Consider the following 57,471-nt stretch of genomic DNA (forward strand, 5'->3'; position numbering starts at 1 on the left):
GACACATTCCTTGCATTCGATGGTCTCCGAGGTCAACCAAACGTCCTCCCGACTTGCATCCTCTTCCCTGATAATCAAGGAGAGCACAGAGCAAACGACGGAGTCCGTACAACACGTAGCGGAAACGGTTATGGAATCCGCAGAAAATGCAGCAACCAGCGCCGAGGCATCCGAGCAAACTGCCAATGCTGTTGAAGAAATGGCGAAGGGTGTCAGCACGATTGCCGAATCGGCAAGCTCCATCGTGGATTCAGCAGGACAAACCGAGCAGGACGTAGCTCAAGGCAGTCAAATGATTAGCCATGTGCGGACACAGATGGACCGCATTCTGGAAGCTGTAAGCCAAACGGCTAGCCTGATGGATGAGCTATCCCAACTCTCGGACGATGCGAAGCAAATGAATGCGGCTATAGCTGCCATTGCCAAGCAAACTAATTTGTTGTCCCTGAACGCATCTATTGAAGCCTCCAGAGCAGGCGAAGCTGGGCGTGGATTTGCCGTAGTCGCTATTGAGGTACGCAAACTGTCTGAACAGTCCAAGGAAAGCGCTGATTCCATCAGTCAGATCATTACGCAGATGCTCGATTTGATTCAACGCTCTACCGCCACGATGAATGGCAATGTTCGTAATCAGGTTGGTGAAGGATTACGAATTAGCCAAGATGCAGAAGGTGCATTTACAAATATTGAACGCTCTACTTCTCATATCGTGGAACAAATTCAAAGTGTGTCCGCTGCTGCTGAACAAATCTCAGCCAGTACAGAGGAAGTTTCCGCCACTGTTACCCATTTGGCAAGCCTATCCCGCAATTCGGCGGACAGTTCGCAGACAACCTCCGCTGCCGCTCAAGAGCAAATGGCAGCCATGGAGGAAATCGCATCTTCCTCACAAGAGTTGTCCAACATGGCACAGGATCTGCAAGAGCTGGTTAAGCGATTTAAGATTTAACCTACACATTGCATCGTTGCAGTTTCATGCTAGTAAGATGGGCAGCAGTACATCTAATTACTAGAGGATTTTACAAAATCCTGACTAACAAAGCCTTCGTCCGCATACAAAATACGGGCGAAGGCTTTTTCGTTGAATCCTTGAAACAATGTCTCGTATTTACCTATATGCTCATCTGCCCCGTTAGTTGGCGGCGTCTATCCCCTTCTGGATCATGTTCCACCATAATATTCTGATGAAAAATGGCTGTAGCTCGCTGTTGCTTGTCGTACATCGGCCATGCCGTCTCAGGCAGCATAGGCTCCCCATCACGTGCAAAAGCAATCCATGCCTGCTGCATATCATGAGCGAGCTTCTGCATCGAAGGCTGAATCTCTAATCCAAGCTTGCCTAGCAGCTCCAGATTGTCGAAAACAAAAGCAATCTCTGCACCGTGAACCGCTTGTCCGAAAGTTGGATGTCCCGGCAGGGTCCAATCAAAACGATACATCCATACCGATGCATACGCCGATTGTGCAGCGGCAAGAGCCAACGCGGGACGCCAAAAAATTAAATCGGTCAACATTTGCGCCTGTCCCTCAATGGTAACTGGAAAAGGCTCTATCAGGTCGCCAATGTCGGACATGCCTGTCATCATTTCCAATGCCTGACGTGCTGTTGGCTTATTCATTAGATGAGATTCTTTGCGAATGAAATAGTACCCCTCATGCAAGTTCGTTCCAATCATAACAGATACCTGTTTGGCTGAGCCTTGGGCGATTGCAGACAGGGGTACATCCGGCAAGGTCACCCCGTCTACAACGGGTTGATAAATCATCGCCATCCCTGGTCCGATGGCTTCATGTGTTTTGGCCATAGCGAGCATCAACGCATCTGTCGGCAACGTAAACAATCGCTCAGGATACTGAGTGTCTACACCCAGTTGCTGTAAATACACAGCCGCCACTTGCTCGGCCTGTGCAGTTGGCAACACCTGCGATGCCCCGCTCTGCAAAATTGCACGCTGGAACAGCCCCTCAGCGGCTGGCATCGCCAATAAAGCGGCAATACTCATCGCGCCTGCCGATTCACCGAACACCGTTACTTCATCCGGGTTGCCGCCAAAGGCAGAAATATGATCCCTAACCCATTTCAGCGCAGCGATTTGATCCAACAGTCCGGCATTTGAGGTCAGCCCATTTCCCTTTGGAGTCAAATGCAAAAATCCTAACGGCCCTAACCGATAATTGACCGTAACTACAACAACATCGCCATTCTTCGCCATGCGTTCCCCATCATATAAAGGGATGATCCCAGACCCAGTGACAAAGGCACCACCATGAATCCACACCATCACCGGACGTCCCTTCTCAGGAGCCTTCGAAGCTGGTGTCCAAATGTTCAGGTACAAGCAATCCTCGGACTGCTCCGGCGGTTCCACCAGATTTCCAGTCATACTTTCAGCGGAGGGCATGGGTTGCGGACAGATGGGTCCGAAACTCGTCGCAGTCCGTACACCCTCCCAAGGCTCCAAAGGCTGTGGCCCATGAAAACGTAGTTTTCCAACAGGAGGCTGTGCATATGGAACACCTTTCCACACATGATATCCATTCTCTGTTTCTCCACGTAATTGACCTAGACGAGTATGTACTGTATTACTTTCCATAATGAAACCTCCTTTATCTCGTATGTTCAACATAACGGTATAATATCAATCTTTACATATCTCTATTATACCCTTTGTGCAGGACCAAACCAAAAAATACCGGAAGCGCTTTTGCGCTCCGGCATTTTGTAAACAAGATGGGCGGATCGTGATTAGTCCCGAACCTCTTCTTTCGGAATCAGCTTGTAAATTTCTTCGCTTTCCATTGAATCAATCAATCGGTCTAGCCACTTGTAATAAGCCACAGCCTGCTTCATTTTCATACGGTCTTGCTGTAGAATCGCCTTAAATTCCTCGTATTCTTCACCCTGCGCCATCAATTTGTCCAGTTCATCAATGGCTTTGCGCAGGACGAGTAAATTTGTTTCTACTGCTTTTCTCCATTTAATAGCGAAGAAGTCAGTAAATGTTTGATACCAATCATACTCGACTTCATACAAGTCCTTGCGTGAGCCCTTGCTCCATACCTTGTTCACCATTTTCAGATCCAACAACGTTCGAACTCCTGTACTCATGCTCGTTTTGCTCATTTCCATTTCACGGCCCATCTCATCCAGCGTCATCGGTTTATCCGCAAAAAAAAGCAAACCGTACAAATGCCCCGCGGACAGAGTGATCCCATATAGGTCCATGTTTTTACCTATAGCTTCTATGACACGTTTGCGAATTTTTTGCAGCGACGCCTGCTGCTCATCACCTAACTGGTACAAGCTCATGCTTGCAACCTCCTAATTTTAGAGCATTTTGCACAACCTAGTATGAACGACTTACCCGTAAAGGATTAGCTTTGACGCAATATATGAAATCTTTCAAATACTGAATGAAATGTTTCAAAAGCAAAGCTTCTGTCTATATTACAACAGCATGATCGTTCAAAATCATAATTCGCAAAATTGCTAATGATAGTAAACTTTTAAAATTATGGATATACATAAATCTTTTTCTTATGGTCATATTTCATTGTCTATTTTAAAAAAAGCACTATCGGTTGTAAAGTTCCGAATGTTTGAGCATTCTAAAGAACGAAGGAGCATATCGAAGAAAAGTTTGTACAGTTTTTTCTGTACGTACTTTACGAACAGTTTTTTTGTTTGAAATGTAAGCAATGCTTCTGTTACAATTAATTTTGTCATTAACCGTTCAGGATGTACAGAATTATGATTTTTATACTCAATCCATCATGCAACATGGGGTTAATACCAAGCAAAGTATAGAAAGAAGAGGTGTATGTATGACGATTTTGGAAGTCAAAAATGTCAGCAAACTCTTTGGTCCTCACGCAGAGCAAGGTGTTCCGCTCCTGGAGCAAGGCTGGGGCAAAGAAAAGCTGGCCAAAGAAAAACAGATTACTGTTGGTGTTAATAAGGCCAACATGGAAATTAAGCAAGGTGAAATTTTCGTAATTATGGGGTTATCAGGTAGCGGCAAGTCCACTTTGGTGCGAATGCTAAATCGCTTGATTGAGCCTACCTCCGGTGAAATTCTGGTCCACGGCAAAGATCTCCGTAAGATGAACAAAGAACAACTCCGCGAAGTTCGTCGTAAAACCATCAGTATGGTTTTTCAAAAGTTCGCCCTGTTCCCACATCGGACTGTATTGGAAAATGTAGAATACGGTCTTGAAATTCAAAAGGTAGATAAAGCACAACGCCAGGAAAAGGCACAACAAGCGCTGGAACTGGTTGGTCTTAAAAACTGGGGCGATAAGATGCCCGATGAGTTAAGTGGCGGTATGCAGCAGCGTGTCGGTCTGGCACGGGCACTCGCGAATGACCCTGAAGTTCTCCTGATGGATGAAGCATTCAGCGCATTGGATCCTCTCATTCGCCGTGACATGCAAGATGAGCTGCTGGAGCTTCAAGATAAAATGAAGAAAACAATTGTCTTTATCACCCATGATCTGGATGAAGCGCTGCGGATTGGTGACCGGATTGCATTGATGCGGGACGGAGTGGTCGTACAAATTGGTACACCGGAAGAAATTATGATCCAACCAGCTAACTCTTATGTAGCCCGCTTCGTCGAGGATGTGGATCTGTCCAAAGTATTGACGGCTGCTCATGTCATGCTTCGTCCAGAAACCATCACCATGGACCGCGGTCCGCGTGTAGCTCTGGAATTGATGCGAGAGCGTGGGATTTCCAATCTATTCGTCATTGATCGCACCAAAAAGCTACTGGGTGTTATTAATGCCGAGGATGCTGTTCATGCACTGCGCAACAATCTGAAAATTGAAGATATTTTGATCACTGACGGACCGCAGGTAACTGCTGAAACTGTCATTAATGATTTGTTTGAAATTACAAGCTCGTCCAAGGTGCCACTGGCTGTCGTCGATGACAAGCAGAAGTTGCTGGGCGTTATCGTCCGTGGAGCTTTACTGGGTGCACTTAGTGGAGATGTACCTACTACAAAGGAGGTGAATGCCCATGATACCGAAACTGCCAATCGCTGAGTGGATTCAATCCATTGTAGACTGGATGGGTATTCATCTGGCTGGATTGTTTAATGTTATTTCTTCGGTTATAGAAGCCGTAGTTGGCTTCTTCTCTGGCTTGTTTATGCTTCCGCACCCTCTGGTGTTCATCGTGATCATCGGAATTATTGCCTTTATGATTGGGCGGGTGCAGCTTACACTGTTTACTGTCATCGGCTTCCTGCTGATTGATAATCTCGGCTATTGGAGCGAAACGATGAATACGCTCGGACTAGTCATCACGTCTGCGCTTGTATCCATTGTTATCGGGATTCCGATCGGAATCTGGTGTGCATATAGTAAATCAGCATCACGCATTATCACGCCTTTGCTTGATTTTATGCAGACGATGCCTGCGTTCGTGTACTTGCTCCCGGCGGTTACATTTTTCAGCTTGGGTGTTGTACCAGGTGTTATCGCATCAGTTATCTTTGCGATCCCCCCAACCATTCGCATGACCAACTTGGGGATTATGCAAGTATCGGATGAGCTGGTTGAAGCCTCTGATGCATTTGGTTCAACATCGGCGCAAAAGCTGTTTAAAGTACAGTTGCCGCTGGCATTGCCTACCTTAATGGCTGGTATTAATCAGACGATTATGCTGTCACTATCCATGGTTGTTATTGCTTCCATGATCGGTGCGGAAGGCATCGGTGCAGTTGTGTATCGTGCTGTGACCCAGCTGCAAATTGGTAAAGGTTTTGAAGCCGGCTTGGCTGTGGTCGTTCTGGCTATTGTGCTTGACCGCTTTACACAAAACCTGTTTAAACCGACGAAAAAAAGCAAAAGTCGTGTATCCAGCAAGCAAAAGGTATGGATCACCTCAGCAGTTACAGCAGTTATTCTGATCGCTGGCGCATCTCAATATTTTGTTGGAACTGATCATTCCGCTGCTGGTAAAGGTAGTGCTGCTGCCAATCCGATTGGTGCAGAGGTTGATTATAGAATTATCGGTATTGATGCCGGGGCAGGCATTATGAAGTCGACGGCTAAAGCAATTCAAGACTACAATTTGTCTGATTGGAAGCTAGTCGAGGGTTCTGGTGCGGCCATGACGGCCACACTGGACAAAGCCATCAAAGCGAAAAAACCGATCATTATTACCGGTTGGACTCCTCACTGGATGTTCAACAAGTATGATCTCAAATATTTGGAAGACCCTAAAAAGTCTTATGGTGAAGCTGAGGGTATTCATACGATTGCCCGCAAAGGTTTGCAGCAGGATGCTCCTACTGCTTATGAGTTTCTAAAACGTTTCAAATGGACAGCGCAAGATATGGGTGAAATGATGGTTGCTATCCAAGGCGGAACCAGTCCAGAGCAAGCTGCCAAGGATTGGGCAGAGAAACATGCCGACAAGGTTCAGGAATGGACTCAAGGACTGCAAACTGTCAATGGCGATACCTTTAAGCTAAGCTATGTAGCTTGGGATTCGGAAATTGCGAGTACGAATTTGCTGAAATATATAATGGAAAACAAATTGGGTTATAAAGTAACCGCACTGCAAGTTGAAGCAGGTCCTATGTGGACGGGTGTCGCTAGTGGTGATGTAGATGCCTCCCCGGCTGCATGGCTGCCGTTAACGCATGCGGATTACTGGACTAAATACAAAGATAAGCTCGACGACCTAGGTGCGAACATGACTGGTGTTAAAACCGGATTGGTCGTTCCAGCTTACATGAATGTTAAATCAATTACTGATTTGCAGGGGAACGGAGCCGAAGCGGCTCCGGCTTCAGCCGCTACTGGGGACTTTGGCAAGGAGGTCGGCTACCGTATTGTCGGTACCGACCCTGGCGCCGGACTGATGAAGCTGACTGCTAAAGCTATCAGTGACTATGGATTGTCTGACTGGAAACTGCTTGAAAGCTCTGGAGCTGCTATGACCGCTACACTGGATAAAGCTATCAAAGCCAAGCAGCCTATCGTTGTAACTGGTTGGACTCCTCACTGGATGTTTAACAAGTATGATTTGAAATACTTAAAAGACCCTAAAAAAGCATACGGTGATAAAGAAGAAATTCATACAATCGCTCGCAAAGGCTTGAAACAGGATGCTCCTGTGGCTTATGAATTTCTAAGCCGTTTCAAGTGGACTGCTGATGATATGGGTGAAGTGATGATCGCAATTCAAGATGGTACTCCCCCACAGCAGGCTGCCAAGAACTGGGCTGATAAGCATCCTGATAAGGTACAGGAATGGATCAAGGGCTTGCAGCCCGTCAACGGCGATCCTCTAAAGCTGAGCTACGCTGCTTGGGATTCTGAAATTGCCAGTACGAACGTATTGAAATATGTATTAGAACAAAAATTGGGCTATAAAGTAACAGCGCTGCAAGTGGAAATCGGTCCTATGTGGACAGGCGTGGCTGGCGGAAGTGTAGATGCTACCGCAGCCGCCTGGCTTCCATTGACGCATGCTGATTATTGGGCTCAATATAAGGATAAAGTAGATGACATCGGAACCAGCATGACTGGCGTTATGTCCGGACTTGTCGTTCCATCCTATGTACCGATTGATTCTATTGAGGATCTTAAAACGCAATAATACTTCTTCCACTTTTAAATCATACTAATAAATAAAAGGCAGATCAGGGTTACTCCTGATCTGCCTTTTTGATTAAAATTGCTCTCAGCCTTTAAGTGTAAATCCTTCTTGTACGGGCATATCGGCATGCTGTGCTGTCGTCTGATGCTGCCTAAAGAATAACGGATAGATCACGAAGGCCACCAGCAGACTCACACAACCAATGACGCCCAGAGCAATCAAATCCTTAAAGATGTAGGTGATATCCAGTCCCTTGAGAGTAATGTTCCGTACAGCGTCCAAATAATACGTTAATGGCAATATTTCAGCAAGTCCTCGCAAGAAGCCGGGCATTGCTTCCAATGGCCACGTATAGCCTGACAGCATAAAGGAAGGAACAGCAATGAGCATTAGAGTTTGTGTCGCATCCACTCTGGTCTTGGAAAAAAGACTGAACAGGAACCCTAATCCACACAAAGCAAAGTTAAAGACCAACGACACCAAAATCAATGGCAGTACCTGTCCCCTAAACGGAATATCGAAGCATAGAGCGCTAATACTGAATACAGTCAGCACATTGAAAGCTCCCGCCGCATAATAGGGTGCCAGCTTGGCAATAGCCAAGCGCCAAGGGGTATTTTTCCATGCGCCAAATCTTCCCCAAGTCCCTGCTTCCTTATCCCGCGTGCAAGACAACGCAATACCTAGCAGCAAACACTGCTGGAGAGCCGCAGAAATAACCCCCAACGGCATGAAAAGCTTATAATCATATACCGGGTTAAATAGCACTCTGGATCGGAACGGGATGGTAGTCAGCGTCGAGGCAGCCTGATCGGCGTTCATCCCTTTTTGCTTCATGGAATTAAGCGATACTCCCGCGCTCACGCTACTAATGACCTGATTGGCAATCCGACTGGCACTATTGGAATACATCATATTACTGCCGTCAATCAGCGTAAGCACAGGTGGATTTTCCCCATGCTTAAGCCGAGTGGTAAAGTTGTCGGGAATGACAATTCCGACCTTAGCTTCCCCAGTCTCCACCTGGCGGACTACATCATCCTGATTGGTCACTTGCCGTGTAACGGCAAATGAATCAGTCGCATCGAACGCCTGAATAATCTGGCGACTAAGCTGCGAATTATCTCCGTCATACACTGTGACAGGCATCTCGGTAATCCGCTGATGCGAATACAGGAAGCCGAATAGTATCGTATACACTATTGGCGTAATCAGCAGAATAGCCATAAAACGGCGGTCCCGGAAGATACTCAGCCATTCCTCGCGAAACACATCGCGGATACGAAGTCTTTCCTGTGAATCCTGCATATTACTGCGCCCCTTTGCCTGTAAACAGAACCGTGGAGCCTGTTGGAACCGAAGCCGCAAGATCCGGTAATGCTACCTTCACACCAAAGGAACGGACATCCTTATCACCAGAACTTTGGCTCGGTTTTTGAATGGCAAAGTCCGCAGCCGATTCTAACAGAATGACTTTACCCTTCAGCTCCTTGCCACCTGACAGTAATTTAATTTGAACTGTATCCCCTGCTTGAAGACCGTTCAGAGACGTTTCCGGTACATAGAATTTAGCCCAACGCTGTGTGGATGTTTCAATGGTATAAACCGGGAAGCCTGCGCTAGCCATCTCACCCAAGCTAAGCGACTTGGATTTTATGATCCCATCCTCAGACGCACGCAGCGTAGTATAGCTCAAATAGGTCTGAGCCTCCTGAAGTGCAGCTTCCGCTTGGGCTACCTGTGCATTGGCACCTTCAACCGCAGATTGTGCCTGCTCTACCGTCGATTGCGCCGCCTTCACAGCGGATTGCGCTTGCTCTACTGAAGCCTGAGCAGCTTTGACATCTTCCTGTTGCACAGCAACTTTGCCCGCTCCTGCCTGTGCTTCCTTCACTGCAGCCAAGGCTTGACGGTATTGAGCTTCAGCTGCCGTAATTTCCTCCTTACGGCTTCCTTCCCGTGCCATATCCAATTTTTGCGACTCTGCATTATACTTGGCCACTGCCTGTTGATGTTCCAATGTCGCTTGATCCAACGAGGCCTGAGTTGCTGCACCGGCTTCTTGAAGCTTTTTGGCACGCTCCAGATTTTTAACGGTCAGGTCCAGCGTTTCCTTAGCTACCTTCACAGATGCTTGCAATTGCTCAAGCTCCTGTGGTCTTGCCCCGCTCTTGAGAGCATCCAGTTTTGCTTTGGCGGCGTTAGAAGCTGCTTTGGCCTGTTCAATCTGGCTGGAGGAAGCCTCAGCGGTCACACTGACCGCTGTCGTGCCTTGGCTCTTCTTGGCCTGAGCGGCGCTCACGGTAGCCTGCGCCTGACCTACGCCTGCTTGAGCCTGCAATACGCTGGCTTTCGCTTTGGACACATTGCTCTTGGCTGCCAGCAATGCAGCCTGTGCTTGCTTCACCTTATCTTCCAGCTCACGGCTTTCCAAATGGGCTAGCACTTGCCCTTTTTTTACCTTGTCGCCCTCATTCACCAGCATCTGATCAATACGTCCTGCCATCTTAAAGCTGGCATTGAGCGTATCTGATTCTACATAAGCCGTAGGGATAGAAGAAGACTCATCTGCGGACAAGCTACTGCTCCCTCGTGGTAAGGCAGTCAAAGCATAGATTCCTACAGCGATTAAAATAATGAGTACGATATAAATCGCATATTTTTTAGCTTTCATGTTCTCATCACTCCACTTGTCTATTTAATGTTGCATACCCAGCGCGTTACATACAAATACTTCGATACTTTCGCGAACTTCCTGCGGATTCATCGTTTCGCCCCATACCATCGACCGCATCGGAGTAAAAATGTAAATGCCGAATAAACAATTTGCAGTCGTCTTTGCATCCAGCTTACTCGAAATTTTCCCATAGAACTTGCCGGAATCAATCTCTGCCTCCATAAAATCAAAATAGTCTGCCAGCACTTGCCTAATATTAAAATGCTGTTCCTGCGAGACCCATCCCTTACTGACTAATAGACGGCAAAAATCCGGCTCTCTCCCAATGAACTCAATATGTACTTGGATCAGCTTGTGAACCCTCACTTCTACCTGATCCATAGGAATCTGAGCCATCGCTTCATGGATATCCTGGACAAAACGCTCCATCCCCATCTTCAAAATGTAAATGTACAATTCTTGCTTGTTTTTAAAATTGTAGTACAGGGTTCCTTTGGCTATGCCACATACCTTGGCAATTTCCTCCATATTTGTTTCATTAAAACCTCGTTCGGAAAAAGCCTTGAGTGCGCCGTTAAAAATAATTTCCTTCGTTTGCTGTTTCATGCTTCCTCCTTTTTTGAACTGACCGTCCAGTACAAAAATTATGTATTTATTATAAGCCCATTTTCAGTTATCCAGCAATAGGAAATGTGTAAAAATGACTATTTTAGACACTTCGTCTAAACGACCATTCTAAAATGGAAATGCAAAAACGGATCGAATAAGTGAGGGGGTCACTCATTCGATCCGTTATTTCATAAAATCGGCTAATAAGGGGGCACATCCTATGGATTATCAGCCGATTTTAAGGGAGGGCCGACTATTTCTTCACCGTTTGATTGTATTGCGCAATTTTGCCTGTAATTTCTTGTGCAGCTTGGTCCAGCGCCTGTTTTGGCTGCTGCTGGCCACTCAGAACAGCCTCGATCGCACCTTCGACGATTTGACGCGCTTCTGGGAATACGCCCATTACTGCGCCTTGTGTAGCAGTGGATTGTGCCGATGCGTGCAATTGGTCAACGGCTGTCTGGAATTGCGGATATTTTACCATGTTATCTTTGAGTACCTTCTCGTCATAAGCTGCTTTCGTGATCGGGAAGTACCCGGTATTCACACTCCATTGTGCCTGTACTGCTGGAGAAGCGACGAATTTAATGAACTCCCATGCTGCCTTTTGCTGGGCTTCAGGCTTGTTGTTCATGATGTATAAGCTCGCGCCACCTACAACCACGCCGCCTTCTTTTGCTTCATTGGCTCTTGGCAGGAATCCTGTGCCTACTTCGAATTTATCGCCAACCTGCTCCACAATATTACGCAGCGAAGCGGTGGAATCCAGCGTCATTGCAATTTGTCCTGCGGAAAAAGCTTTCGCCGTATCGTCCGAGTTACGTCCTAAATTGGATACGACCTTTTCATCAATCATTTTCTTCCACCATGTCAGTGTTTTTACACCGGCATCCGAATTCAGCAAGGATTCTGTAGCTGCTTGCTCGCGTCCATTGCCATTATTCACATAGTCCGCGTTCTGATTGGCAAATAGTTGCTCCATAAACCAGCCGTAGATAGCAATGGATGCACCGGATTTACCATCCTTACTCAAGGCTTTGGCAGCTTTCTCGAATTCATCATACGTTTTCGGAGGATTAGCTGGGTCAAGTCCTGCGGCTTTGAAAGCATCCTTGTTGTAATATAAAATCGGGTTTGACGTATTGAACGGCATCGCGTTCAATTTACCATCAATCGTGTAGTATCGTGTAATATTCGGTTCAAGCTGCGACAAATCGAACTTATCTGCATTAATAAATTGTTGTACAGGCGTGATCATTTTAGAGTCGATCATGAATTTACTGCCGATTTCGTATACTTGAATGATGTCCGGTCCGCTATTAGAACCCAGCGACGCTTTCAGCTTGTTCAAGCTGTCATCATATTTACCTTGATATACTGGCTCTACCTGAATGTCCTTATGACTAGCGTTAAAGTCAGCAGCGATCTGCTTGATCGCCTTTTCACCGTTGCCGGACATTGAATGCCACCAAGTCAGTTTTATAGGTGAAGCCGCTGCAGCCCCATCATTACCATTACTCGGCTTCTCCGCCGCTGTATTGTTGCTACAACCTGCTGCAACTACCATAGCAGTCAGAATAAGCAGGGTCAAAGCACTTTTCAAACGAAAAAATCTCATAATCTCTCTTCTCTCCCTTTGATTAAATGATTCTTGAATGAAATGTTCGTACTCTTGTGCGTTAAAGCTTTGTATATAGGCTGCTTGCGCAGGTGTTGCTGTCTTTTGCATCTATGATTAGCCTTTAAGCGCACCCGCTGCCATTCCACGCACCAGCTGTTTGAGTCCAAAGATCAGCAGGAGCAGAGACGGTAAAATGACAAGTGCTGTACCCGCAAACACCAGATTCCATGAAGTCGATTCCTGAAACTCCAGCATGGATATGCCGATCTGTACGGTACGCATATTCTCGCTATTTGTGACCAGTAAAGGCCAGAGATATGAATTGTACATGTTCAGGAACGAATACACAGCCAGTGTTCCGAGTGCAGGACGCGATAACGGAAGCACATGGAACAGGAAATATCGGATATGTCCGCACCCATCCATACGAGCAGCCTCGAACAGTTCCTTGGGAAGCTGGAGGAAAAATTGTCTTAACAGGAATGTTCCAAATGCCGTCGCCAGAAATGGAACCGTCAATCCTTGATATGTATCAAGCCAGTTCCAGCTTCGCACCGTCAGATAGTTAGGAATAATGGTAACTTCCCAAGGGATCATCATTGTCGCGACAAACATGCTAAAAATGAAGTTTTTTCCCTTGAATTCCATTTTGGCAAAGGCATAGGCCGCCAGGCTGGCTGTAATCAGTTGTCCGATCATCGTCAGACCCGAAATGAGAAAGGTGTTGCCGATAAAGGCTGCAATCGGAACGATTTCAAACACTTCAGTGAAATTGGCCATATGAAAGGAATGCGGGAAAAAGCTTGGTGGGTAAGCGCTCGCTTCCTCCGGTGACATGACCGCCATAAAAAATGTATAAATCACCGGATACAAAATCAGAGCGGCTGCAATCGTAAGAAGCACATACAGTAATGTTGAATTCAGGTGTTGTTTCATTGGTAATGCACCTTTCTTTCCACCCATTTAAACTGAATCATCGTAAGCACCAAAATGACGGCGAACAAGACAATCGCCTGCGCACTCCCTGTTCCGAACCGGAAATTAACGAAAGCTTCCTGATAAATGGAATATACAAATACATTTGTACTGTTCACCGGACCGCCTTTGGTCAAGATATTAATTTGGGCAAAAGACTGGAAGGCACCAATGATAGAAACTACAGTCACAAAAAAGATCGTCGGTGATAGCAGCGGCATAGAGATACGCCAGAACGTGACCAACGGTCCGGCTCCGTCCATTTTGGCACTTTCGTACATGTCATCGGGAATCCCTTGAAGTCCGCTCGATAAGATAATGTAATTGAAGCCAAGATTCATCCAGATGGTCATTATGGCTACGGAGAACAGCGCCCAATCCGGGCTAGTCAACCACGGAACTGGATTGATATGTAACAGGGAAAGCACATAGTTGAACATTCCCAGTGTGGGATGGAAAAGAAATTTCCAAATGACCGCAGATGAACCCACCGACAACACCATCGGTAGCGAGAAGGCAAATTGGAAGATACGCATCCCACGTAACTTACTGTGTGTAAGGGCAGCTAGTACCAGCGCCAGTAAAATACCCACAGGTACCGTCAATACCGCAAAAAGCAGCGTGACCTTAATCCCCTGTAGAAACTGACCTGAGCTGAACAGCATAGCAAAGTTATCGAACCCCACATAATCTGCAACGTTTCCTGCGGGATCTGTAGAATGCAAGCTGAGATAAACGGACTTTATCATCGGATAAAACATAAATACAGCAAACAAAATAAGCGATGGAGCCAAAAAGGTATACGCCAGCGCGTTTTCGCGCAGTCTTTGAATTTTTAGCGAACCCGTGCGTATGCGAGCTTTAGACGATGTCCGTTGCTGGCTCCTCGTCCCCAGTCCCAAAGATTTGTTAAGTTCACCCAAAACGGAACGCCCCTTTCTTTTAAACCAACCTCAGTAAGTGTATCGTTTTGATGTAAAGGGAACATCAAGTGGACTGGAGTAGAATGTTAATGTTTTTACTCTTTGTAAAACCAATCCTAATTGGGTACCTGCACAAGGGCACAGGCTCCTGCATACGATATATCATTATTATGAGTATGGAGGTCAGAGGCGAATGCCGTACAACACCGTCAGTCCGCAAACTTTATATCAAGCTAGACCGGAATTCCAACAAGAACTTAAAAAAGTCCGCGATCAATTGCATTATCAATTGAGCCCCTACATGAATCACACGGTTAGGGTACAAACGATGGATCATCATGTGTATGAAGGAACGATTGTGCACATTGATGCGGATCATTTGTATCTGAGAGTCCCTCAGCAGTATCACTCACCCTCCTCAGGCATTCCGACCCCTGATCGTTCCTATGCCTACAACAATGTCATTCTGCCGCTGGTGCTATTTAATTTGTTGGTTATAGTCCTGTTGAGCTAGCGCTTAATCCATGCAATCTGTCTAACTAAAAGACAAAAAACCTCCAAATCCGTAAGGAGCCTACACTTGGCACATTACGAAGTTGGAGGTTTTAGTTATTTGTATCCTTATAATCATTAGTTCTCACAGGAGATGCCTGCTTCCTGCTCTAGTACAGCTACAAAACGCTCTATACGATCTTCATTCGGCAGGTGGCAGAACACCTCATTTACACCCTGATTGATCAACAGGATGCTCCCTTTAGTACCTGACAAATCCTTTTCCAGCTTAGCCTGCGAAATATGGTGATAATTAATGAACTTGATCCAAGGAATACCCATAGTGCAGGAATAAAAGATGATTCGTTGGGACGTTACTGCCATTATCCCATGAAGCGGTATCTTCTCAGAGCTTTGTTGCAAATCATACGTACAACTAATACAGGATCGGATGTGTTCGCCAGCTTCCAACGTCAGACTAATGGCTCGCAGCTCTTTTTCATCTGTTTTCATCCCGTCTCATCTCCTGTTCGAAGCTCAGGAACGAGTCGCAGCTCCATGAAACTTCAGATCAGCTTTTGCGGCTTGTCCCGTCGACCTCTTCCATTTTTCGTCAGATTAAGAACTGGACAATGACCGATCTTCACTGCACATTAAAACCAAGGATGGATATGTATAACTTAACATGGGCACAGGATGTTATCAACAAGCAAGCCAGCCTGTTATAATTCAGCAATCATATCTTGCTATGTACTATCTTTTGCCTCAGACACTATATTAATAGAAGACCATAATCGTATAAAACAGGTATGAAAACTCACCTATTGTTCCTCTGACGCTTCCTATACTAAACTTACTTGTCAAATATAAAAAGGCTTCCTCTAGTTTATTTAACTAGGAGGAAGCCTTTTTATCTATCTTGTAAATGGAATGTTTACGGAAAAACACCAACAAATTATTTAATTAATATGTTTGTAATTGTGAGGTTGCTGAGCTGTTGTTAACATGCCATTATATCAATATAAGGATCATAAGCGTCTGATATATAGCTATAGCCACCTTGAACTAGTGTGTAATCAGCAAAAAATCTTGCTTTAACGTAAGAGGTTTCTTCTCTTACTGTTGCATTTGTAAATGTTCTATAACCACTTCCTCCTGAGGCATAGCCCCCTGATACGTCATTTGGAGTGATAACATGTTCTTCTTTTATTTTCGCATTTGTAAGATCTATTGTTGACTGAATTACGGAACCATCAGGAAATGTAGTTCGTTGTATTTTCAAACCATCTGGTGACTCTACTTCACTTGTAATACCAGTACCTCTTTTTTCTGGATTATCAGAATCAGGAAGTTCACCAGCCTTCATTTTTTCTATTAGACTTTGCTGTACTTCTTTAGAAAGACCCAAGTCATTTAAATGTTCAGATATCTTATCTAGATCCTGACTTGAAAATGAAACAGAAGGGACCTCACTTGCAAAGCTAACAGGTGCAACTGAAAGTAAAAGAGAAGCGGACAATATTGCAGATGCTACAACTTTTTTCATCTTCTTCCTCCTTTAATATGGTATGATGCTACTGAAAATTAACATATTATAGATTTATATGTCAAATAACATTAAAATTGGAGGTATATTCTATGTTCGATGAATTATTTCTTCATGAAATGTCTTTAGTTTTTCTCTTAGGAAGTGAGTTACTTCTCTTCATTTTTGCTCTTATTTTTATTATTTGCACTTTTAAAAATAACAAAGCATTACATCAATTGGATGAGATTTTGGCAGAAACAACACACCTAATAAAATCGAAATAAAGGAGAGGATTCTGATAGGGACCTGGACTATATCTGTAACCATAATCTACTGGTTCTGCTTTATTCATATTTTTATATGTTCATGTGCGTTGATCTACCTCTTTAAAACAAGAAAAACAAATAAATTATTTCAAAGAAAAATAGAGCTGCTCAGTAAGCATTTAGAAATATTAAGAGAAGAGCTTAAAAAAAAATATTAATTTGCAAGACGAGGTACTAATATTAGATGCTATTCAGCTACCTCGAAAAGTTTAACTTAGCTATCTTGAGGGATGTGTAATCTTTTTCAAACAAAATCGACAACAAGACCTCTCATAAGTTCAATTAACTCATGAGAGGTCTTGATATACTTCAGAGGGAGAGCAGAAGTTTCCTTGTTACATTATGCTACACTCTTGGAATGACCTGTTCTAGGGCTTATATCCTCCAGTACCACACTTCTCTTCATCAGGTCTAATATGCTAATTTTCAGAAATGAGGAATGGTATACGCTTCTTCTTGGCAAGCTAATGTGAGAATACGTCAGAACGGAGAAGAAGCCTGATGAAATATAACCGTTTGCTATGCGCTGGAATCGCTGTTTCTTTGCTGTGTATCAGTTCTTGTCCCACTCCATACACGAATGCACAAAACACATCATATGCCTCCCCCGCTCCTACAAAGGGAAGAGCCTATTACGAAGAACGGGGCGACATTGTATGGGAAGTTCCTACCCATCGTAAGCTTATCGCTCTCACATTCGATGACGGACCGGACGAAAGCAATACGCCTGCCATTCTCGATTTACTTCAAAAATATGATGCGAAAGCGACCTTTTTTGTCGTTGGCAGTCGTGTAGAAAAGCTGCCACACCTTGTAAAACGGGAACGAGAGGAAGGACATGAAGTTGGCAATCATACCTTCCTTCATTCATCCTTTCAATATATCTCCCGCAACAAAGCTCTGTCCGAATTGGACCAAGGTCAGACGAGCATCGTTCAGGCAACTGGTGCGGGGACCCATCTATTTAGACCACCAGGCGGCTCCTATAACGATTCACTCGTCAAGTTATCCAAGGAGAAGGGGCTAAAAATTATTTTATGGTCCTGGCATCAGGATACCCTAGATTGGCGAAAGCCTGGTGTACACCGTATCGCAGATAAGGTGCTTCGCAACGCCCGTAACGGCGACATTGTCCTCATGCATGATTATGTACATCAAAGTACACAAACCGTTGAAGCCTTGAAGATTATTCTTCCTGAGCTCAAGAAAAGAGGTTATTCCTTCGTCACTGTATCTGAATTACTCTCTAATCGAGAAAAGCCGGATGGGCTGATTGAGGTGAATAAGTGAAAGAGCAAGGAAAGTGGGCTCGCCGTTGACTATGCAAAAAGTATGCAGGAACGAAATTGGAATGAGGTAATACAAGAGACCTCTCACAAGTTTATTTAACTCGTGAGAGGATAAATCCCAACCTCAATAGTGAGCACCGCATCTTATTTTACAGCTATACCGTTCAGTTCAATGTTTTGGAGGCCAGCCATTGCATCATCGTTGTTTTCTTTCCGTTAATCACCTTCGATACTTCGTTGTTATACACGTAAATCCAGGACCAGTGGCCATTGTATTCATACGGTGTTGTATCACTCTTCTTGTACAAACCAGAAGTATCCACTACGTTATCAAATAAGGACATATGGACATCCTTTGCTCCGGCATTCACTAAACGGTTGTAGGTCGGAATCATATAATCGTTGGGTGGAACCACAGTATCGGTTTGGGCAGCCACAAACCAGATCGGCAGGTCCTTCATATCGTTAATTTGTTCGTCGGTGATTAGGCTATCCTTTAAGGCTTCACACGCCACCACGGCTGCTGCAAAATAGTCTTTATAATCACGGATCAGCAACATAGTCATATATCCGCCGTTGGAGTCTCCACCAATGTAGATTCGATCTGTATCAATGTCTTTGTTTTTGGCCACGTATTCCTTAATTAAGGACATCAATGCTTGCTCATACTTCGAGGTTCCGTCTCCAAAGCCTGTAAAACCATCCATCCAGTAGGTTGGAGTCTGAGGTGCCAGCACATAAGCCCCGCCAAAATACGATTGAATATCCTTAGAAGCAAAATTCGCTGCTTTATTACCCGAAATCGGAATCGTCGGATCTGTACCTCCCTCTCCCATACCGTGCAGCCAAATCACCAAAGGGTTTTTCACCTTGTCTTTTGCCGGTGCATAGCTCGCGTAGGTTAAAGTAACCCCATCAGAAGTAGCTTTACCAGTTGTAAATTGATCAACCAGCTGCCGTATCTCTCCTGCAGAGGTATCAATCTTCAAGCCGGAAATCGTGCCTGATTTGGTTTTTATAGCTTTTTGCTGCGTGATCGTATATTTGTTATCATTCCATGCGTTAAACCCCGAACCCGCCGCATCATAATGAATGGCAGAGCTTAGAGTTACCGCTGGGCCGATTTCCATTTCCAACACAACGTAGCTTCCTGTTTTACTTACATGGTTGCCACTTTTGTCCGATACATAGGCCTTGGTGACCTTCCGGTTGCCTTTCTCAACAAAGGAATTTACCAACCTATTGTCGCTTCTTTCCACATATACCTTAAATGTATCCTTGGTTATCGCATCTTTGGGTACCGGCTTACCCAGATTAACAATGATCTTCGTAATGGTTGCTCCCCAATCCTTCACCTCCGCAACCGTCCGGTATGAAGTAGGCTGCATCTTGGCATCCTTGGCAGCCCATGCACCGTTGCTGAATACAAGGGTCGTACTGACAGCTAAAGTGAATAACATAGTTGTTTTAGCAACCTTTTTAAACTGTTTAAACATGATGTCTTACCTCCCAGATCCATTGATAAAACGCTTACATTATTAATTTTAATGATTTTTTTTATTTTCATCCTGCCTTTTATTAGCCTAATTCAGGTCAATTACTGACTCCTTGCTTCAGAACGCCTCTTGTGCTTTTTACGATATTGATGCGGTGTCGCTTGATAAACCTTTTTAAATACCCTGGCAAAAGACTTCTCGTTTGGAAATCCGTGTTCCAGCGCAATTTGTATAATAGAATGGTCCGTATTCATAAGAACACGGAAAGATTTCTCCAGACGGATGGCATTGATATATTGAAATAGCGTCATACCTACATGCTTTACAAAAAAACGGGACAAATATTCGGGCGACAATCCAAAAACCTGAGCTATGGAATCCAGGGATAGACTCTGATCGTAATTTTCTTTGATATAATCGGTTATCAACGTCAGTCGCTCCAAATATTTATGAGTGTTAAAGCCAGGGATCGATTCGTTGTCAATTTTAAAATACATTAATAAAAGGTACACCAGTTTATAAGATAACGACGTTAAATGGATATGTCCTAAAGGGTCATTGTGCTGGTTGAGGTAAGCTACAAATAATGTGTTTAACAGATCACGCAGCTCCTTAAAATGCTGTAATCTCTGCTCATTGGTTTCGAAAATGGATATACAATCGAATGAAATGGGATAACTATACTTAGTATTTTCTCGAATAAATCCAGAAGGAATCAAAACGGTTATAGCCTCTCTACCTTTGCCCTTAGCCACAGAAAAGGAATGAATAGCATTCGAATTAATGAGCACAATATCTCCTTCTTTGGAGCTATAATTCATGCCATCTATATAGATATTGTCAATTCTCCCTGAGAGTACATAAGATATTTCGATGCTGTCGTGCCAATGCCTAGGTATGTATGCTGGTTCATTGGAGGAATGAACTATAATTTTTAATGGAAAATGATTGTCTGCCTGGACCAGCTCATATTTGTATTCCAAGTTTGTCGCTCCTCTCAGATGTGAACATAATACCTCCCTCTCTCCATAAACAAAAAAACCTAAGATAACAAAATACATAAGATCCTTGGATCTTAACATTTTGTTCCTTAGGTTTTGCCTGCGTAACAGTAACAATCCTAGTGCTATTCATTCTCATTTAACTAAGCTAAGTATATAGAGGGTTGAAATTCATGTCAACGCTTTCATGCAAGGCGTTCAACCTCCCAACAAAAAAGAACGAGCTTCTATAGCCCGTCCCTTTATTTATGATCCTGTTTTTTGAACTTTGAAGATCATATTTAAACCAAATCCAATCAGCACGAGTCCCCTGGCCTTATCGATAATATTCTGAACTTTGGGTGACATTAACCATTTTCTTATGTAATTTAACAATAATACGATTGTAGTAAACCATAAAATCGAAAGTAGAGCGTAAAGAGGACCCATCAGTAAAAACTGCAAACTGGGATTATAACCTGGTATTGCACCCGCAAAATTTGACTACTTCAAATGCTACGGCTGACTTTATTAATATGAAAGAAAGCCATCAGCCATATTTCAATACCTAACATTCATCCTTTTGAAGCTAATGTGCAATTCTGTCACTGTTGTATCCGACTCAAAAGGATGCTCCCAATAAAACTGGCGCGGATGCCATGGTAATGTTCTTCCATTTGCGGACCCGACTTTCAGGAACAGAAAGAGCAGCGGTGATATCCTTAAATCGCATCGTCACGCTGCTCTCCAACTACATGTGTCTGACTTTGTCCCGTTCAGGACTTCTCTCTCTAGACATTCTGCATTTCACTGCCTCCATAGCTTAGGTCTCTGAATAATTAGACAAACTGACTGGATAAAAGACATAAACCTTAAGCCTTTTGCTGAATAAGCTACTACTAAGTAACAATATTAAGGCGTCAACTTTAATATTGTCATAGTTGTATTAATATTATTGTGCAACTGAGCAGGAGTTGCGTTGGCATTTACCAGTTGTATTGTAGTTGGAACTGTTGTAACGGTTACAATAACTTCAGCTGCGGTAGGCCCCCCACCATTACCTGAGAAAGGTAATGGTGTTATAGGAGTTCCGTTAACAGTGAGATTGAAGTCAGCATCACCTTGGTTATGAATAGAAAATGAGATGAAGTAGCTCCCCGTTTCGTTAATTGTTATCGTTGGGGATGGAGGAGTGAAAGTAAATGCACCTCCAACATTCGCTAAAACCCCAGTAAAGGTAATTGGTGTGTTACCCGGAACTGTGTCAGTCCCCGTGCCAGGATCTGCTCGGAAAACACTTAAGAAATCTGATATCCCGAAGCCAGCAGGCCCTGCTGGTCCTGCTGGCCCCGTTGCTCCCGCTGGTCCTGCTGGTCCTATTGCTCCTGCCGGTCCTGCTGGTCCTACTGCTCCTGCCGGTCCCGTTACTCCTACTGGCCCTGCAGGACCGGGAATTCCTTGAAAACCTTGTAGCCCTTGCTGACCTTGAGCACCTGGAACTCCCTGTGGACCTGGCAGTCCTTGGGGTCCCTGAGGTCCTTGAGGTCCTCTAATCCCTTTAACAATGACCTTCGGCGAAACTTTGACCTTTTTAACTGCACATCTTCTAAATTTTCTCCGATGCATTCTCTTTTGCCAACAATAATGTCGAAACATAATTAATAGTCACCTCCAAAGTCTAGTCAAATTAGCTTATTGTGCAATTAACCAAAAAGATTGGGCTGTTGACTTCATCTAGGAAAAGATAGGCATAGGCCTGTCCGTATGCTCCAACTCGTTGACCATGATCTTGTACCATTGGTGACCGTCCACTATGTTCCCGGTGCGTTCGATCCAAATGATCGGGTCGATGTAACCAAACCGCACAATGGACTGCTTTAACTTCTCTTATTCAACATCGCCCGGCTAAAGGTCAACCCGTGGGTTATATGCTTTTTCAACAAAAAAGAACTAGCTCAACAGCTAGTCCTTAATGATTGGTTTGAAAAATACTACCTTCTATTATTTTTGGGTAAATGCGATTTTTAATCCGATAAGTGTAAATAACGAGCCTTGAATATAATTGATTTTTTTAGAAAAGGATGGATTTCTCCGTAGAAAGGAGCCTACTTTTCCAGCAAAAATACTTATCAAAATAAAAAGCACTAAAGTTTGCATTAAAAATACTACTCCAAGAACTAGCATTTGAGTAGAAACATTACCACTTTCTTGGTTTACAAACTGAGGGAGAAAAGCCAAGAAAAAAAGTGATATTTTGGGATTCAATACATTCATGATAACACCTTTTTTATACAATGACTTGTAATTTAAGGTATCTCCACTCTTAAGTTCAAAACTCGTATCTTTTGCTCTAAATGACTTATACGCCAAAAATAATAGATAAACTGCTCCAGCGTATTTGATTACTGCAAACGCCAAGGAAGATTGATAAATTATTGCCGCGAGGCCGAAGGTTGCTGCAAAAATATGAACCAACAATCCCGTGCAAAGGCCTAAAGTAGTAAATATCCCTGCATTCCTACCTTTTGCTATGCTCTGTGTCAGTGTGAACACGTTGTCGGGGCCCGGCATAATGGTGAGAACAATTGCTGCTCCCAAAAAAGCTAATATAGTTTGAAGCTCCACAAAACTTCCCCCTTTGGATAATTTGAATACATACTACACTACAATAAAGGGATCTGACAATTGAGTTGATCGCGAAAGGACGCGCCCATTGTTGTATTCTCTGGATTCGGATTGGGATCATTACAAAGCATACATATTCGTGCCCTGGGTTTTTCTTCATGAATCCGTTCCTATTCAAATATTAAAGAAAATCAAAAAGGCCGACACATTGGTCAACCTCTGCATACCAGAAAACCTATTTTCTTTTTAATTTTCACCTGTGCGAGTTATCAATTAGAGCAAATGATCGAACGTAAACTGCCGAATTACATAAAATCTGCTGTAAGTTGCTTGAGCACTCATGGTGTAGCAATGGTATAGAAAAGGGCTCCCTCTCGGGAGCCCTTTAAATAGCGGTATTACAGGGTTTTGAGACCCTTATTACATCATGCCGCCCATCTTTGATTTACTCGCGCAGAGGAACGTCATAAAACTTATCTTCTATTGTATAGCTTGTTTGGGCTTATCTTCAGAAAGTTTTATTCGTCTACATCTGCCCTCATTCGCCAGAACTGGTATTTTTCATGTGATTTTTTTGAGATTCAAGCAGCCATGTTGCCACACACCATTCGGTCTCATCAACAATTTCCTTTTATTGTATATTGAGGCATAGGAAGTAGCAATGATCTTTCTGAATTTTAATATTCTAAAAATATCTCACCTTCTCTTGGCGGCATAGGTATGCTCTATCCCGCTCCCAACTCTCCAGAATGACGATATCCCGTAGTGTAGACTTATCCGGCCCCAGAATATAGTTATTTTGCTCTAAAGCAAGCAACTAACTTTTTATGCTTTCTGTACACCTCCGCGTCTTTATCTCCAGATCTAATATAGTTACGGCAGCCTGCTGAAAAGTTGTAGACTGAACGGCGATGTTAAGCTAACGTGGCAGGTTAACCTAACAAGCAGACTGCCAATTACGTTTGAAAATACCCAAACGTGCTGCCGGGTTGACATTCAGAACTGGTCTTGTGAATCTGGTGGAGTTAAAGGGAGTGCTAGTTGTGTCTCATCTATTTTTTTGAACAAGCATTGTATTGAAGAGCCAGCGAAAATTCCATCTGAAATACTGAGCTAGATGCCAATCTTCATAGCCATTTAATACACCTTTATTTAACCAGTAAGACTCTGGTTTTCCGCTCGTCGCAGCTTCAGACACATAAGCGATCGTTTTTTCTAAAAAGCGAATGACATCTAGGATTTTATCTGGAGTGGACACATCTCCATGCCCGGGAATGACAGTATCTACCTTCAGATCTCTTTGAATGCGTCTAAGGATGCGTATCCAAGCGTATGGATTACCGTATGGCATGACCGGAATCGTCTTGTTGGTTATTAAATCACCAGCAATCAAGGTTCGTTCTTCAGGCACGTAAATAACGGCATCGCTTAAAGAATGGCCGCCTCCGTAGGATAAAACTTCGACAGTGTGTTTTGCTCCTTTTATAACTAGTTTATCGTCAAAAGTTATCGTGGGTATCACCCTACGAAGGGAAGGGATAGCATCATACAGGGCTCTCTGCACGGAAAGATCATAGCCGATTTCGGTTAACATGTGCGGATTTTTTTCTTGTGAACGTACTTGATGTAGGCTATTTATTAACTTCTGAATGTTTTGTTGCATTAGATCAATATTCACTTTACCCATTTCAGATAGCAAATCTCTTGTCCAAACGGTAGATATAAAATCACTTTCCATGAATTCCTGATTGCCATTGACATGATCTCCATGGAAATGAGTATTGATCACATATTTAATTGGTTTATTCGTTAATTGTTCTGCGGTTTGACGTAACAAAGCACCAGAATGCGGTAGGTTGGTTGTGTCCACAACAACGGTCAAATCCCCAATGTCAATAATTGCCGCATTCCCCAGCGAACCACTACCAGGTACCGAAATAGCACCCCAGATACCTTCCGCTGCTTGTTGAATCGTGAAATATTTGTTGTTCATTGTTTATGCCTCCATCAAAATAAGTTTGACACCATTTCCTTTTATCTTTAGTTTTTTTTATGTTTCATGTATATCAATTAGCAACTTTAGCTTACAAGTTAGAGTCAACTAGAAATCAAGCACAAATTTCTGAAATGAAGTTAGAGGTGCAAATATCGACTTCGAGTTGACTTAAAGATGTATAATAGTTTTAAATTTTGGTTTAGAAAAAAGGAGTGTCATAAAAAAACAATGCTTACTATAAGTCAAGTATCAGAAAGAACGGGGCTAACTCCTTATACGATTCGCTATTATGAAAAAATTGGAGTGCTACAGGGAACCAAATCGAAGAAATGGAAGGACACGCATTTATACTGAAAGTGAGGTTTCATATATACAATGTTTAATTAGATTAAAAAAATTGGGATTGTCGCTTGAGGAGATTACGGAATTTACCCGTGACGGATGTGTACTGGATAAAATTCAAAAAGGGGCAGAAGTTGCTAATTTTACTCCTGCCTTACACATACGGATAGAAATTCTTGAAAAGCATCTGGTGGAACTGGAATCCAAGCGGCAGGAACTTGAGTGCATGATTTCCCTTGCTAACGAGAAGATAGCCCTGTACCAAAAACTTACGAAGACGATATAGTAATGTAGAAAACCTGGTTCACCACCAGCATATACGATGGCAACAGAATTGATTGAACTAACGGGAAACGTTAGTTCAATCAAATAGCGATAGTCTAGGGCTTTATTTTCCCGTCCTATTCTACCGTTGTTTCTTTTATTGTAGTTATCAAAACTTTATTTTCAACATACATTTAAAGTTGATTCATATCAGTTCCGCCTTAAATGTCCGTCTGTAAGCAATTTTTCAACTAAAAAGCTCTGCCGACCTTAAGGTTAGCAGAGCTTTTTAATTTATTTAGAGTATTCACTTACTTCAAACGTCAGGATACGATCATATAGCATATAATCTTTACGGCTGCTAAACGGGCCTTTATTGTTATCGTGCTTATTAATGGCATATGAAGCCGATCCAGAACCTGCTTGTTTAGCCTCATACCACGCAATAAAGTCATTGACCTCTTTCATACTCAAATCAAATTCCTTCTCTAAGCCAGTTGTCATGGTGACTACTAGAATTGCACGATCCCCGTTCGGAGTCGGTTCCTCTGTTCCTGGGTTAGGAGTGGAACTTGATAATTTAGACATCATCTCTAATTCGCCAAGATGTATATACTGACTTCCATTGTTTGCTGTAATATTAATTCTATAATCCTTGTATGAGTTAGAATTAGAAAAAGTGAATTTTTTTGGAGTGCTATCTACCCATTCAGTGATATTTGACTGAGTGTCTAGCACGTTCCAAGTAACCCCATCATTTGAGCCTTCAAAAGTCCAATCTTTAGGGGCGCGGTCGGTTGCCGTTGTCTGTGGATATATAACGTATTGTTCAATAACTTCAGGTTTAGGAAAGTCATATCTTAACCAGGCAGGATTTTCATTAGATCCCCAAGCACTAGAGATAGTTGCAAAATCCCCGTCAAAAGATCTATATGCGTATGAAAATTCGTTGCTCGCACTTGCCACTCCAGATGGCAAATTGTTAGATGTCATTTTAGGAATTAAATTTTCTGAATACTCTGCTTCAGCTGCAAAGACATTCGATAAGGGTAAAGATAATAGAACTAAAAATAAAATCGTTATACATGCTTTCTTCATTAAATAATCCTCCAATAGGTTTAATAGAACTAAGAATAATTTAATTAAGGAATTGTGTCTAAACATAAACTTGCTAATCTATAAATACATTCTAAATATTTTCATATTTATTTTTTATTGGGTATTAAAAAAGCTCATACCGGTCAAATACCAGTCGAGCCCTTCTTGACATCTACTCTAAATTCAAATTGATTCTGCATGTAATACGCTCCGGCAAATCTTAACCGAATCAGGTGAAAACTTTTCTATAGATCCTCCATAGTCTACAACCGATATTAAGTCTTCTCCTAACGACTCAACAACATACACCTTTACCTGGCTTAATACAGCTGTAAATAGTTCTATAACCGACTTTAACAAATTATATGTATGGTTCATGCTGATTACCTCAGTAATTCATTCGGTGAGTGGTGTTGTAATTCCTTCAATGTAACAAATCCCCGCCGACCAGTTAAGGGCAACGAGGATTTGCTTTACTTACGTTTAAGCTCCTCCAATAGTAACCTGAGGCTGGATACTATGGTGGTTAAAGGCTTGATCTGGCACAGTTATAATAAACAACAAAAAGCTAGCCGCGATAATCAGCAGTACCGTTTTTTTCAACATTAGTCATCCACACCTTTTCAATAAGATTTAAAAAACTAGCTTTGGTTTCATGAGACGCATGTTCCCGAAAATGTGAAAACAGCCCCATACAATTAATGAAATAAGTCTCATTATTTAGTGTATGATAACTTACCATTGAATACATCAAATGTTTAAAACCATCATCATAAGAACTTCGATGTAAATAATAATGAGCCAACTCGTAACCAAACCACGCGATCTAGTCCGGTATCACCTGTTGGGTATACATATCATCGGATAGTGGCTGTTCAGAAAATGAATTAATCTCTGGTTCAAACCGTTGAAGTATATCGTCTACATCTATGCTATATTGGTTTGCGGCAATTATAACATTAAGTAGTTTTGATATCTTCTCGTTTTCGTTAGTCACTGATGTTGCTACAATATATTCAATATAATCATGCAGCACATTTATATCTCCTGATAAAAGTTTATATACGTAAGTATTACCTTCTGCCCAACTTTTGAACAAGCTAATCCAGTGCCGGGTATCTTCGTCAGTCTCCATTACCCAATCTAAATTAGCGTAGGTGTATGTATAGTCTAGGGCTCGTTGATAATCGCCTTGAGCTTCACAGACGCTTGCACACAACAGATCAGCATAGCAAATGTATACAAACAATGGACGGCTTAGCTTATCAGTAGATTCAGTGTGGCTTCGACTGTTCTGTTGATGTTTCAGTGTATAGTGGATTTCGGCTTTAGCTCTCATTTTCTTCGCCATTTCGTCAACCTTGTCCCATTTACGCAAAGACCTGTACACATTAGCCAAATCCTTCAATGCGTCAAGTTGGTCTATTTCATCAAGGCGCTCAACAAAAACTTCAAAAATCGTAGCTGCACTAAGATTACGGCTTTGATCGTCTCCAACTTGAATCGTAAATATACGATATTGACAGACTGCCAAACGCTCAGAGTGTTGATATTTCTCCGCTTCAGCCACCCCCTCATAGAGCAGTAATGCCGCCGCGTGTCGTCCCTGTGCCAATAATTGCTCTGCAATGTCAAATAGTTTGGGCGAATAGAGTAGATTGTCCATGATGGCCCCCACCACTCGACGTATCACACCCAGCTTGTCTAACTCTGCACAACGATACAAAAATGGCTCGATTCGCCTCATATTCGGAGGGTGATCTATGATGTAGTTTTCTATGAACAAGTCGTAAAAGTGACCTTCCGGCAAACCCATAGCCTCAGTAATGAGGTCAAGCTGGTTAACAGACATAGACTTATTCCCTGTTACAATAGCACTTATTATTCCCCTATTCATGCCTGCAATTTGTCCAAATTGCGCTATGTTCAAACCCTCTTGCTGTAGATATCTGTCTAATTCTGCTCGAATCGTAGGTGTATGCTTCATGTCATAGCCACCCCTCGCATAAAAATTCCAGTATTTTATAATCATTTACTATTTTTGTCCAGCAATTAACCAGTTGTCAATATCTTTTTTTGGCCAGAAAAAGAAAAGAGGCTTCTCAAAAGTTCGGAGAACTAATGAGAGCCTCTATAAAAACGGACTGATTGTTAACAAATCGTTAACAAATCAATATATCGATCACCTAAACCCTTGTTACAGCAAGGGATTTTGGATTTATTACATCATGCCGCCCATTCCGCCCATGCCGCCCATGTCAGGCATTGCAGCCTTTTCTGGTTCTGGCTTGTCAGCGATCACTGCTTCAGTAGTCAGGAACATAGCCGCTACGGAAGCTGCGTTTTGCAATGCATAACGAGTTACTTTCGCAGGGTCTACGATACCAGCTTCAATCATATTTACCCAGTCGCCAGTAGCTGCGTTAAAGCCTACGCCAACTTCTTCGCGTTTCAGACGCTCAACAATAACAGAGCCTTCTTCACCTGCGTTAGCAGCGATGGTACGGATTGGAGCTTCCAGAGCACGCAACACAATGTTTACGCCTGTTTGCTCGTCGCCTTGCAGTTCAACAGCTGCAACTGCTTTGTATACGTTCAGGAGCGCTACACCACCACCGGATACGATACCTTCTTCAACCGCAGCACGGGTTGCGTTCAGGGCATCTTCGATGCGCAGTTTGCGTTCTTTCAATTCTGTTTCAGTAGCCGCACCGACTTTGATTACTGCTACGCCGCCAGACAATTTAGCCAGACGCTCTTGCAGTTTCTCTTTGTCGAACTCGGAAGTAGTTTCTTCCAGTTGCGTACGGATTTGGCTAACACGAGCGTCGATGTCGGCTTTGTTTCCAGCACCGTCAACCACAATCGTGTTTTCTTTTGTAATACGCACTTGACGTGCTGTACCCAGTTGGTCCACGGAAGCTGTTTTCAGGTCCAGACCCAGTTCTTCTGTGATTACTTGACCGCCTGTCAGGGCAGCGATATCTTGCAGCATTGCTTTACGACGGTCACCAAAGCCTGGAGCTTTAACAGCTACAGCGTTGAATGTACCACGCAGTTTGTTGACAACGAGCATAGCCAGCGCTTCGCCTTCGATGTCTTCAGCGATCAGAACTAGTGGCTTGCCTTGTTGTACGATTTTTTCAAGCAATGGCAAGATTTCTTGTGTGTTTGTGATTTTTTTGTCAGTGATCAAGATATACGGATTGTCCAGAACAGCTTCCATTTTGTCCGTATCTGTAATCATGTACGGAGAAATGTAGCCACGGTCAAACTGCATACCTTCAACTACTTCCAGTTCTGTTGCAAAACCGCGGGATTCTTCAACTGTGATTACACCGTCTTTGCCCACTTTTTCCATAGCTTCAGCGATCAATTCGCCTACTTCATCATCAGCAGCGGAAATACCAGCTACTTGAGCAATGGATTGTTTGCTTTCGATTGGTTTGGAGATAGCTTGCAGTTCAGCAACAGCTGCTTTAACTGCTTTGTCGATCCCTTTACGGATACCGATTGGGCTTGCGCCAGCAGTTACGTTTTTCAAACCTTCAGTGATGAGGGCTTGAGCCAAAACAGTAGCCGTAGTAGTACCGTCACCAGCTACATCGTTCGTTTTGGTTGCTACTTCTTTAACCAGTTGAGCGCCCATGTTTTCGAACGCGTCTTCCAGCTCGATTTCTTTTGCAATCGTTACACCGTCATTAGTGATGAGCGGGCTACCGAATTTTTTCTCCAGTACAACATTACGACCTTTCGGTCCGAGTGTTACTTTAACAGCGTTAGCCAATGCATCTACCCCGCGCAGCATGGAGCGGCGAGCGTCTTCACTGAATTTAATGTCTTTAGCCATTTGTGATAAACCTCCCTATGGATTATGAATGATTTGTTTCAATTCCTATATTTAGGTCTTGTCCGGGTTCCGGTTAACCGATGATCGCGTGGATATCGCTTTCTTTCATAATCAAATATTCTTTACCTTCATATTTGATTTCCGTTCCAGCGTATTTGGAGAAAATGACACGGTCGCCTTCTTTTACTTCCAGAGGAATACGGGCACCGTCTTTCAATGCGCCTGCGCCAACCGCGATAATTTTGCCTTCTTGCGGCTTTTCCTTGGCAGAGTCAGGAAGTACGATTCCGAAGGAAGTCGTTGTTTCTTGCTCAATTGCTTCCACCAATACGCGTTCACCCAAAGGTTTGATCATGAAAAAATAGCCTCCTTATTAAGTGTTTTATCCTGTAATTTGGTTGTTATGTTGTATGTATTAGCACTCAACAGTGGTCAGTGCTAACAACCAACTTTATGATACTCAACTTGAGATTGAATTTCAAGTCCCTAATGTATTTTTTATGGGAATTTTTATGGGCAACCATTCTCGATTATATCCACCTATCTTAAAAATAACCGTTAACTCAAGGCTAATGGTTATTTTTAAGATAGCTATACTGATCAATTTTAGAGATATTAGTTGTTGAGCCATTCAGGTCCTGTCTTATTATTCCGCAGCTACACGCAATTGGGCCTCCCGTTCCTCCTGTGCACGCAATTGCTTGCGATACACGACTGATGACAAATATACACTCGCTTCATACAGCACCAGCAACGGAATCGCCACCAAAAAATCGGATATAAAATCCGGCGGAGTGATAACAACGGCAACAAAAACAAGCAGGAAATAAGAAATCTTCCGCCATTTGCGAAGCCTCATCGGGGTTAATACACGAATCCCTGTCAGAAACATGATCAGCAGGGGGAGTTCAAACAGCAACGCTACAGGCAACACAATATTAAACATAAAGGTGAAATATTGCGCAATACCGTACGTTTCCTGCAATCCCATACTTTTAGTGACGGACGATGTAAACTGAATCGCCATCGGGAAAATAATGAAATAAGCAAAAGCTGCGCCAATCATAAACAAAAGCAGCACATAAGGCACATATCGCAAGGTTGCGCTCCGTTCTTGCGGCCTTAATCCCGGGCTGACAAACTTCCACAATTGGTAGCATGCAAACGGTAACGCCACTGCAATCCCAATGATCATGGCGATTTTCATGTAGATGCCGATTCCGTCCCAAAAGGAAAATGCATTTAACTGAAAAGCTTTCGCCGAACCGGAGCGAATAAGCCAGTTATAGACAGAACCCGCCGCGAACAATCCACCAGCCAGTGCCAATACAAATACAATCAGCACATAAATTATTCGTCGGCGGAGCTCACCCAGATGTTCCATTAGCGGCATTTCATGCTCTGATGGGGTCAAGTCCTTTCCTCCTTTCTGAACGGAACGCAGCAGCGCCTCCTAAAAAATAAAGCCCTTCACTAAAGAAGAGGCTCATGTTCATTATACAAGCAGCAAAAATAAATAACTAAATCTATGACAAGCGTTTATCCTCAGGCTGAGTTTGAACTTCTGAAGGCGTTGTCTGTGATGCTTGGACCACACTATCTTTGCTTTCTTTCCGCCCAGTCCGTTCATCTTCAGATAAAATATCGCGTGCCCCGTTTTTAAATTCACGGAATGTACGCCCTACAGCTCGGCCCAGCTCAGGCAGCTTGTTCGGACCAAATAGCAGCAGCGCCAGAATAATTAACAAAATATAACCCGGTGCTCCAATATTGGGCATGTGTAGTAATCCTCCTTATGTTGACGGACAAAATGAGAACCTCTGTCCGTATACGGCCTTATAAATTCTTACAGGTATCATACCACACACACGGGCTGCCTTCTACCGAAACTGACCTGTCACCATAAGCAACGCTTCCGGGAGTTGATCCATAATCGCTGCCAAATTTTCATGCACGCCTTTGGGCGTTCCTGGTAAATTGACAATCAACGTACGTCCACGTATCCCCACGATTCCACGAAAAAGCATGGCCGCCGGATTTTTCTGCATCACGATCATTCTCATGGCTTCCGCCATACCTGGCACTTCCCGTTCCACGACCCGTCTGGTCGCCTCAGGTGTCACATCACGGATCGCCAGTTCGGTTCCGCCTGTAGTAAGCACCAAGTCTGCATGAAAATAATCGGTCATTTCGATTAAAGCCGCAATAATCTCATCCGGTTCATCGGGAACGATCCGGTATTCCACAATCTCTCCGCCCAGTTCTTCTTCGACGAGTTCCCGGATGACCTGTGCGCTTGTATCCTCACGCTCTCCCCTTGCCCCTTTATCACTGGCTGTTAGGATCGCCGTTTTCCACACCATAAGATCACCCTTCTCCTATCATGAAAGAATACTTTCTCTTCTGAAAATCAGAAACAGCCACGCTGCATCCTCCATCACATCACAGTACCCTCTCGGCGACAATGTTGTCTATGTCAAGGTTTCTGGTGGTCCTCCCTTTGAAAATCACCATGCTTGCCACCCGTTTTGGATTGCAGCATGGTAGGGCCGATGATCATATCTTTTTGCAGCGCCTTGCACATATCATACACGGTTAACGCTGCGGCTGAAGCCGCTGTCAAAGCTTCCATTTCTACACCTGTCTTACCCTCGGTCTTCACTTCAACTTCAATATGAAGCACATCATGTCCATTATCGGAAAAAGTAATGTTCACGCCTGTCAGCGCCAGCGGATGACACATCGGTATCCAGTCTGACGTTTTTTTCGCACCTTGAATCCCTGCGACCTGAGCTACAGCAAGTACATCACCCTTGCCGATTCTTCCTTCTTTTACAGCCGTCAATGTAGCCGGGTTCATCGTAATCTGAGTCACGGCGACTGCTGTACGAACCGTAGACGTTTTGCCCGAAATATCTACCATACGAGCCCGTCCCTGTTCGTTAAAATGAGTAAAGGAATCCATGACTCCCTCACAGCTCCTTTCACATACCCAACTTTACTTCATTCATCTTTTGTGGATTTTGCATGATTACAATCTAAGCGTCCTTCCGGTGTAAACAGCACGTCCACTCGCAAATCTCCCGGCTCCATGGGTACTTGTGCCAACAATTGTCCCGGCAACAGCAGCGAGACATAAAGCGGACCTACGGAACCATTATTACGCTTCACTGCCTCTACCTGTGCGGTAAAGCGATCATAGTAGCCTCCGCCATAGCCGATCCTGCCTCCACGACGATCAAAGGCCAAGCCGGGCACAACAACCCAGTCGATTCCCGCCCACATTTCAGGCAACCACTCCTTGCATGTCAATGCAGGCTCAGGAATGTTCCATACGCCGGGCACCATATTTCCATACTGATCCATCTCCCTCAGCTCCATGGTTCGGGTTACCGAATCCACTCTCGGGGCCAGGACACGATCTCCCTGTGACCAACAATGCTCAATGAGGGGAGTCGTAGAAATCTCGCTGCCAAAAGAGAGATAACTAAATAAGGTTAGCTTATCCCCGTTTCTGTCTATTCTAAGCTGCTCCCATGCCTCGATTGCATGCCGACAGGCCACAGCCGATGCCTTCTGCCTTGTCAGCGGGTCCATGGAGTCACGCGCTTCCCGTTGCTGTACACGCAGCGCGTTCTTCACATTACAGACATCCACACATCCGCCCTCCCGCACAATCGTCGATAATCATCAAAACGTTACAATTGTCCCATTTGTCAGTAAGTGCTGTACGTTGCAAGTTTTTTTCATTCTTTTTCACTTCTCGTTTAAGTTTATCATTGTTTATACAAATTGACTACACGCGGCTCAAGGGTTTAGGGGGTGAAAGCAGTGCAATAGTGGGTAATTTCATGTAAACTGGAAGGAAGGTACCTGCGAAAAAGGCAGGAAGAACTGTGCAAAATGTAATGGAGGAACGATACGCTATGCTATTGCAAGTAACCGGAATTACTAAATCCTATGGAATTGAGCCCGTTCTGGACGGGATTAACCTTCAAATATTGGAACGTGAACGTATTGGACTGGTAGGTGTGAACGGTGCAGGCAAATCGACCCTGCTCAAAATCATTGCTGGTGAAATATCCTATGACAGTGGACAAATCTTTAAAGCAAAGGAAACCAGCATCGGTTATTTGGCGCAAAACAGCGGTTTGGATTCTGATCGTTCGATTTGGGATGAGATGATGCTGGTGTTCGAACCGCTGATTGCAGCAGAAAGGGAACTTCGGCAGATGGAGCAGGAAATCGCCGATCCGGCCAATGCGCAGAACGAAAAGCGTTATGCCGATCTGCTTGAACGCTATGCACGACGCTCAGACTGGTTCAAGGATCACGGCGGTTATGAAATGGAGACCCGTGTTCGCAGCGTGCTACACGGCATGGGCTTTGGTTCATTTGCACCCGAGACGCCTGTAGTCACCCTGAGCGGGGGTCAAAAAACCAGGCTTGCGCTAGCACGCATCCTACTGCTCGCTCCAGATGTCCTTATGCTCGATGAGCCTACCAACTATCTGGATATTCAGACATTGACCTGGCTGGAAGACTATTTGCGTGGCTACTCCGGCTCCCTGCTGGTCGTATCACATGACCGATATTTTCTGGATCGACTGGTGACGACGATTGTTGAAATCGAACGCCATCGCTCCACTCGCTATACAGGCAATTACAGCCGCTATATGGAACTAAAGGCTGCCGAGTATGAAACAAGCCTCAAGCATTACGAAAAGCAGCAAGAGGAGATCGCACGGATGGAGGCATTTATACAACGCAACATCGTGCGAGCCTCTACAACCAAACGTGCCCAAAGCCGCCGCAAGCAGCTAGATAAAATGGATCGTATGGATCGACCTATGGGCGATTTGAAAAAAGCCCACTTTTCTTTTGAAACCGCCTATATGTCGGGTAAGGAAGTATTAGAGGTGCGCGACCTTTCCGTAGCGTATGAGGGGAAAAAGCCTTTATTTCAGCATGCCTCCTTTGACTTAAAACGAGGAGATACGGTGGCACTGATTGGTCCGAACGGGATCGGAAAATCGACTTTACTCAAATGCTTGACCGGCTCACTTAAACCTGCTGCTGGGTCCATCCACTGGGGTACGAAGATCAAAATCGGTCTGTATGACCAGGAGCAGACAAACCTGAACCCCGCCAATACCGTACTGGAGGAGTTATGGAGCGAGTACCCTCATATGGAAGAAGCACGGATTCGGACAGTGCTGGGTAATTTCCTATTTAGCGGTGACGATGTACTGAAAAAGGTAGCTTCATTAAGCGGAGGAGAAAAAGCCCGCGTATCACTGGCCAAGCTAATGCTGCGTGAAGCCAACGTATTAATTCTCGATGAGCCTACCAACCATCTGGATCTGTTTAGCAAGGAAGTGCTGGAAGCGGCTCTGATGGACTATGACGGTACACTGTTGTTCATCTCCCATGACCGTTATTTCCTTAACAAAATGGCTGAACGTGTCATTGAGCTTCATCCTGAAGGGATAGAACATTTCCTGGGGAATTATGATGACTATGTAGCTAAAAAACAAGAGTTGGAGGAAATCGCACAGGAAGCTCTCGAGGCAAGTCAGTCCACTCGTGGCAAAACATCGTCTGCCTCTGCATCTGTAACAGACGAGACCACTCCCAAATCACGCGCGGCCACCTATGCGGCAGACAAACAAGCCAAAAGCGAGGAACGCAGCCGTCAACGCAAGCTGGAGGCATTGGAAAACAAGATCAAAACGCTGGAAGAACAAATTGTAGGGTTGGAAGAACAAATGACCCTGCCTGAGATTTATCAGGATTACACAGCACTTCAGAATATTCAGGCACAACTCGACACCCATAAACAGGAATTGACTGAAACCTATGCATCCTGGGAGGAACTGCTTGAGGCATAAAAGCTGCTGCATAAAATCTTAGCCATAAAAATTTCACATTTCCCTCTTCTATTTTTTGTACACAAGAATATCCACAGATTTTGTGCATGGACGATATTGGAAAATGGCCTTTTAGGCCATTTTTTTTATTGATAAACCGCCAACTTCAAATGAAAACCAAATTTATCCACCACTTTATCCACATTATCCACAGATTTCACAATCACTATAGCTATGATATATCCCCCATCCAGCTATCTGCTAAAAGTCTTAGCCTGCTTGCTTTGAGCCTATTTATCCACATTTTTAACGGTATATGTGGATAACTTTGTTCACAACTTGACAAATCACATCATTATTCGGGCAGTATAAAATTTTGATAATTTTTTTGGTGGAACATGAAAAATCGTGAACCATTGTGACGAATCATGCGAGGAAATAAGATACCGGCATTCATACGCTCAAACTCCTGTATTTTATCCTCTTGAAATTCTATTTATATATATGTATAGCGCGAAACAGAAAAGACACGACCCCAAAGATGTGTCGTGTCCTTCCTATTCGTTCAATTAAGTTTGAACAGACCACTCTTCCAGAGACAGCCCTGGATCAGCTTTCATGTCCAATGAGGTGAATTCTCCGCGCTTCCACTTGGCGTATGCTGCGGCACCGATCATCGCTGCATTATCTGTACAGTATTTCATGGATGGTACAAGCAGTTTGATGCCTTCACGCTCACAGCGTTCCCGCAATGCTGTACGTAGTCCACGATTGGCAGCAACTCCGCCGCAAAGCAGCAGCTGCTTCGCACCGTATTCACGCATAGCGCGAATCGCTTTTTCTACCAGCACCTCTACGACCGACTCTTGAAAGCCTCTTGCAATCGCTTCTGCATGAACGGTTTCTCCGCGCATTTTCGTCTGGTTAATTACATTCAGCACCGCCGATTTCAAGCCGCTAAAGCTAAAATCATAAGAATCCGGCTCCAGCCATGCACGCGGCAAAGTAACCACTTCCTCCGATTCATGGGCTACACGATCCACATGCGGACCGCCGGGATACGGAAATCCGATGGCTCGCGCTACTTTGTCGTAGGCTTCTCCAACCGCATCATCCCTCGTACGACCAATAAGCTGAAATTGCCCTTCGGATTCCATCAGCACCAGCTCGGTATGCCCCCCTGACACCACAAGAGAAATGCACGGATATACAATATCATGCTCCAACTGATTGGCATAAATATGTCCCGCAATATGATGCGTTCCGATTAGCGGTTTGCCGAACGCCATAGCAGCGCTCTTGGCGGCGACAATACCAACCAGCAATGCGCCAACCAGTCCTGGTCCTTGTGTCACGGCAACCGCTGAAATCTCGCGGGGGCTGATTCCCGATGTTTGCATAGCCTCATCCAGCATATAGGTAATGCTTTCCACATGTTTGCGTGATGCTACCTCTGGCACAACACCGCCAAAGGCTTTGTGTGTTTCAATCTGACTGGAAATCAGATTCGAAAGCACCTCTGTGCCATTTTTCACGACAGAAACTGCCGTTTCATCACAACTCGTTTCCACTGCCAGTATATAGCAAGGCTCGCCAGAGGCAGAGCCTGTACCTGCTTTTTCCGCTTGCGTCATTGCTCCTGCACGCTTCCTTCCTGTTCACCGGATGCCCCGTGTGCGGGAAGATCCGCCCACATGATCACGGCATCCTCGTTATTATCCGAATAATAGCCCTTGCGCACACCTGCGGGCTTAAAGCCCTTTTTCTCATACAAGCCCTGAGCGATCCGGTTCGTTACCCGTACCTCTAGGGTCATACGCTCCATCCCTAAATAAGATGCGGTCTGCATCAGCTCATCCAACAGCTTGTCTCCAAGCTTGCGTCCACGATAAGCCTCACGAACCGCAATATTCGTAATATGAGCCTCATCCATAATCGTCCACATGCCTGCGTAACCAATGGCTCGTCCATTAAGCTCCATAATCATATATTTAGCAAAATGATTCATTGTCAGCTCATTGCGGAAGGCTTCCTCCGTCCACGGCAGCGTGAACGCTTCATGCTCAATCTCCAGCACATCGGGGATGTCATCCAGTTGCATTAAGCGAAACTCAAGTTTCTCTTCCCGCTGTATGTTCTTTGCCATGTTGCTCACCGCCTCTTCAGCGCTGACGAAGCAGATTGGCTTCCGCCTCCGCCAGCTGGGTATAATTCGGAACCAGCGTATGTAGCTCGTCATATTCCTGACGAAGCAGCTTATCCGCCCCAAGGCGGCCAACCCATTTTCCTTCCAGTTCATAAGGCACGATACGAAGCTCGCTCCATGCACGCAAGCGCTCGGCTGTTTCGGCATGAATCGCCGTTTCACCGACGAGCCAAATCACCGCAGGACGCTCCTTGGCAGGCAAAACCTCCAAACGCTGCAGCAGATCATCGGTCCACGCAGTCATCAACCGGATGGCATCCGGCTCTAACCGCTGCGGGCTACCGATGTCTTTAACTGTATTTGCGGCGAACAGCCCCGTGTACACCTGACCGCGGCGCGCATCCAGCACAGGTACAATCCAATCTGCTGCCTTCGCCCCGGGCAAGTCGTTATTCACAGACTCATGTTTACCTTCTTGCCCCTTCAGCTTGATACCACGGTTCCAACCACCCCACGCCAAAGCGTGCAAAGTGGAAATGGATGTCACCGGAACGCCCCAGGCCCAAGCTAGTGTTTTGGCTGCGGTCACCGCGATTCGGATACCGGTGTAAGATCCCGGTCCAACCCCTACTGCAAGACCGTCCACATCATCGCGTGTCAGTCCTGCTTCGCTCAAGAGCCGTTCCAGCTCGGTAATGACATGCACCGAGTGATTGCGTTCGCCAAAAACGTTACTTTCTCCCAGCAGCTCTTTTCCGTTCATTAGGGCGGCCGCCATTACGGTCGTCGCTGTATCTAACGTCAAAAACCGCTCACGCGGCTTTTCATTTACATCTGTATGCTCTCTTTGCATGGTTCAAACTCCATTCTCCCGCAAAATGCGGCACCATTGTTCATAAGGCTCGCCGTACCCGGTCAGGTGAATCAAGCGCTCCCCTACATCCGTTGTTTCTATATACATGTGAAGCCGCTGATCCGGCAACATATCCGGTATAATACTACCCCATTCCACCAGACATACTCCTGTCCCATAAAAATATTCGTCCAGTCCAAGATCCTCCGCCTCGTCTTGGGAAATCCGGTATACATCCATATGATACAAAGGCAATCGGCCCTCGTACTCCTTAATGAGAGTAAAGGTTGGACTATTTACGATACCCGGTACACCTAAATGGCTGGCAAAAGCCTTGGAAAAAGCAGTCTTGCCCGCTCCCAGATCTCCGTCCAGCACAATCACGGTTCCGGGAACCGCTTGGGCTGCCAAAAAGCCTGCTAATGTCCCAGTCTGTGCCTCTGAGACAGAACGGAATACAAACTGTTCCTGCGAAATTGTCATATCTTTTAATCACCTTTCGTCCGAATCGGACCGTTCCAACTTGTTCTTTATTATATAGTTCACCTTATGTCGCCGCAAGGCATGAAGACATGCTATTGTAAGTTAAGTGTTACACACAAGGAGGGAATCAAACTGATGGGACAAACCGTTTTACTCTTGATTGATGTTCAGCAGGCAATGTTCATGTATGATGAGAAGCTGTATCGTGAGCAGGAAGTTGTAGCGCATTTACAGCAGCTTTTGACCGAAGCCAGAACTATCGGCACACCAGTAATTTTCGTGCAGCATACCGATGAAGCGGATGAGGATTTCCGGGAAAACAGTGTAGGCTGGGCCATCGCCGACGTGGTGCGTCCTCTTCCTCATGAACGAATTGTCCGAAAATCATCCTGGGACAGCTTCTACCAAACTGAATTGCGTGATGTGCTCCAGGAATTGGGGGCGGAACAGCTGATTATTGCCGGGATGCAGACTGAATTTTGTCTCGACACGACTTGCCGAAGCGCCTATAGTCTGGGATACCAGAACAACGTGCTCGTATCGGATGCGCATAGTACATTTGATAGCAAGGTACTAAGCGGCGAACAAATCGTAGCTCATCACAATGCCGTGCTAGGTAATCGTTTTGCACGTTTGCTCACAACGGCAGATGTACATTTTTCGTGAAATGTAGAAGTGAATTTTTTACGTTCCAAGCCGATTGCTTTCAAGCAGGTCGGCTTCTTTTTTTGTTCACGCGAGCAAATAAAAAACACTGACGTTATAACGTCAATGCTATAGGTGGCTCAGGCTTATATGGATTTATGTTTATCCGAATTCCAAATGTATTCATTTTGATTGGCAACTTGCCTAGCTTTTTTAGATGCTATAAGTCAGTTACAAATTTACATATAAAGGGATTTCCTCCCCTGCGATGATCTAAATGATTTGCTAAGAAATTATTTTCACAGGTTGATTTGAAATTTCATATTTAACATAAAATTCAATTTTTGATCACAATTTTCAGAAAGATCAAGAAATTAACAGAAAACATTAGGATGGCCTATTTATTGTGGAAGATATGGCTCTATATTTGGATATATGTAAAGATTTGAACATTGAGCAAAATCTGTATTAGAACTATGATAATTCTGGTTTTAATTTCCAGCAACGAAAGAAGGCGATCGGACCGTCACACTCACTGTCTTAGGCACCATGATATGCCCGCATGTAAATGTATCTTGCAGTTTCTACGTTTCGTAGGTTAGGACCGGAAAGTATGAATTGAAGTGCAGTCATGGATGTATTGTGTCTCGAACACAGCGAAAGGAATGTGAGTTTTTATGAAAAAAGTAGCTATAGTAAGCCCGTTGAGAACAGCGGTCGGTTCTTTTAACAAAACCCTTGCGCCTCTAAGCGCTCCTGAATTGGGAGCAACCGTGATGACAGCATGCCTGCAGCAAAGTAAATTGGAGCCTTCTTTGATTGATCAAATTTTTATGGGAAATGTTCTTCAAGCGGGCAATGGTCAAAATCCTGCCAGACAGGCGGCACTAAAAGCGGGTATCCCCATTGATGTACCCGAATCAACGATAAACACGGTTTGCGGTTCAGGACTTCATGCCGTCGCGTTAGCTTACGATTCAATATTGGCGGAGCAAGGAAACATCGTCTTGGCTGGAGGCATGGAGAGCATGTCGAACGCCCCTTATCTGCTAAAAAATGCAAGAAACGGCTATAAGCTTGGCAACGGTGAATTGGTAGACTCCCTGGTGGCTGACGGCCTAACATGCCCAATCAACCATTACCATATGGGAATTACTGCCGAAAATGTTGCCGAAAAATATGGAATCTCAAGACTGGAGCAAGATTCATTCGCCTATGAAAGCCAGATAAAGGCTTTCGAAGCAAAAAACAACAAGTTTTTTGAAGAGCAAATTGTTCCGGTCATGATCAAAAACAAAAAAGAAACTACTTATTTCACAGAAGACGAACACATAAGAGGAAATACGACGAAAGAAAAACTTTCAAACTTGAAGCCTGCGTTTAAAGAGGACGGAACGGTTACTGCCGGAAATGCTTCGGGAATCAATGATGGTGCGGCAGCTATGTTAGTCGTGTCGGAAGATAAATGTAAGGAACATGCGTTAAAGCCGTTGGCATATATCAAGGGTTATTCGCTTGTTGGTGTTGACCCTGCATATATGGGAATGGGACCGGTAAAAGCCATTTCGTCACTGCTGAAGAAACAGGGAATGTCGATTGATGACATTGATCTCTTTGAAATTAATGAAGCGTTCGCTGCACAAGCACTAGCGGTGCAAAAAGAGCTGGGAGTCAGTCCGGAAAAGGTCAATGTCAATGGCGGCGCGATCGCAATCGGTCATCCTGTTGGTGCAAGCGGTGCTAGGGTATTGGTTACGTTAGTTCATGAAATGGTGCGCAGATCTTCACGTTACGGCGTAGTCTCGTTATGCATCGGAACGGGAATGGGAATAGCAATGCTGGTTGAAAATGCACTCATTTAAAGTTCGTTTTCAATGATTGTTGAAATACCTCTTAAAAAGGAAGGGAGATCGCTATGAATCAAAAAGATGTACTTTCACTTCAATCCATGCCTGCGGCCAGCGGCAGTTATGGACGCCCGCCATGCCGCTTCATCAACCGGGAATTCTTCATTATTACCTATGAATCCGATCCCGCTGCTATAAGACAGGCGGTCCCGGAACCACTTCAGCCAGATGGAAGTAATACGGTCTCCTATGAATGGATCAAAATGCCCGATTCATCCGGTTTGGGAAGCTATGAGGAAAGCGGTATTGTCATTCCGTGTACTTTTCAGGGAGAACCGTGTAATTTTGTTGCCCAAATGTATTTGGATAATGCACCTGCTATTCTGGGGGGACGTGAAATCTGGGGATTTCCGAAAAAATGGGCGAAGCCTCGCCTGGTCGTTGAGGATACAGAGACGCTGACGGGTACATTGCATTACAATAACGTCCTGGTAGCTATGGGAACCACCCCTTTCAAATATAACGTGCTTGATGAAAAGGAAACGGCTAAAGCCATCGCAAAAACGCAAGTTAATTTAAAATTAATTCCTGATGTGGACGGCACTCCTAAAATTGCTCAGCTAGTGGCATATAATCTTGAAAATATTACTGTAAAAGGAGCCTGGTCAGGGCCTGCTAGATTAAGCTTGATCCCCCATGTCAATGCTCCTGTGGCAGATTTGCCGGTTAAAACTTATGTTGGCGGAAAACATTTTATTGCCAATTTAACGCTTCCATATGGAAGAGTCCTATACGATTATCTCCAATAAAGTTTGCTTTCCTAAAAATAGATAAGGAGACGGAACCATGAATAAAAAAGTAAACTCCGCTGAAGAAGCAATTAAGAAAATTAAAGACGGAGACACGGTGATGGTTGGGGGTTTTATGCAAGGAGGCATTCCGGAGGAGCTGGTGCGTGCGCTTGTCGACTCAAATTCCGCTGATAATCTTACGATCATTTCCAATGACACAGGCACACCGGAATTATCTATTTATAGACTTGTGAAAAGTGGCAGAGTAAAGCGGATTTTTGCATCCTATATCGGCTCCAATCCGGAAACGGGAAGACTCCTGATGACGAAAGAAGCGGATGTTCAACTCTTCCCGCAAGGGACGCTCGCTGAAAAAATACGCGCAGGCGGAGCTGGTTTGGGTGGTATTTTAACCCCCGTAGGTGTAGGCACCATTGTAGAGGAAGGAAAAAAGAAAATCAAAATTGACGAAAGAGAATATCTGCTCGAACTACCGCTCAAAGCCGATGTGGCGCTTATCAAAGCCCATAAAGCTGATGAAGCAGGGAACCTTGTCATCAACGGCTCTTCACGCAACTTCAATTTGGTGATGGCTACCGCAGCCGAGTATGTAGTTGCTCAGACAGACGAATACGTGAAAGCGGGGGAAATCGACCCCAATCATATCAACGTTCCCGGAATATTTGTCGACGCGATTGTAAAGGTGGGTGGAGATAATGAATAATAGAGAATTGATTATTAGAAGAATAGCCCAAGAATTCAAAGATGGTGAAGTGGTTAATCTTGGTATTGGATTGCCTACAATGGCGGTGGACTACATCCCCGAAAACGTTAATATTATGCTGCAGGCGGAGAACGGAATCGTCGGCGTTGGCCCCAAAGCAGCTCCGGGAAAAGAAAGACTCGATTGTATCGATTCAGGCGGAAACTACGTTACAACCGTGAAAGGAGCCTGCTTTATTGACAGTGCGCTTTCATTTTCCATCATACGTGGAGGGCATGTGGACGTCACCGTTTTGGGTGCCCTGGAGGTCGATGAAAAAGGCAACCTTGCAAACTGGATGATCCCCGGGAAAAAGGTGCCAGGCATGGGTGGGGCCATGGATTTGGTGGTTGGAGCCAAGAGAGTGATTGTAGCCATGGAGCATGTGAACAAAAATGGGGCGCCGAAAATACTGAAACAATGCAAGCTACCCCTAACCGCTGTAAATGTGGTAAAGACCATTGTAACCGAAAAAGGTGTCATTGATGTTATTCCGGGTAAAGGGCTGATGCTCAAGGAAATTGCTCCAGGTTTGTCGGTGGAAGATGTTCAAATGGCGACAGAGGCTGAGTTGATGGTTTCTCCACATTTGAAGACCATTGCAGTGTAAATACCAGTTCCACCTTCAAATTAACTTGTCTGGTGTTTAACTTGTCTTCACAATCGCATTCATTATATAAAATAAGGTTCGCTAATTGCTCATTGAGCAATTGCGAGCCTTTTTAGGTTGGATTCCTCTCTCCTATTGTTCTTCCAGTCGATCTACACGAACGGTTTGTGTATCGCCAGGTCTGCTGCCGATCTGTACCGTTGCCATACCATTCGCTTCATCTACATGCTCAATCCAAATCGGTTTGCCATCCAATTGGACGGCAATCGTTTCGGATGAATCATAAATGGCTTTTGCTCGTTCCACGTTCATGCTGTTCTCCTCCTACTCATTTTTTTGTGCAAAATTTAAAATATAGGTCACCTAGTCTTCGTCTATAATCCGTTCCACATCCAATGAAGGAAAGCTATGAGAAGGCGATGTTGAAACTACAGCCTCCATATCCACATGAGCAACAGCTACGGGAAAAGGTGGCGGCGTTCCATGTGAAAGAGCAAACTCGGGCGGCAATGCATCCTGTTCGCCTCCAGCAGGCCCTCGAAAGGCAATGTGACTTTGCCCCACACGATGACTGATCTGCTGAGGATAGGGTTTTCTAGGCATCAGTTGTATACCTCCTTTTGAATCGGATATGGCTTAACATTCACCAAAAAAACCGAAACCATGCGCAAGTGAAAGCAATTCGAGCCTTCATTTGCATCTCATACAATCTTTTGTACGAAGCATACTAAGTGAAAAATGAAATGCTCACAGCCCGGGTGCCCGGAATCGAAATATGAAATATGCGGATTAAAAAAAGGAGGACTGGCGGTATGCATACGGTCTGGAAAGGCGCGATCAGCTTCGGGCTGGTTCATGTGCCAGTTAAAATGTTCTCAGCAACTGAGGACAAGGACATTTCCATGCGTTATATTCACAAGGAGTGTGGGAGTCCACTAAGCTATGTACGGAAGTGCCCTGTTTGTGATAAGGAGGTTGAATGGGAGGAAATTGGAAAAGGGTACGAATATGAAAAAGGAAAATTTGTCATGTTCGACAAGGAAGAACTGGAGCAAGTTAGCGGACAAGCCGATAAAAATATCGTAATTTTGGACTTTGTGGATTTACAGGAAATTGATCCGATCTACTTTCAAAAAACGTATTATTTGTCCCCGGATCAGGCTGGCTCGAATGCGTATAAGCTACTCATGAATGCAATGAAGGATACCGGGAAAATCGGGATTGCCCAAATCTCCATCCGCTCAAAAAGTAGTCTGGCAGCCATTCGCGTGCTGGATGAATGCTTGGCGGTGGAGACCATGTTTTATCCGGACGAAATCCGTCCCATTGCTCAAGTTCCCAACTTACCTGGACAGGAGGAGGTTAAAGAGAAAGAGCTGACCATGGCAAAAATGCTGATTGAGCAGCTATCTACCCCTTTTGATGCAGCAAAGTATACGGATCAGTATCGCGAACGTCTGCTGGATCTTATCCAGCATAAAGTGGCTGGTGAAGAGGTGCGAATTGCTCCAACACAGCCTCAGACCAATGTGGTTGACTTAATGGCTGCCCTTCAAGCCAGTATTGAGGCAGTGAAGCCTGTCGTTACCGATCCTGGTCCTGCTGCGAAAAAACGTCCTACGCGTAAACCAGCAGCCGTGACAGCACAGCAGGCTGTAGCAGGCGACGCCCTCACTCCGACTCCAGTCAAAAAGAGAAGAAGCACCACCAAACGTAAAGAAACTTGAGCTTTACAGAAAAGTCTGATTAAGGGGCGGCGCTGATACTGCTTTGATACGATAGTAGCTGACTAAACGCCCCCCGTTCCTCTTCTTCCAATTGGCGGTAGTTCCCCTGCTGTATGACCTCACCTTGATCCAGTACAACAATTTGATCCGCATGTCTGATCGTTGACAGACGGTGAGCGATCACGATCAACGTCATTTGACCTTTCATCCGTTCCAATGCTGCCTGAATTGCAGCCTCATGCTCACCATCCAGCGCACTTGTCGCTTCATCCAAAATAAGTACAGGAGGATGATGCAAAATGGCCCGCGCTAATACCAGCCGTTGACGCTCTCCCCCGGACAGACGGATCCCGCGATCACCAATGACCGTGTCCAGCCCTTCAGGCAGTCTGGATACAAAGTTGTCTGCGGCTGCAAAATGTAGCGCCTCCCATAGCTGCTGTTCACTGGCATCCTTATCAGCCAGCTTCAAATTTTCGCGGACGGTCGCATGGAACAGAAATGGGTCCTGTGACACGTAACCAAACGACTGCCGCCACCGCGGCAGCAATTCGTCATCCAGCACATGACCATCGATTTTAATCTGTCCCTCAGTTGGGCGTAAAAAACCCATCAGGACATCAACCAAGGTGCTTTTGCCTGCTCCTGATTTGCCTACAATGGCGGTCATTCCCCGGGCGGGTATGAACAAATTAATATGACGTAGTGCAGGTTCTGCCGCACCCTCGTAGCAATAATCCAAATGGCTGCATTCTATTCCATTACGAAGGGATAGGGGTTGCCGTGCAGATATAGATGGTAGATGATATACCGATGAATCGAATGGGACATGAGCCTTAGAAGATGTAAGCCCGATCAACGAGGGGTCTGAGAAAGCCTCGCATTCTCGTTGCACTTTGGTTACACTCTCAAAAGCAGAGATCATAGACATGATGTATTCCAGGCTCGCTTGAATAAGGGCAAACCTGGGCCATAAGCGGGAAAATATAAGGATGAGCACCATCAATTTTTCAGGTGTAATATGCAGCCACTGGAGCGACACAAATAGGACGCTAACGACAAAAACAGCTGCCGCTATACGATGAAAAAACTGTGTGGTCGCATTTTGCCGAACAAACTGAGTCGTATTATCCTCCATACGCTGTGTCAGAGAGCGAAACCAATGGATATTCGCCGCTTCCAGCAGATTGCTTTTAATATCTTTCATCCCGTTCATATGATCCGTAATTCCGGCAAAATAAACCTGCGACAGTTCAGTGGTACGATCACCTAATTGTTTGGCATTTCGGATGGAGCGACGGAACACGACAAACAACACCAGTCCACTCAAAAACACCAGCCCGGTTAAAGAAGGGGACAACCAAAAAGCCAGCGCAATCTGGATTAGCGTAAACATGATGGCTGTGGTCAGTTGAAGGAGCAAATTCGTTCCCTGACTGACACGCGCCAGCTCGGTCGTCATCACGTGGCTAAAATCAGATTTACGCTGACGCAAATAAAAAGCCCACTGCGCCTTCATAAAGGAAGTGTATACGTCTATGCGAAGGCAACGCATAAAACGCTGCTGAATCCGCGAGCTGAGAATGGACTGGTAACGCTGAAGCCAAGCCTGCCCTGTAAGCAGCACTACGAAAAGCATTAACATCCCCGGCAACAGCCAGCTTTTAGGAATGTACGGCAAAAAATAATCAAATCCATCCGACAGAAATGGCATTTCTGAATGACCACCAAATACACCGATGGCCGCCAGCATAGGAATAAGCATATAAATGCCGACACCTTCCAGTAAGCTGACGATGATCATACATCCAATATTAAGAATTAACGCCCCGCCGTTCACAGCATACAGCTTGGTCATATATATTCGCAGGTGAGTCATAATGTACACTCCTTATCGGGTCAGTGCTTTGTAAATCGCCGCTTCAGCCAAAGAAATGGACGTAAAGGAATATACAAAAAATGCAGCTGGCGAGGCAGTGGAAAAACGACTGAATCCCTCGTAGAAGGAAACAAACGGCTGATGAGATACCATAGTCTGTGCCTTGGCTCCTTTAAGGAAAGCAAGTAAGCGCGACTAACCGGCTGAGGGGTAAACGCTGTTGTTGTAGCTCCAGCAATGGCTGGACTGGGGGCGACTGTAGTAGCACCTACAGGCTTGGAAAGGCTGCTTACAGCAGTGTTCACTGTATTCACCGGGTCACTAAGGATACTGCTGGCATCTTTCGGTATGTCAGCAGCATCCTTGACGGCGTACAGAACAGCTTCGCCTGCGGCTCCACTGGCTGAAATACCGCCACTCAAAGGGGCGGTATTCATCGACTCGGTCAAAGCTACGCTGGGCAACAGCTCTGACCGAACGAGTCTGCCTGTACCCGCCCGATTGGCAACCGGGTACGGCGCGGGGACGCTGGCCTGCATAAAGGCCAGCGCGCTCAGCGCAAGCCTGTGCGCCTGCCGGGTAGCCGATATCGGACGCATCGGCTCCGGGATCGGCGTACCCAACAGCGCAGCGGCCAGCGCCCAAGCCTGCCCGCCCGCAGGCAGGCCCCCGTAACGGCGCATTAGCGGCAGTAGCGCCCCCCAATCGACAGCGCGTACCGCAAGCCTGTCGATGTCTACTAACCAGCGCAGCCTGAACCAGCCGTGACGCGCTCCGTGTGCGCTCAAGTATAGAAATTGATGCTCGCTGCCAAGCGTATACATACAGGATGTCATCACATTCCTGCTGTCGGCAGAAGTCGCCGGTGCCATCTGACTGGCTCGAACTCCTGCGGCCTTCCCCATTTGCCGACAGTCCCAAAGCTCGTCAAAGGAGGGCTCCCGCCCTCCATCCGGGTGAAGCCGCCAGTGCAACTCGATTTCTACCCTCTTTTGCGGATGTAGGAAGGAGGCGTGATGATCCTTCCACTTCCAGCTACCAAGGACGCGCACTTCTCCGCTTTTGGACGCATATCCGGCTTCCTTCATCCAATGCTCCGCTTCATCCATGTCATCCGGGGCAATAAGTAAATCAATGTCTTTAGAGGTACGCAGGGAAACATCCCCGTATAATTGCTGCGCCAGAGCAGGACCCTTCAGCATCAGCACACGGATTCCATGAGCTGTGAGCAGCCTGGTCAGACGCTCGGCTTCTGCTTGAAGCTGGAGCATGCGTAGCGTGTTTCGTTGATATTGTGCCTGAAGGTTTCGCAGCAATTCTGCGGGGATGAACGGGTGATTCAACGTTTTCAGCTGGAGATACACTGTAGGTACCACACGATGGTGTTCTGTCAGACGCAGCAAGCGGGACCAATCCATCTCCTGCAGCTGGAAAGCAGTCGTCGTATCCTGCCATAGATTGACGTCTTTACGAAGTAGAGAGAGTAATAACGTTAATTCTTGATCCTCATTCCAATTCGCAAGTTCCAAAATAGACTTGGTAGTCATGGATTCTTCTCCTTCGATTCTTTGAACGCTCTTTGTTCCTTTTATATCGCACTAAAACAGAGAACTGCCTTTATCAGCTGTCTTCGTATTTGTAGCTGTCCCAGCACGTCTCCCGAATATTCCCACCACGGTAAACGCCCCCATCTCCCGTTCTCCCGTGACATAGATCGGCCCACTGCGTACCCATGCATGTGCGGCCAGTTGTCCCGCAGCATTTTTGGCTGTGCCTAGATACAGTGTGCAGTCCAGTTTTCTGCGTACCAGCAACGTCATAGCGGCAGCGGCTTGTACAAGACAGCTACTGCACCAAGGAGTATAACGGCTGGCCAAATCCACAGCTTGTGAAATATGACGGATAGACCTCTCCTGCCCGATCTCACACTGCCAGGGAGTTTCTTCCATGCATTTTCCCCAAGCCCCCGAGTAATCTCCAAAAGAACGACGCTGGCGAAATCTCGCGCATCCCAGCTCCAGCCAGGCTTCCGGGAACAATCTCCTGACCTCTGGAGGCAAGAGAAGAAGCCGTTGTATCCGCATGTTAGTCCAACTCCCGCAGGAGTCTCAGCAATCCTTCCCGCTCCAATTCAGCTACAAAGGTATGTACCTGCTGTCTGCACTGTTCCTCGTCCACTTCATATTCATTCATCAGGACAGTTACAATATCTCCAAGTGAAGGACTGGATTCTGCCAGTTCCCAGATCCGTCCTCCGGTGAAGCCCAAATTATAATACTTTCCAGTATGAATACTCATCATCACTTTTTCTCCGTCCATATCACTTACATAGACCTCTTCACCATACGTGACGCGATAATGATCCTTAGCTGGATTAGTGGCTGCCATAACTCTTTTCCTCCTTATGAATGAGTTCAAGTACCCGTTGTACAACCTCGGACGCCGTAAAAAAGGAGCTGTCCCTTAGCAGTCGCCAGCCTTCCACTTTCCGAGCCATCCGGGCCGCTGTATCAAAATACCATTCACCCAAACCCATTCGCGGAATGATCACCCTACGATATGTATGCTGTAGTAAAGTATGCAAGCACTCCAGTTTGTTCAAGGGCTGTTCCGTAACGGCCACTGGCTCCCCTTCCCGCATCAACTCACGGTTGGGAGAATCGCTCACAAGCTCGAATACGCCGCCCAGGGGAAGCGGATCGTTATAAAATTCGTCCACAGCAGGCACGGCATATTTATTGAACTCACCTGCAATCCTACGCAAATCTCGGTATTGTGCCCTTACAGGATTGTCGTCAGTTAGGGAAATAACGTGCTTTCTTTGTCGTACATGCCTGTTCTCCCGTAATGCCTCCAGTTGAAGCAAGCTTTCCAGCCCCAGCTTCTGCTGCGGATATGCCGGATATACGATGGCTGCGGAAGCTGTAACGTTTATAGCAATCACGTCATCACTGATCATCTGATAGCCAGCCTGTCTAAAGGCAGCAGCCAGCGTCGATTTTCCCGTGCCGGATTCACCTAAAAATGCGTAGGCCCGACCTCCGATGGCAACCGCACTTCCGTGAATAGGTAAAATCCGTTTTTGCAACAGTAGAACACCCATGCATGTGCCCAGTACAAACAGCCGCACGGTGTCAGGATCAGCCCCAGGTAACATACTTACCTCGATTTCCTGGCCTCCCCTGATGGCATAAATGGCCGTGCCCGGTATTAGGAACATAAAGCGTTCACCCTGCATTACAAAATTGGTCTGCTCCAGTTGGTCCCTCCATGCTGACAAATCAACCTGTCGAATGACCACATCCTCTACCAATCCCGGTTCTGCCGGGATCAGCTCAGGCAGAGTCAGCTCACTGGCAATCCTGAGTCCAAAGGCTGTATATTTCACCCAACTGATTTGGGCACTCCTGTCATGCGCGATAGGACTCACTCCCCTGTTCTTAAAATCCCGTCTTTATTTCTTCCGGTCCAACCTACCCCGAAAGAAATAAAGACGGCTCGTGATCGGCAAGCTTTCTGGCTCTCAGCCCAACATCAGCCAATGTATAATGATCCGTTAGCTGGGATTATACAGATCGGCATCATGATCTGACACCCAATCAATCTGTTTCCAGCCTTTACCCGCCATAGTCTGGTTAATATCCAGCACCTCAATCGTCGGTTCCTGCCATTCTTTTTTACTCATCTCATCACCTCCCCTCCCACGAATGGCACACCGTCCGATCGGATAGATCCAAATCAGTTCAAACCGCAGAGAAAGCGGTAGACGATCAGGCTGTGCATAAACAGTCGTATATTCGGATCAGATGCCTGCTCCGGACGGGGATGTCGGTATTTCGCTATAGCCGTCTTAATGTAGTCCATATTGAGATATTCGGTAGCTCGCAAATCATGACACATCACTTGCAGTTCTCCCATAAACGTGTCCCAGCAAGGGAGCATACGATGTAGCCAATCAGCAGGCTGTACGCCGCGTACCCGCTGGTTCAACCGAACATCATCAGGGAGATGATCACGCATAGCTTTACGAATGAGGGCCCTGTCCCGACCGTTTTGTACATATTGTTCAAAAGGCACCGATAAGCAAAAGCGAATTACACGGCTGTCCCCGGTCGGATCACGTTCCCACAGGCCATAACGAAGTGAAAGTTTGGTCGCCATAACACCATTTTTGTTGGCAATCGCCAAATTTGAAAATTTCTCTTTTCTTGTCTGATCGGCATTTTTCCTCCAACCTGTTCCACTCAATACAGGAATATCTTCTACATTCATCCGTTTGGCAAACTCCGGGTGAATCAGTGAAGGAATCGGACTTCGATTGCCGCGTCGCAACCAACGAGCTTCAAGTGAAGTGGCTTTTTTCAACATCACAGGTAGTAGATGAGACATACGATTGCCCGTAAGCTTGCTGTACCGCCACACTCCCTGCAAGGATTGCAGCCAATGTAAACGACGAAACTGACGGGCGTAATAATCCATTGCAGGTCCCCACGATACGGTAAAATTACCACGTGCCCCAGTCAATAGAACACCGACATTATGTTCCTGTGCTTTCTCATAAAAACCTCTGATCCAAAAGGAGTTTTCAAAATATTTGTAGGGAGTCTCCATCAACTCCAGCCAAATATCAATTTCAGAAAACGGACTTTTCCCCTCAAAATCCATATAATTTTCATGAATGTTGCCCACATAGCGAGCTGTGGACTGTATATAGCTGCGTTCGTTCGCCAGTAATGTAGGCGGTGTCCAATCTGTAAAATCTTGAACAGGTACATAGCTGTAGGCATGTAGCGGCTTGTGTTGTAAGTGCAGCGCTGGTGCGGCAAAGCTGGCAACCGCTCCAGAATCCAATCCCCCACTCAGGGCAGCCCCTACGGCGCGATGCGTCCGTAATCGGGCAGTTACCGCCTGTGAGAACACCTCGCGGAAAGCTTCTATGTATTCGCCCCCTGTTTTGAACCGCAGCGGCTCTACCTCATCCAGACATGCATATTTACGGAGCAATTGCTTTCCCTCTTCCATGGTGAACCAATGTGCAGGAGGCAACTGATTGATATGCTTGTAGGCAGTCGTTCCAATATCGACGGATTCCTGCATTGCACGGATCGATAAGAATTCGGCCAGCCATGGTTCATGCAGTTCTTTTCGCAGAGAGGACAGAACCCATAGCGGAGCGACTACCGTGCTAAACGCAAATCCTCCGTCATATTGGTAGGTGTACAGCGTACGATTGCCTGTCATATCTCTAGCACCATATAACCGATGTTTCTTAGCATCCCAAATGACAAAGGCAAAATCGCCTATCAGATAGCTTGCTGCATCTACACCCCATTTGTCATATGCCAGCAAAATCAGCTCGCTGTCCGTGATACCTTGTCGCTGCCCCTGCTCAACTGCCAGCCGTTCAAACAGCTCAGAACGATTGTCAATGATCGCATCGGCCGTAATGGCCAAATCTCTCAGCTCATCATAGAAGGGAAGACGCTCATGGACAGATTCGGGGGTCACATGCTGGGCATGACATCCCAAAAAAATGGAACCTTCACACCAAGTGCACACACGGTCAGCGGGATATTTTTGCAGAGTTTGCATCATTCTCTCGCCTTCTTCAGCATATACAGACTCATGCCCAAATCTATAGATTCCGGCAATTGCACTCACGTTCTCCCCCCTTTTTCTTTTCCGATACTTGATAACACTACAGACGCCCAGCGCCCGAGCTTACGGGCAAATAGACGGGATCCGATACCTTGGCTAGGGCGCTGATAGCTTTGGAGCTGCTCGATAAGCCTGTTCCGCTCTTCAAAGCTATGTGCCAGTCTGTTTTCCAGCGATTGAATTCGTCTATCACTCACGACCTGTGATATATCCATCCTTGCCGGGTTGTGAGGTGCTGCATGACGGGTTGCATTTGTCATGAATACTCTGTTATCTGCATCGTGTTCTTCCAGCATCCGATAAGCTGCCTTCCATTCAAAGCCACTTTGTTGGAGGAATTGGTGTGTACGTCGACTCAACAGCTCTACATCCGGATCATCTTCAAAACGGACTCCAGTCATCTGCTCAGCCTGTTCCAGCGCCTCCCCGTAACCAAGCTGCCTAAACAAGCGAGCTCCAATACTTCTGCAATACAGTTCAATTTCCATTTTACTTAACAGATGTTGCCAGCTATGTACCGAATTCTGATGCGCCTGTTCATGCTCCATGACAAACGGATCACCCGCTCCCATGCTATAAAAAAGACTGGATTGGGGCGTATTCGCAAAGTTCCCGTACCTTTCCATTCCCGGCTCATAATGGATCCCCAGAAAATGACACAGCTTCTCGATCTCCATCCTTGGATTGGCTACGAGCTGTTCATACATCAGCGGGTATGCAAGTGGATGAGGTGTGGCAAAATAATGAGCGTAACGGAACAAACCAACCGTAATATCTGTCATTTTCATATTAAAATGCGGACTCCCCAGTTCCTTCAGCAGGTGAAAGTGTCCGCCCCGGAGCTGATTAACCTTTTTAAACGAAGCCACGATGGCTAAAGGATTGCGGATAAGCCATACTCGGCGGGCAGCCGGGAACAAACGGTCTAAAAATTCAAGCACTGTATAGTAACGCGGTGATTTGTCGATAAGCATATCAGCGGTCGTCCCTTGAAGCAGGCCATTATATATTTCAAGTGCATACGAACGAGAGGCCTGCTCCAATACCTGTGGAGGGACCATGCCTTTAAAAAATTGCCGGAGTATTCCTGTTCCTCCATATGGCCGGGCATGTGACTGAGGAAGATCATATAAACTAAGCAGAAACCACATTTCCTGCGTGGCAAACAGGCGGGAATGGTTTTGCAAAATGGCGGTTAGCAGCGAGCTTCCACTTCGAGGGACACTCAACAAAAATACTAGCTTTCCGCCTTGCTTTTCAATCAAGCACATTCCTCCTCTACCTCTGCTCAAGACGTTTTAATAGATACACATCGTATTTTTATTATAATTTATGATACATAGTGTATCTTGTCAATCCCCTTAATGGATAAATTCTGTGCTGCACGTTCATGTTAAACCTTATGTAGATTTAGAAGTGCAGCCAGCTGTCTGTAAATAATGATCTTGCTGCATGTTAGCCAAAGGAGCATAGCACTATGGGACGAGCTGTTAAAGGTACGATTACGATTGAAGGTCACGAAATTGCGATCACAAACCCGGATAAACCGCTGTGGCCCGAAGCAGGTGTAACTAAGGCGCTATATCTTCGCAAGCTTGCGGTATTGGCCCCCTTCCTGCTCAAATATTGCCATCAGCGTCTACTGACTGTCATCCGTTGGCCACATGGGATTCATGGGGACTTTTTTTATCAGAAAAATGCCCCACATCCTCGGCCAGACTACATTGAAACCGCTCTGCATGATGGCATTGAGTATATCGTGCTTGGAAAGCTGCCCCAACTACTCTGGCTCGGTAATCAAGCTGCGTTGGAATTTCATCCCTCTCTGCACCTAGCAGGAAGCCAACTGCCCTGTGAATGGATGATTGATCTTGATCCATCCAGAGAGGTCGAGCCACGCATTATGGAGGCTGCCTCCATTGTAGGCGAAGTATTAGCTTCGCTTGGGTTGGACTCTGTCCCCAAAACCTCCGGGGCCACGGGTGTACAAATTATCGTCCCGATCCGTCCAGGCATAACCTTTGACGAGCTTCGCAGCATCGGACTGTTGGTTGGACAATTTGTAACGGAAAAGCACCCGCATCTATTCACACTGGAACGATTAAAGAAGGATCGCGGAACAGCCATTTATTTTGATTATTTGCAGCATTATCAGGGAAAAACCTTAGCCGCTCCTTATACTCCACGGGCACGTCCCGGCGCTACGGTCTCCACTCCACTAACCTGGGAAGAGGTACGGCAGGATGTGTCACCACTTGATTACCATTTGCTGAATATTGAGGAACGGTTAAACCAGATAGGCGACTTGATCGACAAGGTTCCTCCCCAGCCTGTAGAGGACATCCTCAAGCATATGCGTTCCAAAACACACCCAACCTAATCCATGCTTTGAAGCACAAAAAAGGGGACGAACCCCGCAGCCATAGGCTGAGAAATTGTCCCCTTGCGCTAGTGTATTCCTTTTTTCTTAAAACGTCCGCCCTTCACATCGTGAATATTACCAATCGCAATGAAGGCGTGCGGGTCCCAATCCTCAACGATGCTCTTGAGCTTCGCTTCCTCCAGTCGGGTAATGACGACGAAAATCACTTTCTTGCTCTCGCCTGTAAAGCCGCCTTCACCTTCCAGATAAGTTACACCCCGTCCAAGACGGTCCGTCAGGGCATCTCCGATATCACGGTATTTATCACTAATAATCCAGACCGATTTGGACTGATCCAGACCCTCAATCGTAATATCAATCATTTTCATAGCAATATAATAAGCAATCATGGAATACAGGGCATTCGGCCAACCGAACACAAAACCCGCACTTCCCAGAATGAAAATATTAACAAACAGTACGATCTCACCGACCGAAAAAGGAGTTTTTTCACTGACGAGAATAGCTACGATCTCTGTCCCATCCAGCGAGCCGCCGGACCGAATCACAAGACCTACCCCAACGCCGAGAATGACACCCCCAAAGATAGCGCCAAGCAGCGGTTCCCCAGGAGTCAATGCACTTACATTGTGAAGTAACGCAGTTCCGATGGACATAACGACGATGCCGAATAATGTGGATAAAGCGAAGGTTTTACCGATTTGTTTGTAACCGATAAGTAAAAATGGAAGGTTCAACAGGGTCAGGAAAATACCGAGCGGATAACCAGTAATCTTGGAGGCCATAATGGAGATACCTGTAACGCCTCCGTCAATAACGCCATTAGGAACCAGGAATATTTCCAATCCCACTGCCATCAGCGCTGCACCAACCACGATCATGGCTGCACGCTGTAATAAGCGTTTTACTTTGTTCTTTGGATTAGCTGGAATTTTGCTGATCTTGGTCAACTCTCCGGTTACATCTGTGATCTCAGACAGATTTTGGACTTCCTTGCTCACTACACTCATATATAAATCCCCCCGTTACAGTATGGTATATTAGACCGAAAAAGGGGCTGCTCTCCGCAGTCCCCTCTCCTTTACGGCGCTTAGTTATATGATTAGT

At 45.4% G+C, this 57,471-nt stretch carries 57 protein-coding genes and 2 pseudogenes (1 of these 59 only partly in view); 16 read left to right on the forward strand and 43 right to left on the reverse strand.

Annotated elements, in window-relative coordinates; genetic code table 11:
• A protein-coding gene (locus tag BN1546_RS05050; protein WP_090736278.1) for a methyl-accepting chemotaxis protein crosses the window boundary here: on the forward strand, positions 1-949 show its 3' portion. The gene continues 1,082 nt to the left of window position 1, outside the view; only the last 949 of its 2,031 coding nucleotides appear in the window; the start codon falls outside the window, past its left edge; its stop codon occupies positions 947-949.
• A gap of 163 nt (positions 950-1,112) precedes the next feature.
• Here the strand turns inward: BN1546_RS05050 and BN1546_RS05055 are convergent, their stop codons facing one another.
• Both BN1546_RS05055 and BN1546_RS05060 read right to left on the reverse strand, forming a co-directional pair.
• The gene (locus tag BN1546_RS05055) at positions 1,113-2,594 is read right to left on the reverse strand and encodes a carboxylesterase/lipase family protein (protein WP_090736281.1); all 1,482 of its coding nucleotides are present in this window, start codon (positions 2,592-2,594) and stop codon (positions 1,113-1,115) included.
• A gap of 152 nt (positions 2,595-2,746) precedes the next feature.
• Complete coding sequence (locus tag BN1546_RS05060; protein ID WP_013369906.1) at positions 2,747-3,310, reverse strand: GbsR/MarR family transcriptional regulator; 564 nt, start codon at positions 3,308-3,310, stop codon at positions 2,747-2,749.
• Positions 3,311-3,825: 515 nt separating this feature from the next.
• Here BN1546_RS05060 and BN1546_RS05065 point away from each other — a divergent pair.
• Both BN1546_RS05065 and BN1546_RS05070 read left to right on the forward strand, forming a co-directional pair.
• Positions 3,826-5,049: a quaternary amine ABC transporter ATP-binding protein gene (locus BN1546_RS05065; RefSeq protein ID WP_014599546.1), complete on the forward strand. Its 1,224-nt coding sequence runs from the start codon at positions 3,826-3,828 to the stop codon at positions 5,047-5,049.
• A complete protein-coding gene (locus BN1546_RS05070) occupies positions 5,024-7,618 on the forward strand; it encodes a glycine betaine ABC transporter substrate-binding protein (protein WP_090736284.1) in 2,595 nt (864 codons plus the stop codon). The genes BN1546_RS05065 and BN1546_RS05070 overlap by 26 nt, the downstream gene beginning before the upstream one ends.
• Positions 7,619-7,702: 84 nt before the next feature.
• Here the strand turns inward: BN1546_RS05070 and BN1546_RS05075 are convergent, their stop codons facing one another.
• The 6 genes from BN1546_RS05075 to BN1546_RS05100 form a co-directional block, all read right to left on the reverse strand.
• The gene (locus tag BN1546_RS05075; RefSeq protein ID WP_013369903.1) at positions 7,703-8,926 is read right to left on the reverse strand and encodes an ABC transporter permease; all 1,224 of its coding nucleotides are present in this window, start codon (positions 8,924-8,926) and stop codon (positions 7,703-7,705) included.
• Between the two features lies 1 nt (position 8,927).
• The gene (locus BN1546_RS05080; protein WP_013369902.1) at positions 8,928-10,292 is read right to left on the reverse strand and encodes an HlyD family secretion protein; all 1,365 of its coding nucleotides are present in this window, start codon (positions 10,290-10,292) and stop codon (positions 8,928-8,930) included.
• Between the two features lie 24 nt (positions 10,293-10,316).
• A complete protein-coding gene (locus BN1546_RS05085; protein ID WP_013369901.1) occupies positions 10,317-10,901 on the reverse strand; it encodes a TetR/AcrR family transcriptional regulator in 585 nt (194 codons plus the stop codon).
• Between the two features lie 256 nt (positions 10,902-11,157).
• Complete coding sequence (locus BN1546_RS05090; protein WP_090739128.1) at positions 11,158-12,522, reverse strand: ABC transporter substrate-binding protein; 1,365 nt, start codon at positions 12,520-12,522, stop codon at positions 11,158-11,160.
• A 117-nt stretch (positions 12,523-12,639) separates the two neighbouring features.
• Entirely contained in the window at positions 12,640-13,461 is an 822-nt protein-coding gene (locus BN1546_RS05095) for a carbohydrate ABC transporter permease (protein WP_013369899.1), read from the reverse strand.
• Positions 13,458-14,423 (reverse strand): carbohydrate ABC transporter permease, encoded by a 966-nt coding sequence (locus tag BN1546_RS05100; RefSeq protein ID WP_040101879.1) that lies wholly within the window; start codon positions 14,421-14,423, stop codon positions 13,458-13,460. The genes BN1546_RS05095 and BN1546_RS05100 overlap by 4 nt, the downstream gene beginning before the upstream one ends.
• Before the next feature lie 193 nt (positions 14,424-14,616).
• On the opposite strand from BN1546_RS05100, the gene BN1546_RS05105 reads away from it, so the two are divergent.
• Positions 14,617-14,937 carry a hypothetical protein gene (locus BN1546_RS05105; RefSeq protein WP_090736287.1) on the forward strand — a complete coding sequence of 107 codons (321 nt, stop codon included), beginning with the start codon at positions 14,617-14,619 and terminating at the stop codon, positions 14,935-14,937.
• Between the two features lie 116 nt (positions 14,938-15,053).
• Here BN1546_RS05105 and BN1546_RS05110 read toward each other — a convergent pair whose 3' ends face one another.
• Both BN1546_RS05110 and BN1546_RS05115 read right to left on the reverse strand, forming a co-directional pair.
• A complete protein-coding gene (locus BN1546_RS05110; RefSeq protein WP_090736289.1) occupies positions 15,054-15,428 on the reverse strand; it encodes a PH domain-containing protein in 375 nt (124 codons plus the stop codon).
• A 487-nt stretch (positions 15,429-15,915) separates the two neighbouring features.
• A complete protein-coding gene (locus tag BN1546_RS05115; protein ID WP_255305266.1) occupies positions 15,916-16,461 on the reverse strand; it encodes a hypothetical protein in 546 nt (181 codons plus the stop codon).
• 92 nt (positions 16,462-16,553) lie between these two features.
• Between BN1546_RS05115 and BN1546_RS27230 the strand changes: the two genes are divergently transcribed.
• Together BN1546_RS27230 and BN1546_RS05120 are read left to right on the forward strand one after the other, a co-directional pair.
• On the forward strand, positions 16,554-16,727 hold the full coding sequence (locus BN1546_RS27230) for a hypothetical protein (protein WP_013369893.1): 174 nt from the start codon (positions 16,554-16,556) through the stop codon (positions 16,725-16,727).
• Positions 16,728-17,270: 543 nt separating this feature from the next.
• Positions 17,271-18,059 carry a polysaccharide deacetylase family protein gene (locus BN1546_RS05120; RefSeq protein ID WP_090736292.1) on the forward strand — a complete coding sequence of 263 codons (789 nt, stop codon included), beginning with the start codon at positions 17,271-17,273 and terminating at the stop codon, positions 18,057-18,059.
• Between the two features lie 163 nt (positions 18,060-18,222).
• Here BN1546_RS05120 and BN1546_RS05125 read toward each other — a convergent pair whose 3' ends face one another.
• The 7 genes from BN1546_RS05125 to BN1546_RS05160 all read right to left on the reverse strand — a co-directional run bounded on the left by BN1546_RS05125 (position 18,223) and on the right by BN1546_RS05160 (position 25,152).
• Positions 18,223-19,554: a prolyl oligopeptidase family serine peptidase gene (locus tag BN1546_RS05125; RefSeq protein WP_090736295.1), complete on the reverse strand. Its 1,332-nt coding sequence runs from the start codon at positions 19,552-19,554 to the stop codon at positions 18,223-18,225.
• Between the two features lie 101 nt (positions 19,555-19,655).
• A complete protein-coding gene (locus BN1546_RS05130; protein WP_176702322.1) occupies positions 19,656-20,537 on the reverse strand; it encodes an AraC family transcriptional regulator in 882 nt (293 codons plus the stop codon).
• A 264-nt stretch (positions 20,538-20,801) separates the two neighbouring features.
• Positions 20,802-20,999, reverse strand: a complete 198-nt coding sequence (locus BN1546_RS05135; protein WP_255305267.1) for a LysE family transporter — start codon at positions 20,997-20,999, stop codon at positions 20,802-20,804.
• 157 nt (positions 21,000-21,156) lie between these two features.
• On the reverse strand, positions 21,157-21,273 hold the full coding sequence (locus BN1546_RS05140; RefSeq protein ID WP_255305268.1) for a phage terminase small subunit-related protein: 117 nt from the start codon (positions 21,271-21,273) through the stop codon (positions 21,157-21,159).
• A gap of 173 nt (positions 21,274-21,446) precedes the next feature.
• Positions 21,447-22,190: an adhesin gene (locus BN1546_RS05145; protein ID WP_090736300.1), complete on the reverse strand. Its 744-nt coding sequence runs from the start codon at positions 22,188-22,190 to the stop codon at positions 21,447-21,449.
• Positions 22,191-22,535: 345 nt separating this feature from the next.
• Positions 22,536-23,159 (reverse strand): LysE family translocator, encoded by a 624-nt coding sequence (locus tag BN1546_RS05155; RefSeq protein WP_090736303.1) that lies wholly within the window; start codon positions 23,157-23,159, stop codon positions 22,536-22,538.
• A 1,048-nt stretch (positions 23,160-24,207) separates the two neighbouring features.
• The gene (locus tag BN1546_RS05160) at positions 24,208-25,152 is read right to left on the reverse strand and encodes an MBL fold metallo-hydrolase (protein ID WP_090736306.1); all 945 of its coding nucleotides are present in this window, start codon (positions 25,150-25,152) and stop codon (positions 24,208-24,210) included.
• 177 nt (positions 25,153-25,329) lie between these two features.
• Between BN1546_RS05160 and BN1546_RS27715 the strand changes: the two genes are divergently transcribed.
• Entirely contained in the window at positions 25,330-25,509 is a 180-nt protein-coding gene (locus BN1546_RS27715) for a MerR family DNA-binding transcriptional regulator (protein WP_369690571.1), read from the forward strand.
• Complete coding sequence (locus tag BN1546_RS05165; protein WP_369690572.1) at positions 25,445-25,783, forward strand: MerR family transcriptional regulator; 339 nt, start codon at positions 25,445-25,447, stop codon at positions 25,781-25,783. Before BN1546_RS27715 ends, BN1546_RS05165 begins: the two co-directional genes overlap by 65 nt.
• Before the next feature lie 272 nt (positions 25,784-26,055).
• Here BN1546_RS05165 and BN1546_RS05170 read toward each other — a convergent pair whose 3' ends face one another.
• The 11 genes and pseudogenes from BN1546_RS05170 to BN1546_RS05215 all read right to left on the reverse strand — a co-directional run bounded on the left by BN1546_RS05170 (position 26,056) and on the right by BN1546_RS05215 (position 34,366).
• A complete protein-coding gene (locus BN1546_RS05170) occupies positions 26,056-26,859 on the reverse strand; it encodes a discoidin domain-containing protein (protein WP_025677648.1) in 804 nt (267 codons plus the stop codon).
• 143 nt (positions 26,860-27,002) lie between these two features.
• Positions 27,003-27,237, reverse strand: a pseudogene (locus BN1546_RS27720) (hypothetical protein).
• 105 nt (positions 27,238-27,342) lie between these two features.
• Entirely contained in the window at positions 27,343-27,465 is a 123-nt protein-coding gene (locus BN1546_RS27725; RefSeq protein WP_255305602.1) for a hypothetical protein, read from the reverse strand.
• Positions 27,428-28,846, reverse strand: a pseudogene (locus tag BN1546_RS05180) (transcriptional regulator). Before BN1546_RS05180 ends, BN1546_RS27725 begins: the two are co-directional and overlap by 38 nt.
• A gap of 234 nt (positions 28,847-29,080) precedes the next feature.
• Positions 29,081-30,709: a chaperonin GroEL gene (gene groL, locus BN1546_RS05185; RefSeq protein ID WP_013369880.1), complete on the reverse strand. Its 1,629-nt coding sequence runs from the start codon at positions 30,707-30,709 to the stop codon at positions 29,081-29,083.
• Between the two features lie 73 nt (positions 30,710-30,782).
• Entirely contained in the window at positions 30,783-31,064 is a 282-nt protein-coding gene (groES, locus tag BN1546_RS05190; protein ID WP_007429271.1) for a co-chaperone GroES, read from the reverse strand.
• 291 nt (positions 31,065-31,355) lie between these two features.
• The gene (gene tatC / locus BN1546_RS05195) at positions 31,356-32,123 is read right to left on the reverse strand and encodes a twin-arginine translocase subunit TatC (RefSeq protein ID WP_013369879.1); all 768 of its coding nucleotides are present in this window, start codon (positions 32,121-32,123) and stop codon (positions 31,356-31,358) included.
• Positions 32,124-32,235: 112 nt separating this feature from the next.
• A complete protein-coding gene (locus BN1546_RS05200; RefSeq protein WP_025674943.1) occupies positions 32,236-32,487 on the reverse strand; it encodes a twin-arginine translocase TatA/TatE family subunit in 252 nt (83 codons plus the stop codon).
• A 102-nt stretch (positions 32,488-32,589) separates the two neighbouring features.
• Positions 32,590-33,072, reverse strand: a complete 483-nt coding sequence (locus tag BN1546_RS05205; protein WP_013369877.1) for a MogA/MoaB family molybdenum cofactor biosynthesis protein — start codon at positions 33,070-33,072, stop codon at positions 32,590-32,592.
• 113 nt (positions 33,073-33,185) lie between these two features.
• A complete protein-coding gene (moaC, locus tag BN1546_RS05210) occupies positions 33,186-33,674 on the reverse strand; it encodes a cyclic pyranopterin monophosphate synthase MoaC (protein ID WP_013369876.1) in 489 nt (162 codons plus the stop codon).
• 38 nt (positions 33,675-33,712) lie between these two features.
• Positions 33,713-34,366, reverse strand: a complete 654-nt coding sequence (locus BN1546_RS05215) for a 5-formyltetrahydrofolate cyclo-ligase (RefSeq protein WP_090736308.1) — start codon at positions 34,364-34,366, stop codon at positions 33,713-33,715.
• A 269-nt stretch (positions 34,367-34,635) separates the two neighbouring features.
• On the opposite strand from BN1546_RS05215, the gene BN1546_RS05220 reads away from it, so the two are divergent.
• Complete coding sequence (locus BN1546_RS05220; RefSeq protein ID WP_058710860.1) at positions 34,636-36,600, forward strand: ABC-F family ATP-binding cassette domain-containing protein; 1,965 nt, start codon at positions 34,636-34,638, stop codon at positions 36,598-36,600.
• Positions 36,601-37,148: 548 nt separating this feature from the next.
• On the opposite strand, the gene tsaD is transcribed toward BN1546_RS05220, so the two are convergent.
• The 4 genes from tsaD to tsaE are packed head-to-tail and all read right to left on the reverse strand — an operon-like array spanning position 37,149 to position 40,061.
• Positions 37,149-38,213, reverse strand: a complete 1,065-nt coding sequence (tsaD, locus tag BN1546_RS05225) for a tRNA (adenosine(37)-N6)-threonylcarbamoyltransferase complex transferase subunit TsaD (RefSeq protein WP_090736311.1) — start codon at positions 38,211-38,213, stop codon at positions 37,149-37,151.
• The gene (gene rimI, locus BN1546_RS05230; protein ID WP_013369872.1) at positions 38,210-38,725 is read right to left on the reverse strand and encodes a ribosomal protein S18-alanine N-acetyltransferase; all 516 of its coding nucleotides are present in this window, start codon (positions 38,723-38,725) and stop codon (positions 38,210-38,212) included. The genes tsaD and rimI overlap by 4 nt, the downstream gene beginning before the upstream one ends.
• A 16-nt stretch (positions 38,726-38,741) precedes the next feature.
• Complete coding sequence (gene tsaB / locus BN1546_RS05235) at positions 38,742-39,578, reverse strand: tRNA (adenosine(37)-N6)-threonylcarbamoyltransferase complex dimerization subunit type 1 TsaB (RefSeq protein WP_090736313.1); 837 nt, start codon at positions 39,576-39,578, stop codon at positions 38,742-38,744.
• Positions 39,579-39,581: 3 nt separating this feature from the next.
• Positions 39,582-40,061 (reverse strand): tRNA (adenosine(37)-N6)-threonylcarbamoyltransferase complex ATPase subunit type 1 TsaE, encoded by a 480-nt coding sequence (gene tsaE / locus BN1546_RS05240; RefSeq protein ID WP_013369870.1) that lies wholly within the window; start codon positions 40,059-40,061, stop codon positions 39,582-39,584.
• Positions 40,062-40,196: 135 nt separating this feature from the next.
• On the opposite strand from tsaE, the gene BN1546_RS05245 reads away from it, so the two are divergent.
• From BN1546_RS05245 to BN1546_RS05265, 5 genes are all read left to right on the forward strand, one after another.
• Positions 40,197-40,727, forward strand: a complete 531-nt coding sequence (locus BN1546_RS05245; RefSeq protein WP_013369869.1) for a cysteine hydrolase family protein — start codon at positions 40,197-40,199, stop codon at positions 40,725-40,727.
• 656 nt (positions 40,728-41,383) lie between these two features.
• A complete protein-coding gene (locus BN1546_RS05250) occupies positions 41,384-42,568 on the forward strand; it encodes an acetyl-CoA C-acetyltransferase (protein ID WP_013369868.1) in 1,185 nt (394 codons plus the stop codon).
• A 53-nt stretch (positions 42,569-42,621) separates the two neighbouring features.
• On the forward strand, positions 42,622-43,362 hold the full coding sequence (locus BN1546_RS05255) for an acetoacetate decarboxylase (RefSeq protein WP_019686439.1): 741 nt from the start codon (positions 42,622-42,624) through the stop codon (positions 43,360-43,362).
• Positions 43,363-43,399: 37 nt separating this feature from the next.
• A complete protein-coding gene (locus BN1546_RS05260) occupies positions 43,400-44,068 on the forward strand; it encodes a CoA transferase subunit A (protein ID WP_090736316.1) in 669 nt (222 codons plus the stop codon).
• On the forward strand, positions 44,061-44,717 hold the full coding sequence (locus BN1546_RS05265) for a 3-oxoacid CoA-transferase subunit B (RefSeq protein WP_013369865.1): 657 nt from the start codon (positions 44,061-44,063) through the stop codon (positions 44,715-44,717). Before BN1546_RS05260 ends, BN1546_RS05265 begins: the two co-directional genes overlap by 8 nt.
• Positions 44,718-44,849: 132 nt before the next feature.
• Here the strand turns inward: BN1546_RS05265 and BN1546_RS05270 are convergent, their stop codons facing one another.
• Both BN1546_RS05270 and BN1546_RS05275 read right to left on the reverse strand, forming a co-directional pair.
• A complete protein-coding gene (locus BN1546_RS05270; protein WP_013369864.1) occupies positions 44,850-45,029 on the reverse strand; it encodes an H-type small acid-soluble spore protein in 180 nt (59 codons plus the stop codon).
• A gap of 51 nt (positions 45,030-45,080) precedes the next feature.
• Positions 45,081-45,320, reverse strand: a complete 240-nt coding sequence (locus BN1546_RS05275) for a hypothetical protein (RefSeq protein ID WP_013369863.1) — start codon at positions 45,318-45,320, stop codon at positions 45,081-45,083.
• Positions 45,321-45,529: 209 nt separating this feature from the next.
• Between BN1546_RS05275 and BN1546_RS05280 the strand changes: the two genes are divergently transcribed.
• Complete coding sequence (locus BN1546_RS05280; protein WP_090736319.1) at positions 45,530-46,444, forward strand: non-homologous end joining protein Ku; 915 nt, start codon at positions 45,530-45,532, stop codon at positions 46,442-46,444.
• A 19-nt stretch (positions 46,445-46,463) separates the two neighbouring features.
• On the opposite strand, the gene BN1546_RS05285 is transcribed toward BN1546_RS05280, so the two are convergent.
• From BN1546_RS05285 to BN1546_RS05315, 8 genes are all read right to left on the reverse strand, one after another.
• Positions 46,464-48,323: an ABC transporter ATP-binding protein gene (locus tag BN1546_RS05285; protein WP_090736321.1), complete on the reverse strand. Its 1,860-nt coding sequence runs from the start codon at positions 48,321-48,323 to the stop codon at positions 46,464-46,466.
• A gap of 20 nt (positions 48,324-48,343) precedes the next feature.
• Entirely contained in the window at positions 48,344-49,870 is a 1,527-nt protein-coding gene (locus BN1546_RS05290; RefSeq protein ID WP_090736323.1) for a nucleotidyltransferase domain-containing protein, read from the reverse strand.
• A 51-nt stretch (positions 49,871-49,921) separates the two neighbouring features.
• Positions 49,922-50,407 carry a lasso peptide biosynthesis B2 protein gene (locus BN1546_RS05295; protein ID WP_090736326.1) on the reverse strand — a complete coding sequence of 162 codons (486 nt, stop codon included), beginning with the start codon at positions 50,405-50,407 and terminating at the stop codon, positions 49,922-49,924.
• Position 50,408: 1 nt separating this feature from the next.
• Complete coding sequence (locus BN1546_RS05300; protein WP_013369858.1) at positions 50,409-50,711, reverse strand: lasso peptide biosynthesis PqqD family chaperone; 303 nt, start codon at positions 50,709-50,711, stop codon at positions 50,409-50,411.
• The gene (locus tag BN1546_RS05305) at positions 50,698-51,753 is read right to left on the reverse strand and encodes a dephospho-CoA kinase (RefSeq protein WP_090736328.1); all 1,056 of its coding nucleotides are present in this window, start codon (positions 51,751-51,753) and stop codon (positions 50,698-50,700) included. Before BN1546_RS05305 ends, BN1546_RS05300 begins: the two co-directional genes overlap by 14 nt.
• 126 nt (positions 51,754-51,879) lie before the next feature.
• A complete protein-coding gene (locus tag BN1546_RS27025) occupies positions 51,880-52,008 on the reverse strand; it encodes a paeninodin family lasso peptide (RefSeq protein WP_013369856.1) in 129 nt (42 codons plus the stop codon).
• 53 nt (positions 52,009-52,061) lie between these two features.
• Positions 52,062-53,984 (reverse strand): asparagine synthase-related protein, encoded by a 1,923-nt coding sequence (locus BN1546_RS05310; RefSeq protein WP_090736331.1) that lies wholly within the window; start codon positions 53,982-53,984, stop codon positions 52,062-52,064.
• The gene (locus BN1546_RS05315; RefSeq protein ID WP_255305270.1) at positions 53,981-55,252 is read right to left on the reverse strand and encodes a sulfotransferase family protein; all 1,272 of its coding nucleotides are present in this window, start codon (positions 55,250-55,252) and stop codon (positions 53,981-53,983) included. The genes BN1546_RS05310 and BN1546_RS05315 overlap by 4 nt, the downstream gene beginning before the upstream one ends.
• A 206-nt stretch (positions 55,253-55,458) precedes the next feature.
• Here BN1546_RS05315 and ligD point away from each other — a divergent pair, with 206 nt between their 5' ends.
• A complete protein-coding gene (gene ligD, locus BN1546_RS05320) occupies positions 55,459-56,361 on the forward strand; it encodes a non-homologous end-joining DNA ligase (RefSeq protein ID WP_090736333.1) in 903 nt (300 codons plus the stop codon).
• A 68-nt stretch (positions 56,362-56,429) separates the two neighbouring features.
• Here the strand turns inward: ligD and BN1546_RS05325 are convergent, their stop codons facing one another.
• Positions 56,430-57,374: a YitT family protein gene (locus BN1546_RS05325; RefSeq protein WP_013369852.1), complete on the reverse strand. Its 945-nt coding sequence runs from the start codon at positions 57,372-57,374 to the stop codon at positions 56,430-56,432.
• Positions 57,375-57,471: the final 97 nt, after the last annotated feature.

It is taken from the genome of Paenibacillus sp. Mc5Re-14 (assembly GCF_001049835.1).
Taxonomy (GTDB): domain Bacteria; phylum Bacillota; class Bacilli; order Paenibacillales; family Paenibacillaceae; genus Paenibacillus; species Paenibacillus polymyxa_C.

Excerpts from the sequence above, each read along its gene's own strand:
- BN1546_RS05055 (WP_090736281.1), bottom strand. The coding sequence starts at position 2,594 with ATGGAAAGTAATACAGTACATACTCGTCTAGGTCAATTACGTGGAGAA.
- BN1546_RS05060 (WP_013369906.1), bottom strand. The coding sequence starts at position 3,310 with ATGAGCTTGTACCAGTTAGGTGATGAGCAGCAGGCGTCGCTGCAAAAA.
- BN1546_RS05065 (WP_014599546.1), top strand. The coding sequence starts at position 3,826 with ATGACGATTTTGGAAGTCAAAAATGTCAGCAAACTCTTTGGTCCTCAC.
- BN1546_RS05070 (WP_090736284.1), top strand. The coding sequence starts at position 5,024 with ATGATACCGAAACTGCCAATCGCTGAGTGGATTCAATCCATTGTAGAC.
- BN1546_RS05075 (WP_013369903.1), bottom strand. The coding sequence starts at position 8,926 with ATGCAGGATTCACAGGAAAGACTTCGTATCCGCGATGTGTTTCGCGAG.
- BN1546_RS05080 (WP_013369902.1), bottom strand. The coding sequence starts at position 10,292 with ATGAAAGCTAAAAAATATGCGATTTATATCGTACTCATTATTTTAATC.
- BN1546_RS05085 (WP_013369901.1), bottom strand. The coding sequence starts at position 10,901 with ATGAAACAGCAAACGAAGGAAATTATTTTTAACGGCGCACTCAAGGCT.
- BN1546_RS05090 (WP_090739128.1), bottom strand. The coding sequence starts at position 12,522 with ATGAGATTTTTTCGTTTGAAAAGTGCTTTGACCCTGCTTATTCTGACT.
- BN1546_RS05095 (WP_013369899.1), bottom strand. The coding sequence starts at position 13,461 with ATGAAACAACACCTGAATTCAACATTACTGTATGTGCTTCTTACGATT.
- BN1546_RS05105 (WP_090736287.1), top strand. The coding sequence starts at position 14,617 with ATGCCGTACAACACCGTCAGTCCGCAAACTTTATATCAAGCTAGACCG.
- BN1546_RS05110 (WP_090736289.1), bottom strand. The coding sequence starts at position 15,428 with ATGAAAACAGATGAAAAAGAGCTGCGAGCCATTAGTCTGACGTTGGAA.
- BN1546_RS05115 (WP_255305266.1), bottom strand. The coding sequence starts at position 16,461 with ATGAAAAAAGTTGTAGCATCTGCAATATTGTCCGCTTCTCTTTTACTT.
- BN1546_RS27230 (WP_013369893.1), top strand. The coding sequence starts at position 16,554 with ATGTTCGATGAATTATTTCTTCATGAAATGTCTTTAGTTTTTCTCTTA.
- BN1546_RS05120 (WP_090736292.1), top strand. The coding sequence starts at position 17,271 with ATGAAATATAACCGTTTGCTATGCGCTGGAATCGCTGTTTCTTTGCTG.
- BN1546_RS05125 (WP_090736295.1), bottom strand. The coding sequence starts at position 19,554 with ATGTTTAAACAGTTTAAAAAGGTTGCTAAAACAACTATGTTATTCACT.
- BN1546_RS05145 (WP_090736300.1), bottom strand. The coding sequence starts at position 22,190 with ATGTTTCGACATTATTGTTGGCAAAAGAGAATGCATCGGAGAAAATTT.
- BN1546_RS05160 (WP_090736306.1), bottom strand. The coding sequence starts at position 25,152 with ATGAACAACAAATATTTCACGATTCAACAAGCAGCGGAAGGTATCTGG.
- BN1546_RS27715 (WP_369690571.1), top strand. The coding sequence starts at position 25,330 with ATGTATAATAGTTTTAAATTTTGGTTTAGAAAAAAGGAGTGTCATAAA.
- BN1546_RS05165 (WP_369690572.1), top strand. The coding sequence starts at position 25,445 with ATGAAAAAATTGGAGTGCTACAGGGAACCAAATCGAAGAAATGGAAGG.
- BN1546_RS05170 (WP_025677648.1), bottom strand. The coding sequence starts at position 26,859 with ATGAAGAAAGCATGTATAACGATTTTATTTTTAGTTCTATTATCTTTA.
- BN1546_RS27725 (WP_255305602.1), bottom strand. The coding sequence starts at position 27,465 with ATGTTGAAAAAAACGGTACTGCTGATTATCGCGGCTAGCTTTTTGTTG.
- groL (WP_013369880.1), bottom strand. The coding sequence starts at position 30,709 with ATGGCTAAAGACATTAAATTCAGTGAAGACGCTCGCCGCTCCATGCTG.
- groES (WP_007429271.1), bottom strand. The coding sequence starts at position 31,064 with ATGATCAAACCTTTGGGTGAACGCGTATTGGTGGAAGCAATTGAGCAA.
- BN1546_RS05200 (WP_025674943.1), bottom strand. The coding sequence starts at position 32,487 with ATGCCCAATATTGGAGCACCGGGTTATATTTTGTTAATTATTCTGGCG.
- BN1546_RS05205 (WP_013369877.1), bottom strand. The coding sequence starts at position 33,072 with ATGGTGTGGAAAACGGCGATCCTAACAGCCAGTGATAAAGGGGCAAGG.
- moaC (WP_013369876.1), bottom strand. The coding sequence starts at position 33,674 with ATGGATTCCTTTACTCATTTTAACGAACAGGGACGGGCTCGTATGGTA.
- BN1546_RS05220 (WP_058710860.1), top strand. The coding sequence starts at position 34,636 with ATGCTATTGCAAGTAACCGGAATTACTAAATCCTATGGAATTGAGCCC.
- tsaD (WP_090736311.1), bottom strand. The coding sequence starts at position 38,213 with ATGACGCAAGCGGAAAAAGCAGGTACAGGCTCTGCCTCTGGCGAGCCT.
- rimI (WP_013369872.1), bottom strand. The coding sequence starts at position 38,725 with ATGGCAAAGAACATACAGCGGGAAGAGAAACTTGAGTTTCGCTTAATG.
- tsaB (WP_090736313.1), bottom strand. The coding sequence starts at position 39,578 with ATGCAAAGAGAGCATACAGATGTAAATGAAAAGCCGCGTGAGCGGTTT.
- tsaE (WP_013369870.1), bottom strand. The coding sequence starts at position 40,061 with ATGACAATTTCGCAGGAACAGTTTGTATTCCGTTCTGTCTCAGAGGCA.
- BN1546_RS05245 (WP_013369869.1), top strand. The coding sequence starts at position 40,197 with ATGGGACAAACCGTTTTACTCTTGATTGATGTTCAGCAGGCAATGTTC.
- BN1546_RS05250 (WP_013369868.1), top strand. The coding sequence starts at position 41,384 with ATGAAAAAAGTAGCTATAGTAAGCCCGTTGAGAACAGCGGTCGGTTCT.
- BN1546_RS05255 (WP_019686439.1), top strand. The coding sequence starts at position 42,622 with ATGAATCAAAAAGATGTACTTTCACTTCAATCCATGCCTGCGGCCAGC.
- BN1546_RS05260 (WP_090736316.1), top strand. The coding sequence starts at position 43,400 with ATGAATAAAAAAGTAAACTCCGCTGAAGAAGCAATTAAGAAAATTAAA.
- BN1546_RS05265 (WP_013369865.1), top strand. The coding sequence starts at position 44,061 with ATGAATAATAGAGAATTGATTATTAGAAGAATAGCCCAAGAATTCAAA.
- BN1546_RS05270 (WP_013369864.1), bottom strand. The coding sequence starts at position 45,029 with ATGAACGTGGAACGAGCAAAAGCCATTTATGATTCATCCGAAACGATT.
- BN1546_RS05275 (WP_013369863.1), bottom strand. The coding sequence starts at position 45,320 with ATGCCTAGAAAACCCTATCCTCAGCAGATCAGTCATCGTGTGGGGCAA.
- BN1546_RS05280 (WP_090736319.1), top strand. The coding sequence starts at position 45,530 with ATGCATACGGTCTGGAAAGGCGCGATCAGCTTCGGGCTGGTTCATGTG.
- BN1546_RS05285 (WP_090736321.1), bottom strand. The coding sequence starts at position 48,323 with ATGACTCACCTGCGAATATATATGACCAAGCTGTATGCTGTGAACGGC.
- BN1546_RS05290 (WP_090736323.1), bottom strand. The coding sequence starts at position 49,870 with ATGACTACCAAGTCTATTTTGGAACTTGCGAATTGGAATGAGGATCAA.
- BN1546_RS05295 (WP_090736326.1), bottom strand. The coding sequence starts at position 50,407 with ATGCGGATACAACGGCTTCTTCTCTTGCCTCCAGAGGTCAGGAGATTG.
- BN1546_RS05300 (WP_013369858.1), bottom strand. The coding sequence starts at position 50,711 with ATGGCAGCCACTAATCCAGCTAAGGATCATTATCGCGTCACGTATGGT.
- BN1546_RS27025 (WP_013369856.1), bottom strand. The coding sequence starts at position 52,008 with ATGAGTAAAAAAGAATGGCAGGAACCGACGATTGAGGTGCTGGATATT.
- BN1546_RS05315 (WP_255305270.1), bottom strand. The coding sequence starts at position 55,252 with ATGTGCTTGATTGAAAAGCAAGGCGGAAAGCTAGTATTTTTGTTGAGT.
- ligD (WP_090736333.1), top strand. The coding sequence starts at position 55,459 with ATGGGACGAGCTGTTAAAGGTACGATTACGATTGAAGGTCACGAAATT.
- BN1546_RS05325 (WP_013369852.1), bottom strand. The coding sequence starts at position 57,374 with ATGAGTGTAGTGAGCAAGGAAGTCCAAAATCTGTCTGAGATCACAGAT.